The following is a 56,402-nucleotide window of genomic DNA, read 5'->3' as shown; positions in this document are numbered from 1 at the left end:
GCGTGGCTCGCCCACCCGGCGGATGTCGATGGAGGGATAGCCGACGGCCGTGTAGTCGCTGGCCCCGGGATAGCGCGGCACGGCCTGGATCGAGCCGCTCACCGTGACGATCCAGGTATTGGGATCGACCATGGCAAAGGTCGGCGTCGCGCGCGGAAGATCCGCGCCGAGATCCGCCGCGCGCGACGCGGTCGCGCCGGAGACGGCGAGGAGGATCCCGACACCGAGAATGGTGCGGAATCGTGGGCTGCGCGGAGGCACTGACGTCATGGCCACGCTTTATGGCTCTTTTTCATCCCGCGCGCATGCGCGCGGCGCACAAGCCGCAGCGCGACGCCGCGCAATCGGGCCGGCCGTGATGAATCCGCAACGTTCCAGCGGGCGCTCGCGTCACACCGCCCGGAATTCACACGCGCCGCGTCATCGGAGCCGACTTGCAGACTTGCCGCGCCGTTCCCGCGGGGCCAATGATTCGCCGGAGGGTCCTCGCCCGGCGGGGCTTCGCCCGGGATGTCCCCCGGCGACCGGTGCGTGATCCTGTCGGGTGTTCAGACGATGGTCCCGGTCCTCGGCCGGTACGCGGGGCTGTTGACGGTCGGCCTTCTCGGGCTCGTCGTGTTCGGGCCCCTCGCCGTGTTCCTGCCGCTCTGGAGTGCGCTGACGCTCGGCACCGCGGCCGCCGGCGTCGCCGGCCTCGCCCTCACCCGCATCGCCACCCTGAAGGCCCGCTGCGAGAAGCTGTCCGGCGAGGTCGATCTGCTGTCCCGGCGCCTGCTCAAGGTCGAGACGGCCGCCGCCGCCGCGGCGGTTCAGCCGCGGCCGGACGGCGCGGAGCCGGCCTTGCGGGCCCAGATCGAGGAGCTCACCGTCGAGTTCGGGCTGCTGAGCGGCATCGTCCGCGACCTCACCGCGGTGGTGAGCACCCAGGATGCCGAGATCGCGGGTCTCAAGGCCAGGCCGGAGCCGCCGCCTGTCCCGGTTGTCCCGGTTGTCTCGGTGCCGGCCGCGGACGCGATCACGGGACCGGCCGCGCCCGCGCACCGTCGCGAGACCGTCCCCGCACCGCAGGAACCGCTGCCCACCCGACCCGACGCCCCGCCGGCCGCGGCGACCCGGGAACCGGCGGCACCGACACGACCGATCCCGCCGCGGCCGATTCCCCCCCGGCCCGCCCGGGATGCCGCGGGCGAGGCCGAGATCATCCGGGCCTTCGAGGGGGAGGGGCTGGAGATCCACCTGCAGCCGGTCGTCACCCTGCCGCAGCGCAAGGTCGTTGCCTACGAGGCGCTGGCGCGGCTGCGGGTCGGCGACGCGCCGGTCCCGGCCGAGCCCGAGGCCTTTCTGCCGGTGCTGGAGCGCTACGGCCGCACCACCGAGCTGGACCGCCGCATGCTGCAGCGGGCCGCCATCGTGGTGCGCCACCTCGCACGGCGGGGCAGCGACACCACGCTGACCTACGGCCTCTCGCCCCTGTCGCTGTTCGAGCCCGGTTTGATGCGCGAGCTGGCCCGCATGGCGGCGGAGGATCCCGCCCTGGCGGGTCTGGTGCTGGCCCTGCCGCAGGCGAGCTGGCGCGGCCTCGACGCCGGGCAGCGGGGCCTGCTGGCGCCCCTGAAGGGCCGGATCGGCTTCAGCCTCGACCGGCCGGACGATCCGACCTTCAACCCGGCGGAACTCGCGGCGCTCGGCATCGGCCAAGTGAGGATGCCGGCCGCGATGCTGCTGCGGCCCGGGGCCGGCCAGCGCGGCCTGCCGGACATCGCCGTGGAGGACACGGCGCCGACCCTGGCGCGGGCGGGGATCCGCCTGGTCGCCACGGGCGTCGCCGACGAGGCGGACGTGCCGGACCTCATCGATCTCGACGTGCCGTTCGCGCAGGGCGGGGCCTTCGCGGCCCCGCGGCCCGTGCGCGCCGAGGTCCTGGCCGCCGCACCCGCCGATGCTCCGACGCCCCCGACCGCTCCGGAGCCGGAGCGGCGCCCGTTCCGGTCGGTGCTGCGCCGCGCGGTCTAGAGGCCCGCCCCGCTCGGCCTCCGCGCGGGGGGGCTGGCGGACCGACCGGTCGCCCTCTCTCGCCCGACATGCAACGCGGAGCGGGGGGACTTGCGCGCTCGTGCGCCGAAACGGGGATCGCGGCGGCTACCAGTAGATCTGCAGCCGCGTGATGACAGTGTCGACCGAGAACGGCGCCGTGCCGAAGGCGTCGGACTGGGACTCGCCCGGCCGCACGCGCCCGTGGATGTAGTTGGCGATCAGGCGGAGGTTCGGCTCGGGGTACCAGCTCAGGCCGAGCGTCACGTCCCGCTCCGTCCCGCCGCGGAAGCCCCGGGCGTTGAGTTCGATGGCGCTGAAGCGGGCGGCCAGCTCGAATACGCCGATCCCGCCCCGCGTCACCCGCTGTCCCTCCGGCACGCTCACGCCCTTGAAGGTCGCGTAGGTGGTGCCGCCCTGGGGCGTCAGCGCGTAGCCGCGGCCCTCGCCGTTGAGCACCCAGCCCGCCTCGACGTAGCCCCCCTGGAAGCCGAGGACGGGCGGCGCCCCGCCGGGTCCCGGGAACCGCTCGATCTCGGCGCGGATATATTCGGCCTGCAGGAGGATCGGCCCGCTGCGATAGGCGATCTCGGTCCCGATCCGCGAGGCCCGGGCCACGTCGGGCAGGTCGCCGGTATCGACGAAGGGGCGGGCGAACAGGGAGGCTTCCGCCGGCGTCGAGAAGCTAAAATCGCCGTCGCTTCGGGAGCGCCGCCGGTGGATCCCCGCGAGCCCGAGATGCAAGGTCTCGCGCTCCTCCAGGATCGGCGCCCAAGTGGCGCGCGCCGCTGCCGCGACGCCGTCGCCCGAGATGCCGTTGCTGGCGGCGTTGCCGAATACGCCGGCCACCCCGGTCCAGGCCTGCCCGTGATGGCCGATCGCGAAGCCGAAGCGGCGGTCCGGCACGAAGGCGTTGGCCAGGGAGCGCTCGGTGAACAGGGTGTCGTTGTTGCTCTGCAGCCATTCGAGGCTGAACGGCACCTTCATGTTGCCCAGCGTCAGGATCGTGTCCGGCAGCCCTTTCCAGGCCACGAAGGCGTCGTTGATCGGCAGGATCGGATCGGCGAAATCGTACTGGAAGGCGATCACCCAGTCCCGGCCGATGGTCAGCGTCGGCTCGATCCAGGAGCGGTAGACGGTGACGGTGTCCGGGAAGGCGTCGCGCAGGCCCGGCCGGCTGAAGCCCGCCGCGCCGGCATCGATCTGCAGCCGGCCGCCGATCTGCAGCGTCACGTCCGGCTCGGGAAAGGTGAGGGCCAGCCCCTTCTCGTCGACGCGCAGGCGCTCGCCGTAGGGCCCGGCCATGCCCTCGAACGCGTCCTCGCCCGCGCCGGCCGGCGTCGCGAAGGTCAGGGAGGCGGCCAGGAGGGCCGGAGTGGGGCGCAGGCCGATCACGCCTCACAGTGAGCAGGTCGGCACGGGACCGCCAACATCACCGGTTGGAAATGCGCGAAAACAGCGGCCGCGTGGCCCGGCGGCCACGCCGCACGGATCCGCGACCGCGCGCGACGCGTGCGCGGTGGCGTGTCGCCTAGACCGCGAGGTTGTCGATGAGCCGGGTCCGGCCCAGGAAGGCGGCCGCCAGGACGCGGGCGGGGCCGTCGACCCGCTCCACCGTCGCCAGGGACCGGGCATCGCAGACCGCGAGGTACTGGACCCGGAACCCCGCCACCTCGAGCGCGGCCTTTCCGGCGGCGATCCGGCCGGCCACCGGGGTGCCGTTGCGCGAGGCGGCGGCGATGTCGGCCAGCACCGCGTGAAGCTTCGGCGCGACGGCGCGTTCCTCGGGAGACAAGTAGCGGTTCCGCGACGACATCGCGAGGCCGTCCGGCTCCCGCAGGGTGGGCACGCCGCGGATCTCGACGGCGAGGTCGAGGTCGGCCACAGCCTGCTGGATGACCCGCAGCTGCTGGAAATCCTTCTCGCCGAACAGGGCGACGTCCGGCCGGACCTGGTTCAGCAGCTTGGTCACCACCGTCGCGACCCCGGCGAAATGGCCGGGCCGGAACGGGCCGCACAGCCCCTCCGACAGCCCCGCGACCTCGATCCGCGTGGCGAAGCCCGGCGGGTACATGGTGCCGACCTCGGGCGTCCAGGCGGCGTCGGTTCCGGCCTCCCCGAGAAGCGCGAGGTCGGCCTGAAGGTCGCGCGGGTACCGGGAAAAGTCCTCGTTCGGGCCGAACTGAGTGGGATTCACGAAGATGCTCGCCACGGTCCTGCGGCCGATCCGCTGCGCCTCGGCCACGAGGGCGAGGTGCCCCGCATGCAGGGCTCCCATGGTCGGCACCAGCACGATGCGCTCGCCCGCCGCCCGCCATCCGGCGATGCAGCGACGGAGGGCGGCGAGATCGCTGAAATGCTGGGGCGTCGAATCGGGCACGGATCAGGCTCCGAACGGGGGACGAGGCCCGTCTAGAGCATGCGGCCGGCCCGAGGGAACAGCAAAGGGAAAGCCGGCGGGGCAACCCGTCCCGGCCGGTCGCGTCAGGGGCAGTAGGGCAGGAGGGAGCGCCCGAACGGATCGTCGACGCCGAGCGGCGGCGTGAAACCGTAGTAGCTCGGGTGCGACAGGCCGTACTCGGAGCCGACATAGCTCGGATCGTCGGGGGCGTTGGTCGGCACCCGTGCCCGCCGGGGCGTGCAGCCCACCGGCACCGGGCGTGTCCGCACGGCGTAGACCGGGCGCCGGTCCATCCCGTCGCTGCGTGGGAAGAAGCGCGGGCTTCCGGCGAGGCCGGGCTCGGCGACACCGCGGACATCGAGATCGGCCGCCGCGCCGGAACCGCCGAGCAGCAGGGCGAGTCCGAGTCCCACCCCTAGGCTCCGTCCCGTCATCCGCATGCCGCACCCGTCACTCTCCGCGCGCCGGACCCTGCGGCAACAGGGTAAACGCGGGCTTACCCGGAGCGGATCAGGTGAGCGGCACGACGAGGGCCTGCAGCGCGGCGACGAGGTCGGCCTCCGTCAGGCGGATCTGCAGCCCCCGGCCGCCGCCGTTGATGTGGATCTCCGCGCCTGGGTCGCCGAGGGAGCCGGCATCGATCGCGGTGGGAAAGGACCGCTTCTGCCCGAGGGGACTGATCCCGCCCACGTGATAGCCCGTCAGCCGCTCGGCCTCGGCGGGCTTGAGCATCGCCGCGCCCTTGCCGGCGAAGGCGGCGGCCACCCGCTTCATCGAGACCTCCCTGTCGGAGGCCACCAGCAGGCAGACGGGACGCCCGTCCACGGCCGCCATCAGGGTCTTCAGCACGCGGTCGGGTGCGACCCCGAGGGCCTCCGCGGCCTGGAGGCCGATGCGCTGGGCGTCCGGGTCGTAATCGTAGGCGTGGAGGCTGCAGCGAATCCCGGCCCGCTCGAGGGCCTGGGTCGCGCGGGTGCTCTTCGGGGCTGTCTTGGCCATGTCCTGTCGAACGGTCGGTCGTGGGTCAGGTCCGGCGATGGTGTCGGCCCCGTCGCGGCGCGCGTCCGCCGGGGGCGTCGGCCGTCACCCGGATCAGGCGCCGGCCGCCCGCGCGGCGATGAGCCGTCCGATCTCGGCATAGGCCGATTCGACGACCTTCGCGGGCGCCGTCGCGCCGGTCATGTACACGGCGGCGATCACGGGGGCACGCCCCGGCGGGCGCAGGATCGCCACGTCGTTGAAGGAGCCGTTGTCGCCGCTGCCGGTCTTGTCGCCGACGGGCCAGTCCTTCGGCAGGCCGGCGCGAAGCCGCTTGAACCCGGTCTGGCTCGCGACCATCCAACCCTCCAGCCGAGCACGCGAGGACGGGGACAGGACGGAGCCGAGCAGGATCCGGCCGAGGGTCGCCTGCATGGCCTCCGGCGTGGTGGTGTCGCGGGAGTCGCCCGGGATGGCCTCGTTCAGGGTCGGCTCTGTGCGGTCGAGCCGGGTCACGGGGTCGCCGAGCCCGCGTAGCCAGGCGGTCTGGCCCGCCGGTCCACCCAGGGGGACGAGGAGCAGGTTCACGGCGGTGTTGTCGCTCCATTCGAGGGCGGCGGCGCAGAGGTCCGAGACGGAGAGCTGTCCGGTCCCGCCGGCCGCCTCCAGCGCCTTCCGGGTCACCGGCGCGTAGCTCAGAAGGTCCTGGGCCCCGTACCGGACGGTCCGGTCGAGGCTCTCCGAGCCGGCATCGACGCGTGCCAGAATGGCCGCGACGGCCAGGACCTTGAAGGTGCTGCAGAGTGGGAAGCGCTCGTCCGCCCGGTGGCGGAGCAACGCCCGCTCGGCCGAATAGGCAGCGACGCCGAGCCGGCCGCCGAGCCGGTGCTCGATGGCGGCGAGATCGGATGCATCCCCCGCGGGGGCTGAGCGTGCCGGCAGGATCAGCGGGGCGGCGAGGAGCGTGCGGCAGAGCGTGCGGCGCGTTGGGTGCATCGTGGGCTCCCTCCTGGTTCGATCGGCCCGCGCCTGGTCTGCGGGTCCGGACCGTCTCGGCGCGCCGCCGGAATGGCGTATAGGACGGCCCGCGTGTTTCACGTGAAACCAGCGCTGAGGCGGAGAGATGGCAGAGCTTGCCCGTGGCCGCGAACCATGACGACATCTGAAACCCTGTTCGCGCCCGCCAGCGGGTTCGGTCGCGCCGCCGTGGCGGTGGTCCGGATCAGTGGGCCGGCCGCCTGGGACGTCCTCGTCGCCTTGAGCGGCGCTGTCCCGGCCGCCCGGCGCCTGTCGCTCCGGACCCTTCGCGACCCGGCGGACGGGACCGAACTCGATCGCGCCCTGGTGGCGTGGTTCCCCGGACCGGAGACCTACAGCGGCGAGGATATGGCCGAGCTGCACCTCCACGGTGGTCCGGCGGTCCGCATGGGGGTTCTGGCGGCGCTGGCGCGCCTGCCGGGCTGCCGCGCCGCCGGCCCGGGCGCCTTCACGCGGCGGGCGGTGCTGAACGGCCGGATGGACCTCGCCGAGGCCGAGGCAGTGGCCGACCTCATCGATGCCGAGACGGAGGGTCAGCGCCGTCAAGCCCTGCGCCAGCTCGACGGCGCCCTCAGCCGTCAGGTTGCCGCCTGGCGGGCGGAGGCGATCGACTGCCTGGCCTCCGCCGAGGCGGCCCTCGATTTCTCCGACGAGGGCGACGTGGACGAGGCCGGGCTGGACGTCGCCCTGTTCGACCGCGCCGCCGCCCTGCGTGACACGATCGTGACGGCGTTGCGCGACGGACGGCGGGGCGAGCGCCTGCGCGACGGCTTCACGGTGGTGCTTGCGGGCGCGCCGAATGCCGGCAAATCGACCCTGCTGAACGCCCTGAGCCGACGGGACGTCGCCATCGTCTCGGAGATCCCCGGTACGACCCGCGACGCGATCGAGGTGCGGCTGGATCTCGCCGGCCTGCCGGTCCTCCTCGTCGATACGGCGGGCCTGCGCGTGACCGATGAGCCGGTGGAGGCCGCCGGTATCCTCCGGACACGCGCCCGGATCGAGGCCGCCGACCTGATCCTGGTGCTGGTGCCACCCGACGGGTCACCGCCCGACCTCGGACCGGTAGTGACCCCGACCCTCACGGTGCACACCAAAGCCGATCTTTTTGCCGGCTCATCATCATTGGGTGCGGGCGGTGCGCTCTGCGTCTCGGCCCGTACGGGCCTGGGTCTCCAGGCCCTGATTGACGCCGTGCAGGCCGAGGCCGAGAACGGTCTCGGCCATGGCGACGCGCTGATCACCCGCGCGCGTCACCGCGCGGCGCTCGAAGCCTGCGTGGAGCACCTCGACCGCATGCTCGCCGGCGCCGGCGGACTGCCGGAGCTCGCCGCCGAGGATCTGCGTCTCGCCGTCCGCGCCCTCGGGGAGGTCGCCGGCCATGTCGGTGTCGAGGACGTGCTCGATCGATTATTTGCCGGCTTCTGTATCGGCAAGTAGGCGGCCGGGCCCGGCCTACGACTGGGGCAGCCGCAGCACCCGCGGGCGCCAGATCCCGAGGGCGACATTCGCCGTGGACACGGCGAGCAGCACCCACAGCGTGCCGCGCTCGCCCTGGAGCGCGGTTGCCAACGCGGCGGGATCGAAGGACCCGGCGAGAGCCTGGGCGCTCTGCTCGGCTTCGCGCTTCATCGGCCCCTGCACGTAGACCAGCCCGCCCTCGAACATCAGGACGCCGGTGGCGAGCTTGATCCAGGCCCAGCCGGCGTTGAGGTAGGCGCGGTTGAGCGCCATGGCGAGCAGGCCGGACATCAGCGTCACCGCGAGCGCCGGCAGGAAGATCCAGGTGGCGACGGCGCCCATCGCGCCGCGCATCGCCGCATACCCGGCCAGCGCCGTCGGCGGCGGCGCGAGGCTCAGCAGGATCACCAGGGACGCCATCGCCCCCAGCAACCCGGCGGACCCCATCGTGTGGAGGAATTTCAGCAGGCGTCGCACGGCATCTCACCAGGGCCGCTTTCGCGCAGCCTAACCTGGGTTGCGCGCGGAGGTAAGCGGAGCGTCCGTCGCAGGGCCTCCGGACGCGTCCCACCCGCGCGGGCGGCCCTCAGCTCCGCAGGCCCGGCGCCTCCTGGCCGGTGCGGGCCACGTACTCGGTGTAGCCGCCGCCGTACTGGTGGATCCCCTCCGGCGTGACCTCCAGCACCCGGTTCGACAGGGCCGCCAGGAAATGCCGGTCGTGGGACACGAACAGCATCGTGCCCTCGTAAGTGGCCAGCGCCTCGATCAGCATCTCCTTGGTGCCCATGTCGAGGTGGTTGGTCGGCTCGTCGAGCACCAGGAAGTTCGGCGGGTCGTAGAGCATCAACGCCATGACCAGCCGGGCCTTCTCGCCGCCCGAGAGCACCCGGCAGCGCTTCTCGACGTCGTCTCCCGAGAAGCCGAAGCAGCCGGCGAGCGCCCGCAGCGATCCCTGCCCGGCCTGCGGGAAGGCCTCCTCCAGGGTCTGGAACACGGTGCGGTCGCCGTCGAGCAGGTCCATGGCGTGCTGCGCGAAGTAGCCGAGCTTGACGCTGCCGCCGACCGTGACCGAGCCGTCGTCGGGGGCCGTGGTGCCGGTCACGAGCTTCAGCAGCGTCGACTTGCCGGCGCCGTTGATCCCCATCACGCACCAGCGCTCCCTGCGCCGGACCGAGAAGTCGAGCCCCTCGTAGATGGTGCGGCTGCCATAGCGCTTGTGGACGCCTTTCAGCATCACGACGTCGTCGCCCGAGCGCGGCGCCGGCTGGAACTCGAAGGCCACCGATTGCCGCCGCCGGGGCGGCTCCACGCGCTCGATCTTGTCGAGCTTCTTCACCCGGCTCTGCACCTGCGCGGCGTGGGAGGCCCGGGCCTTGAACCGCTCGATGAAGGCGATCTCCTTCGCCAGCATCGCCTGCTGGCGCTCGAACTGGGCCTGCTGCTGCGCCTCGTTGAGCTTCCGCTGGCCCTCGTAGAAGGCGTAGTCGCCCGAGTAGGAGGTGAGCGCGCCGCCGTCGATCTCGATGACCTTGGTGACGATGCGGTTCATGAACTCGCGGTCGTGCGAGGTCATCAGCAGGGCGCCGTCATAGCCCTTCAGGAACGATTCGAGCCAGATCAGGCTCTCGATGTCGAGGTGGTTGGACGGCTCGTCGAGGAGCATGACGTCCGGGCGCATCAGCAGGATGCGGGCGAGGGCCACGCGCATCTTCCAGCCGCCCGAGAGCGCGCCGACATCGCCGTCCATCATCTCCTGGCTGAAGCTCAGGCCGTCGAGCACCTCGCGGGCCCGGCCCTCCAGGGCGTAGCCGTCGAGCTCCTCGAACCGGGCCTGGACCTCGCCGTAGCGCTCGACCAGGGCGTCCATCTCGTCGGCGCGGTCCGGATCGGCCAAGGCGGCGCCGAGCTCGGCGAGTTCGGCCGCCACCGCGCTCACCGGGCCGGCCCCGTCCATCACCTCGGTGACGACGCTGCGGCCCGACATCTCGCCGACATCCTGGCTGAAATAGCCGATCGTGATGCCCCGGTCGGCGGCGACCTGCCCCTCGTCGGGCTGCTCCTGGCCGATGATCATCCGGAACAGGGTGGTCTTGCCGGCCCCGTTCGGGCCGACCAGCCCGACCTTCTCGCCCCGCTGCAGGGCGGCCGAGGCCTCGATGAAGACGAGCTGCCGCCCGTTCTGCTTGGTGATCTTGTCGAGGCGTATCATGCGGCGAGCCGTGTCGGGGGATCTGCGGGGCGCTTACGGCATGGATCGAGACGGCGCAAAGACGGGGCGGCCCATGGGCGGCCCTGCAATGCGCGCAACCGTGGCCCTCATCCATGCGTCCTGCGGCTTTTCGGCCCGATTTCGCGGGCTACGTCGTTTCCCTGCCGCACGGACGGACGGCCCGGCCTATATGGTGCCGGGCTTGGCCGTTGCGGTCGCTCTGAGGAACGCGATGTTTTGCGGTTGGTGGACGACGAGCCTCGACATGGCCATGCTCGGCCTGGAGGCCCAGGGCGTGATCGCTCAGCGGATGGCGATGTTCGCCTTCGGCGGCCCGGCCGCGCAGGTCGAGGCGCAGCTGATGGTGACCGAGAAGATCATGGCCGCCAGCGAGGCCGCCCTGATGCTGGCCGCCGGCGCCTCGAACGGCAAGGTGATCCGCAGCTACCGGCGGAAGGTCCAGGCCAACGCGCTGCGGCTGAGCCGGGGGTGAGGCGGTACGCCGTCTTTGCGAGCGCAGCGAAGCAATCCAGTCGGCACCACCATCCGAGAGGTCGCGCTGCCCTGGGTCGCTTCGCTCCGCTCGCAAGGACCGGGTGAGGCTCTCGGAGCGCCTCAGTTCCCCGCTGTCCGGAACGTGTCGCAGGCCTTGGTCTGGCCGCTCTTGTAGCCGGCCGTGAACCAGCGCTGGCGCTGGGCCGAGGAGCCGTGGGTGAAGGAATCCGGCACCACGTAGCCGCGCGAGCGCTGCTGCAGGGCGTCGTCGCCGATCTGCGCGGCGGCGTTGAGCGCCTCGTCGATGTCGCCCTGGTCGAGCTCGGCGTACTTGTCGTTGGAGTTCTTGGCCCAGACGCCCGCGAGGCAGTCGGCCATCAGCTCGATGCGCACCGAGAGGGCGTTCGCCTCGGTCTTGCTGGAGGCCTGCTGCTGCCGCTGCTGGACCTTGCCGAGGATGCCCAGCACGTCCTGGACGTGGTGGCCGACCTCGTGGGCGATGACGTACGCGTACGCGAAGTCGCCCTTCACGCCGAATTTCGAGGCCATCTCCTTGAAGAAGCCCGTGTCCAGATAGACCTTCTTGTCGAGCGGGCAGTAGAACGGGCCCATGGCCGCCTGGGCCGAGCCGCAGCCCGAGCGGGTGCCGCCGGTGTAGAGCACCAGGGTCGTCGGGGTGTACTGCTTGCCGGTCTGCTGCGGCAGGATCTGGCTCCACACATCCTCAGTGTTGCCGAGGATCTTCGACGCGAACCGGCCGCTCTCGTCGGTGGGTGCCTGGCGGCGCTTCGCCTGGGTCTGCGGGTCGGCGGGCTGCTCCTGCTGGCTGTGGCCGCCGCCGATCCGCTCGGCGCCGCCGATCAGGATCGCCGGGTTGATGCCCGTGAAATAGCTGATGATCAGCAGCACCACGATGGTGCCGATGCCGAGCCCGCCGGCGCCGCCGCCGGGAAAGCCCATCCCGCCACCGCCGCCGCCCTCGCCGCGGCGGTCCTCGACGTTGTCGGAGCTGCGTAGATCTTCCCAGCGCATGGTCGGGTCCCGCCATCGATGCTGCGCCGGCCGCCTCGGGCAGGACGCGGTTTGCCGTGCGTCGTCGTGTCCGGACGGCGGCGGACCGCCAGCGGGAACGAAGCTCTAATGGCGGGAGGGGAGACCCGGTTCCGCGATCCGGGTCAAGCTTGCGGTCAAGCTTTCCCGTCCAGCAGCGCGCGCAGGGCGCGGAAGTCCCGCCACGCCAGGCGCTTCTGGACCGGCTGGCGCAGCAGGAAGGCCGGGTGGAGGGTCGCCAGCAGCTTCACCTCGCGGCCGGGCAGCCGGTAGGGAAACAGCCGGCCGCGGGTGCGCAGGATGCCGTCCTTGGTGCCGGTCAGCGTCTGGGTCGCGGGCGCGCCGAGGCACACGATGATGTCCGGGTCGACCAGCTCGATCTGGCGCTCCACGAACGGCCGGCAGACCGCCACCTCCTGGGGGGTCGGGTTGCGGTTCCCCGGGGGCCGCCACGGCACGATGTTGCCGATATACGCGCTGGTCCGGTCGAGCCCGACCGCCTTCATCATCTTGTCGAGGAGCTGGCCCGAGCGGCCCATGAAGGGTTTGCCGATCCGGTCCTCGTCGGCGCCGGGCGCCTCGCCGAGAAACATCACCCGCGCCTCGGGATTGCCGTCGGCGAAGACGAGGTTCTTCGCCGTGAAGCGCAGCGGGCACGCGTCGAAATCCACGAGGATCCGCTCCAGCTCGTCGAGGCTCTTGGCCTGACGCGCCCGGGCGCGGGCATCGCTCGCGGCCTCGTCGGGCTGGGCGCTGGCGGCGCGGCCGAAGGTGCGCGCCGCCGCAGGGGAGGGAGCCGCGAGCGGCGGCGAACCGGGGGCGGCACCAGCGTGTTGGCGACGGCGCTGACGGGCTGCTCGGCGGACCGGGGCGCGGCCCGGCGCTGGGTGCGCAGGGTCGGCGCGGGCGTATCGGTCTCCGTGAAGCGGTCGTGCGGATGCTCGTCGAGCGCCGCGTCGGCACCGGCCTCCACGTGGAAGTCGAGATAGGCGATCAGGTCGGCTTGCGCGTCGGTCGGGCTCGGCATGTGGCTATGCATGTGGGATTGCCGGGACCTGTGGACAACTCAGGGAATCGCGTCGGGTGGCAAGGGCTTGCGTGACCGAACAGCGCGGTGTCTTCCGGCCCCGAGATACCGATCGTCCCACCCTGTCCCCTCATCCTGAGGTGCCGGAGCGCAGCGCAGGCCTCGAAGGAGGGCTCCAGCCAGCCGCGCGATCCCTGGAGCCCTCCTTCGAGGCCCGCTCCGCGGTCACCTCAGGATGAGGGGGTGGGTGGGCGTATCCCGTATCCTCTCCGGTGCGGCAAAGGGAACTTTGCCTTGAGCTTGAGCGTCGGCAACTTGCCTTTCCAGCTTGGAATCGCTTGAGACGGCATCAGCGTTGCCGGTCCGGCGAGACATCGGGGCTGGAACAAAGAAAAGGAGAGGCGAGGATGGCGCTGCCCGAACGCGAGAGCATGGATTTCGACGTGGTCGTGGTCGGCGCCGGCCCGGCCGGGCTCGCCACCGCGATCCGCCTGAAGCAGCGCGCCGCCGAGATCGGCGAGGAGATCTCCGTCGTCGTCGTCGAGAAGGGCTCGGAGGTCGGCGCCCATATCCTGTCGGGGGCGGTGATCGACCCGATCGGCCTCGACCGGCTGCTGCCGGAGTGGCGCACCGACCCGGAGCGGCCGCTCAAGACGGAGGTGCAGCGCGACGAGTTCATGATGCTCACCAAGAACAGCGGCATCACCCTGCCGAACGTGTTCTTCCCCAAGCTCATGTCGAACCACGGCAACTTCGTCGGGTCGCTCTCGAACGTGTGCAAGTACCTGGGCGTCCAGGCCGAGGCGCTCGGCGTCGAGATCTATCCCGGCTTCCCGGCCTCCGAGGTGCTGTTCGACGAAAACGGCGCCGTGGCGGGCATCGCCACGGGCGATCTCGGCATCGGCAAGTCCGGCGATCCGCGCGACGACTACACCCGCGGCATGGAGCTGCGGGGCAAGTACACGGTGTTCGGCGAGGGCGCCCGGGGCAACCTGACCAAGGGGCTCATCCAGCGCTTCGAGCTCAACCGGCACAGCGACCACTTCAAGTACGGGCTCGGCGTGAAGGAGCTGTGGCAGCTCGCCCCGGGCAAGTTCGAGCCGGGGCTGGTGCAGCACACGATGGGCTGGCCGCTGCCCAACAAGGCCGGCGGCGGCTCCTGGCTCTACCATTTCGACGACCACCTGCTCTCGGTCGGCTTCGTCACGCACCTGAACTACGAGAACCCGACCCTGTCGCCGTTCGAGGAGTTCCAGCGCTTCAAGACCCACCCGATGATCGCCGAGACCTTCGAGGGCGCCAAGCGCATCGGCTACGGGGCGCGGGCCATCATGGAGGGCGGCTGGCAATCGGTGCCGAAACTGGTCTTCCCCGGCGGCTGCCTCGTCGGCTGCTCGGCCGGCTTCGTGAACGTGCCGCGGATCAAGGGCTCGCACAACGCGGTGCTGTCCGGCATGCAGGCGGCCGACGCCATCGCGGACGCCCTGAAGGCGGGCCGCGCCGGCGACGAACTCACCGCCTACGAGGCCGGCTGGCGCGACAGCCCGATCGGGCAGGACCTGAAGGCGGTGCGCAACGTCAAGCCGCTCTGGTCCAAGTACGGCACGCTGGTCGGCGTCGGCCTCGGCGGCATCGACATGTGGGCGACCACCATCCTGGGCGCCTCGCCGTTCGGCACGCTCGCGCACGGCAAGCCCGACCACGCCTGCCTGAAGCCGCTCTCCGAGGTGACGCCGATCGTCTACCCGAAGCCCGACGGCAAGCTGACCTTCGACCGGCTGTCCTCGGTCTACCTGTCGAACACCAACCACGAGGAGGACCAGCCACCCCACCTGAAGGTCCGCGACCTGGAGCTGCAGAAGCGCTCCGAGCACGACATCTTCGGCGGCCCTTCCGGCCGCTACTGCCCGGCGGGCGTCTACGAGTGGGTGGAGGACGCGTCCGCGAGCGACGGCGTGCGCTACCAGATCAACGCGCAGAACTGCGTCCACTGCAAGACCTGCGACATCAAGGATCCGAACGAGAACATCGATTGGGTGACGCCGGAGGGTCCGGGCGGGCCGAACTATCCGAACATGTGAGGATCGCCCCCGGCCGAGGAGCCGGAGCATCTGTCTTTGCGAGCGCAGCGAAGCGATCCAGCGGCGTCACGCCTTTCGCGGTGGCGCCGCCCTGGGTCGCGTCGCCGCGCTCGCGATGACGGGAACGCGGACGACGCGCTCCGCGGCCCCGACGCCATCCTTTCGCCTTGCGGGGCTGGCGGGATGGGTTCAGTGTCCCCAACGTTTTTTCGGGGACGCCCCGCCATTCTCGCGCCCGACCCCCGTGACGGGCCGGCGCCCAGGAGCCGCGATCGGTTCATGATGACATTCCGCGCCCGCCGGAGCGTTTCGGCGCTCGCCCTGCTGCTCGCCGCCGGCTTGCCGCAGACCGTCCTGGCCGCGCAGCCGAAGGAATCGACCCCGGTGCTCGATTACGAGCCCGCGGATTCGCTGGAGGGCAACTTCCTCTCGGCCTACATCGCGGGCGCGTCCCGGGACACCGCGGCGGCCGCCACCTTCTACCGCGAGGCCGTGAAGGCCGACCCGCGCAACGCGGAACTCGTCGAGCGCGCCTTCATCTCGCTGCTCGCCGACGGCGCCCTGCCGGACGCGTTCCGCACCGCCGAGAAGCTGATCGCCCGCGATCCGACCAACGGTCTCGCCAACCTCTCCCTCGGGGTGCGCCAGATCAAGGCCGGCCAGTGGGCCGCCGCCCGCCAGAATTTTTCGCGGAGTGGCCGGGGCGCGGCGACCGACCTCACCGCCACGCTGCTGACCGCCTGGTCGTACGCGGGCGCCGGTGACGGCAAGAAGGCGCTGGAGACGGTCAACAAGCTCCGGGGCGAGCGCTACTACAACACGTTCCGCGACTATCACGCCGGCCTGATCGCCTCGGTGACCGGCGACAACGCCGAGGCCGAGCGGCGCCTGAAGGCCGCCTACGAGGCCGACCGCAACACGCTGCGCATCGTCGACGCCTATGCCCGGATGGAGGCGAGCCTCGGCCGCACCGATCTGGCGATCCAGGCCTATTCCGACTTCGACCAGCTCTCGCCCCGCCACCCGCTGGTGCGCGACGCCCTCGACAAGCTCAAGGACGGCAAGCCCCTCGGGCGGCTGATCACCACCGCGCAGGAAGGCGCCGCCGAGGTGCTGTACGGGCTGGGCTCCGCGGGCTCGACGCAGGGCGACGAGCTGCCCGCCGTCATCTACCTGCGTCTGGCCCTCTACCTCGCCCCCGACCACGCGCTCGCCCGGCTGACGCTCGCCGACACCCTCGACCGGATGAAGCAGCCGGAGCGCGCCAACGAGGCCTACGCGCAGATCCCGGCCAATTCCCCGCTCAAGCTCAACGCCGACATCCAGGTCGGCCTGAACCTGGAGCAGATGGGCAAGGGCGACGAGGCGCTGGAGCACCTCGACGCCACCATGAAGGCGCATCCCGACGACATCGACGTCATCACGGCGCTCGGCAACGTCCAGCGCGCCCGCAAGAAGTACGAGGAGGCGGCGGCCACCTACACCCGCGCCATCGGCCTGATCGGCGACCGGCCCCAGGCCAATTACTGGACGACCTACTATTTCCGCGGCACCGCCTACGAGCGCGCCAAGCAGTGGCCGAAGGCGGAGGCCGACCTGAAGAAGGCCCTGTCCCTGGTGCCGGCCAACCAGCCGGCCGCCAAGGCCCAGGTGATGAACTATCTCGGCTATTCCTGGGTCGACCAGAACACCAACATCGACGAGGCGTTCAAGCTGCTGCAGCAGGCGGCCGACGCGAGCCCCCGGGACGGCATGATCGTGGACAGCCTCGGCTGGGCGTATTTCCGCCTCGGCCGCTGGGACGACGCGGTGCGCGAACTGGAGAAGGCGGTCGAGCTGAAGCCGGGCGATCCGACCATCAACGATCACCTGGGCGACGCCTACTGGCGCTCCGGCCGGCGCCTGGAGGGCAAGTTCCAGTGGCAGCACGCCAAGGACCTGAACCCCGAGCCGGACGACCTCGCGCAGATCAACGCGAAGCTGAAGGACGGCCTGCCCGACATCGAGAAGCCGACCGCCACCGCCGAGACCGCGCCGGCGCCGGTGGCCGCCCCGCACAACCCGGAGAACCCGGAACTGCCCAAGGGCGCGCCGCAGCCGCACGAGGCGCCGGGCGCCGCCGACAAGGCCAAGAAGTCGGGGGGCTGATCCGACGCCCACCGGCGCCCGTCATCGCGAGCGCAGCGAAGCGACCCAGGGCGGCGCGACGTCGGTCGGCGTGGCGCTGCTAGATTTCTTCGCTTCGCTCGCAAAGACGGCTGGGCGTGCCCGCTTTCCGGGTCGACAAGAGTATTTTGTCCGCTCCCTCATAAAAATCGACGCGCTTTTCCCGACCGTTTGACGCACAGTGCGCAGCCGTTCGCGGGCGGTCGCCCGCGCGACCGGATATCCGCACGGCAAGAGCCGGCGGCGGGCCACGAGCCCGCGATTCAGGGAGGAACGCCCATGCCGTCAGATATCGAGATCGCCCGCGCCGCGACCCTGAAGCCGATCGGGCAGGTCGCCGAGCGGCTCGGCATCCCGGATGACGCGCTCCACAATTACGGCAAGCACATCGCCAAGATCGACCACGGCTACATCGCCGGGCTGGAGAGCCGGAAGCCCGGCAAGCTCGTGCTGGTGACGGCGATCTCCCCGACGCCGGCGGGCGAGGGCAAGACCACCACCACGGTCGGCCTCGGCGACGCCCTGAACCGCATCGGCGAGAAGACCATGATCTGCCTGCGCGAGCCCTCGCTCGGGCCGTGCTTCGGCATGAAGGGCGGCGCCGCCGGCGGCGGCAAGGCGCAGGTCGTGCCGATGGAGCAGATCAACCTGCACTTCACCGGCGACTTCCACGCCATCACGTCGGCCCACAGCCTCGCGGCCGCGCTGATCGACAATCACGTCTACTGGGCGAACGAGCTCAACATCGACGTGCGCCGGATCCACTGGCGCCGCGTCGTCGACATGAACGACCGGGCCCTGCGCGCGATCAACCAGTCGCTCGGCGGCGTCGCCAACGGCTTCCCCCGGGAGGACGGGTTCGACATCACGGTCGCCTCCGAGGTGATGGCGGTGTTCTGCCTCGCCAAGGACTTGGCCGACCTGGAGGAGCGCCTCGGCCGGATCGTCATCGCCGAGACCCGCGACCGCAAGCTCGTCACCCTCAAGGACGTGAAGGCCACCGGCGCCATGACGGTGCTGCTCAAGGACGCCCTGCAGCCGAACCTCGTGCAGACGCTCGAAGGCAACCCGGCGCTGATCCACGGCGGCCCCTTCGCCAACATCGCCCATGGCTGCAACTCGGTGATCGCCACGCGGGCCGGCCTGCGGCTCGCCGACTACACGGTGACGGAGGCCGGCTTCGGCGCCGATCTGGGTGCGGAGAAGTTTCTGGACATCAAGTGCCGGCAGGCGGGCCTGACCCCGTCGGCCGTGGTGGTCGTGGCCACGATCCGCGCCCTCAAGATGCACGGTGGCGTCGATAAGAAGAACCTCGGGGGCGAGAACATCGAGGCCCTGGAGAAGGGCTTTGCGAATCTCGCCCGGCACGTGACCAACCTGCGCGGCTTCGGCCTGCCGGTGGTGGTCGGCGTCAACCACTTCCATGCCGACACCGACGCCGAGCACGCCAAGCTGAAGGAGCTGTGCCGCGAGCGGCTCGACGTGGAGGCGATCACCTGCCGCCACTGGGCCGAGGGCGGGGCCGGCGCCGAGGAACTCGCCCGCGCGGTGGTGAAGCTCAGCCAGGCCGAGCCGGCGCCGATCCGCCACGCCTACGAGACGGAGACGCGCCTGACCGACAAGATCCGGGCGATCGCCACCAAGCTCTACGGCGCCGCCGACATCCAGATCGAGACCAAGGCGGCCGGCAAGCTCGCGACCTTCGAGAAGGACGGCTACGGCAATCTGCCGATCTGCATGGCCAAGACCCAGTACTCGTTCTCCACCGACCCGACCCTGATGGGGGCGCCGGAGGGCCACATCGTCGGCGTGCGCGACGTCCGGCTGTCGGCCGGCGCGGGCTTCGTGGTGGTGATCTGCGGGGAGATCATGACCATGCCGGGCCTGCCGCGCGTGCCGGCCGCCGACACGATCCGGCTGGACGCCAACGGCCAGATCGACGGGCTGTTCTGAGGGGCGGCCGCCCCGGGGCGGGCTCGCGGAGATCCCTGGTCCTGCGCGGTCAGGGGCCCGAGCCCGTCCACTTTCCCTCCCTCTCGGCCCGCCGCGCCAGCATCTTGGCCTGCAGGCGGCTGCGGCGGGCGGCGATCACCGTGCCGTTGATCTCGCCGCCGAACAGGAACATGGCGGCGAGCCAGTAGAGGAACACCAGGAACACCATCGCGGTGGCCAGACCCCCGTAGGTCGACGCGTAGGCGTTCGAGAACCGGTCGAGGTAGTAACCGAAGCCGAGGCCCGCGAAGAACCACAGCACCAGCGTCACCCCGATCCCCGGCAGCACCGACAGGATCGAGCGGCGCCCGGCGGCGACGAACTTGTGGGCGATCACCAGGACGACGGCGAGGAGCAGAGCCGTGATGGCGATGCGCCCGATCGCCACCGTGAGGCTCAGGGGCTCCAGTCCCGGCGCCACCAGCACGACGTTGCGCCAGATCAGCGGCCCCAGCACCACCAGCAGCGCGAAGGCCAGCATGGCGAAGGCGCCGCAGATGACGTAGCCGATCGATTCGAGCCGGGTCAGCCACCAGGGCCGGCTCTCGCGCAAGCCGTAGGCCCGGTTCAGGCCGACCCGCAGGCTCTCGACCCCCGAGGAGGAGAAGTACAGGGCAAACAGCGCGCCCAGCGTCAGCACGCCGCTGCGCTGCTCGGTGAGCACCCGGTGCACCTCGCCGACGATCGGCTTGGCGATCTCGCGGGGCCACGCGTCGAAGATCAGCACGCCGGCCTCGTCGGCCAGCGACTGCGTGCCGAACAGGCCGGCGAGCGCCGCCAGCAGGATCAGGAACGGGAACAGCGACGTCAGGGTCGAGAGCGCGATGTGGCTCGCGATCGCCCAGCCGTCGTGGGAGACGAAGCGCTGCGCGGCGAGGCCGGCGACCTGAAGTCCACTGCGGAGGGGATTCACGGGTGGTCAACGATCCTCGTGACGAAGCGGCTCGCCGATGAACGGCGCCGGGACCCGCCCGTCAACGCCGCCGGCCCGATCCGGTCCCGATCGGGTTTTGATCGCCGGCCAGTGACGCGCCGGCGCCACGCCGGGCGCCTGCCGCCCTGGCCGGCCGGCCGGAGGGCCTGATCGCCGTTGCGACTCGCCGGTCCGATGCTCCTTAGATACCGCCATGCCTGACCCCGCCCGCCCGCCGAGCCTCGCGTCCAGCGCCCTGCCGGCGCTGTTCATCCCGATCTGGGCGACCGGCTTCATCTCCGCCCGGGCGGTGGTGCCGCACGCGGACCCGCTGGCCTTCACGGCCGTCCGCTTCACCGCCGTCGCCCTGGTGCTGGCCGGCATCGCCACGGCCTCCCGGGTGCGCTGGCCCGGGGACCGGGCGGGCTGGCGCGACCCCGTCATCGCGGGCTTCCTGATGCAGGGCGTCTACCTGTCGGGGGTGTTCTGGGCGGTGAGCCACGGGCTGCCGGCCGGCATCGCGGCCCTCGTCGGCAGCCTCCAGCCGCTGCTGACCGCGCTGCTGGCGCGGCCGCTGCTGGGCGAGCGCGTCAGCGGGCGGCGGGCGCTCGGCATCCTCCTGGGCTTTGCCGGCACGGCCCTCGTCCTCGCCCCGAAGCTCGGCGCCACGGACCCGTCCGGGATCCCGCCGGAAGCGCTCGCAATCAGCCTCCTGGCGGTGCTCGCCCTGACGTTCGGCACCCTCTGGCAGAAGCGCACCGGCGGCCGGGGCGACCTGCTGGCCGGCGCGACGCTGCAATTCGTCGGCGGCATGGCCTGCGCGATCCCGCTGGCGCTGGCCTTCGGCAGCACGGCCTACGACCCGGCCCCCGCCCTGTGGCTCGGTCTCGCCTGGGCGGTGCTGGTCAACTCGGTGGCGGGGATCCTGCTGCTGCTGGTGCTGATCCGGCGGGGGGCGGTGGCGGGCGTCGCCGCGCTGTTCTTCCTCGTGCCGCCGGTGGCGGCCCTCCTCGGCTACCAGCTGTTCGGCGAGGTTCTGACGCCGGTGCAGGGCGCCGGCATGGCGCTCGCCGCCCTCGGCGTGGCCGTCGCCAGCCGGGGCTGAGCCGCGGCGGCGCGGCGCCGGCCTTGCGACCGAAGGCCCGGAAACCCTTCCGGTCCTCGCGGTTTGGTGCGCGCGGGCCGCGACGGTCCGGGCCGGCAGCGGGCGAGGCGATCATGAATCAGGATAAGCCCCGCGAGGTCCGCCTCGCCCTCGACGCCATCCCGCTCGGCGGCAAAGCCGAGGGCAAGGCCGGCGAGGAGGCGGTGCTGTTCGTGCGCGATGCGGACGGCGTGCGCGCCTTCCAGGCCAAGTGCCCGCATCTCGGCGCCCCCCTCGCCAAGGGCGAGATCTGCGGCGGCCGGCTGTACTGCCCCTGGCACAAGGCGGCGTTCTCCCTGGCCGACGGTGCCCTGGAGGAGCCTCCGGCCCTCGCGGCGCTCACCCGCTACCCCGTCCGGATCGAGGGCGGCGAGGCGGTGGCCACGCTCGCCCCCGAGCCCGCTCCGGCCAGGCGCGCCGAGACGCCCGTCGGCCATGTCCTGATCGTCGGCACCGGCGCGGCGGCGGTCGCCTGCGTCACCACGCTCCGGCGCGAGGGCTACTCCGGCGCCATCACCATGGTCGGCCGCGAGGCGCACCCGCCCTACGACCGGACCAAGCTGTCCAAGCAGTTCCTCGCCAAGCCGACCCCGCCGGAAAAGACCCTGCTGGAGCCGGATTTCTCCACCGCCCACCGGGTGGAGCGGCTCAAGGCCGAAGCGAGCCGGATCGACCCGGCCGCCCGCAGCGTGACCCTGGCGGACGGACGGGTGCTCACCGGCGACGCCCTGCTGATCGCCACCGGCAGCCGTGCCGTGGTGCCGGATTTCGAAGGGGCCCGCCTCGACGGCGTGATGACCCTGCGCAGCCTCGACGACGCGGTCCGGCTCAGCGAGGCGGCGGGCGCGGCCGAACGGGTGGTGGTGATCGGCGCGGGCTTCATCGGCCTGGAGGCCGCCGCCTTCCTGACCAAGCGCGGCCTGTCGGTGACGGTCCTGTCCCGCGAGGAGATCCCCTTCGCCAAGCGCTTCGGCGAGGCCGTGGGCGCGGCCTTGAAGCGCTACCATGCCGGCACCGGCGTGACCTTCGTCACCGGCGCGGTCGCGCGGATCGCCGGCACCGGCTCCGTCGCGGCGGTCGAGACCGCGGACGGCACCCGGCTGCCGGCCGACCTCGTGCTGATCGGCGCCGGCGCCGCGCCGGAGACCGGGATCGTGGCGGGCGTCGAGCCTGACGAGCACGGCGGCCTCCCGGTGGGCGCCGACCTGAAGCTCGCCGACAATGTCTGGGTCGCGGGCGACATCGCGGCCTTTCCCGAGCGCGGCAGCGGCGTCACGGCCCGGATCGAGCACTGGCGGCTGGCGCAGCAGCACGGGACGCACGCGGCCCGGGCGATCCTGGGCGCAACCGGCGGCTTTTCCGGCGCGCCGTTCTTCTGGAGCAACCAGGGGGACAAGCGACTCGATTACGGCGGCTACGCGCCGGGTTTCGAGCGGATCATCCTGCAGGGCGACCCGGAGGCGCTGGACTTCATCGCCTACTACGTCCGCGAGAACCGGGCGGTGGCCGCCTGCAGCATCGGGCGCAACCCGGCCTTCACGGCCTTCCTGCACCTGCTGGGCGAGGACCGGGTGCCGAGCCCTGACGCGATCGAGTCGGGCGCCGATCTCGCCGCGCTGGTGTGACGCACGCCGTCATCGCGTGCAGCGGAGCGACCCGGAGATGCGCGACGCTTCCGAGCGCAGCGCTGCCCTGGCTCGCTGCCCTCCGGTCGCAAAGACGCAGTCTCCGGGCCGATGGAACCAGGCCCAGGACTTCCATCTTTCGGTAGACGCCGCCCGCCGTCTTGAGAGCCGGGCCCGACTCACGGGAGGCCCCATGAATTCGATCGTCGTCGTCGCCCTCATCTGCGCCGCCTCCGTCCAGGCGCCGGACTGCTCCCGCGAAACCGCCATCGACGTGGTCACCGGCCCGGCCCACACGCTCCAGGAATGCCTCGTGCAGGGGCCGGTGCTGGCGGCCAATTCCGGGTTCAAGGGCGAGGACGGGGCCTATGTGAAGACGCGCTGCGAACAGAAGCGCTGAGCGGTCGGACGTGACCCGTCCGTCGATCGAAGCCGGCGATCTCCCAAACACCACCGCATCCTCAGGTGCCCGCGTCAGCGGGCCTCGAAGGAGAGCTCCAGGGCTAAGAGTCAGACACCGTGCGATTTTCGTCGCCCGTTCGGGCGGATGGCTCAACTCCCACTCTATCGACGCATCGCAGCCGCTTCACTCCGTCATTCCGGACCCGCCACCGCGCCAAGACTCTGCACCAACAGCGGTTCTGGATTGCCCGCCTCCGGCGTGCCCTCCGGGTCCGGGCTCGCCTGCGGCGCCCCTGAATGACGGGTCGGATCCCTGGTCGTAGCCATCGAGACACAGACGGGTTTTCTGAAGCGCCTCATCGTAGGGCTCCAGGATCGCGCGGCTCTTGGAGGGCTCCTTCGAGGCCTCCGCTGCGCTCCGGCACCTCAGAATGAGGTTGAAATTTGGACCTCCCAAGTCGAACGGGTTCTCGCCAAGTCGTCGCGTCTTCAACTTCAGTTCAAGACGCCGCAAACGAAATCTGCTTCGGCTCCGCGCCCGAACAGGTTAAAAGACACGATCCAATAAAACGCCACGCGAGCTGAACGCATGTCCGCATCCCCCGCCATCCAGACCGAACCGCAGGATCTCGTCTCCCTGACCAAGTCCGCCGGCGAGAGCGCCAAGGCCCTCGCCGCGGAGGCCACCCGCCGGGTCCGGACGCGGATCCTCGGCACGGACGGGCGCGTCGATGCGGCCAAGCTCGAAGGGCAGCAGCACGCCGCCCACGGCCTCGCGTGGCTCGCGACCTACGCCGAGGCCATCGCCGAACTCGGCGGCTATGCCGAGCGCCTCCAGGCGGAGGGCCGGTTCGGCGAGACGGAGTCGCTCCTCGTGCGGATCGGCGCCGGCGAGTACCTCGACCAGCTGTTCTCCGGCATCCCGATGAGCCAGGGCGAGATGGTCCGGCCCACCGGCTCCCTCGGGCTCACCGCCAAGGAGGTGGCCTCCTACCGCACCGACGCCGTCGAGACCCTGATCGCCGAGGGCAACACCCCGGAGAACCGCGCCGCCCTGGTCGCCCAGATGCGCGACGGCAGCGGCTCGGCCACGGTCGGCGCCTCGGGCCTCGACGAGGACATGGAGGCGATCCGCTCCGAGATGCGCCGCTTCGGCAAGGCCGAGGTGGTCGATCAGGCGCACGAGTGGCACCTGAAGAACGCCTACATCCCGATGGAGATCGTGCAGAAGATGGCCGAGCTCGGCGTCTTCGGGCTGACGATCCCCGAGGAATACGGCGGCATGGGCTTGCCCAAGACCGCCATGTGCGTGGTCTCGGAGGAGCTGTCCCGGGCCTATATCGGCGTCGGCTCGCTCGGCACCCGCTCGGAGATCGCCGCCGAGCTGATCCTGTGCGGCGGCACCGAGGAGCAGAAGCAGCGCTTCCTGCCGAAGATCGCCTCGGGCGACATCCTGCCCACCGCCGTCTTCACCGAGCCGAACACGGGTTCGGACCTTGCCAGCCTGCGCACGCGCGCGGTCAAGGACGGCGATGTCTGGAAAATAACCGGCAACAAGACCTGGATCACCCATCCGGTCCGCGCCGACATCATGACGGTCCTGGTGCGCACCAAGCCCGAGGAGAAGGGCCACAAGGGCCTCTCCATGCTGATCGCCGAGAAGCCGCGCGGGACGGATGAGGATCCCTTCCCCGTGCAGGGTCTGTCGGGGGGCGAGATCGAGGTGCTCGGCTACCGCGGCATGAAGGAGTACGAGCTGGCCTTCGAGGGACTGGAGGTGCCGGCCGCCAACCTGCTCGGCGAGGTCGAGGGCAAGGGCTTCGCCCAGCTGATGCAGACCTTCGAATCGGCCCGCATCCAGACGGCGGCGCGCGCCATCGGCGTCGCCCAGTCGGCCCTCGACGTGGGGCTGCGCTACGCCGAGGAGCGGGTCCAGTTCGGCAAGCCGCTGGTCAGCTTCCCGCGGGTCGCCGACAAGCTCGCCATGATGGCGGTGGAGATCAACATCGCCCGCCAGCTCACCTACTTCTCGGCCCGCGAGAAGGACGAGGGCAAGCGCTGCGACCTCGAGGCCGGGATGGCGAAGCTGCTGGGCGCCCGCGTCGCTTGGGCGGCGGCCGACAACGCCCTGCAGATCCACGGCGGCAACGGTTTCGCGCTGGAATACCCGGTGAGCCGGATCCTGTGCGACGCCCGCATCCTCTCGATCTTCGAGGGCGCGGCGGAGATCCAGGCCCAGGTGATCGCTCGCCGGTTACTCGAAGCCGCCTGATCAGTCGGGCGGTTCACAGAGCCATCCGCGCGCTTTCCCCTTTCCCCTCGCGGGGAGGGGCCAGGGGTGGGGGTGGTCCAGAAGGCACCGCTCCGCCCGATCCTGCTCTGACCCCGCCTCCGGCTCCTCCCCACAAGGGGAGGAGAGAGCGTTTCTCCGGTCGGCAGGTGACGGGCTCAGCTCCCTGGCGGAGGCCAACCCCTACTTGGTGATCTTCACCGAGACCGGGTCGCTCGACGGAAACGTCTCCTCCAGGGCGTCGTCCAGGCGCTCGTTGAGCTTCTCCTGCTTGTTGTCGGGGTGCTTGTCGTCGCCCGGCTTGGCGCTGCCCTGCTGGAAGCCCGGCTTGGTCTCGTTCGGCTTGTGGTCGTCGGCCATGTCTCACGCTCGTCCGTGACGGGGGCACGCAAGGGTGCTGGTGGGCATCAACGCGAGGGAGGGCCGGTGTTTCCGATCTTTCCGGGTCGAGATGTCCCCTCCGTCATCGCGCGCGCAGCGAGGCGGCCGCGTCACACAGGATCCGACGGTGTCCTGGACACCGGCGATCTCACCCATCCCCCCTCATCCTGAGGTGCTGCGCAGCCGCTTCGAAGGAGCTCTCCAGGGATCGCGCGCCGGCTGGAGGGCTCCTTCGAGGCCTCCGCTGCGCTCCGGCACCTCAGGATGAGGGGGGATGGGTGGGAGAGCTGGTCCAGGGCTTCCCTGGCTTGTGTCGCGGACCCTGTGCAATGCCATCGCGCACGGCTCTGACCGGCGTGGGTGTCACGCGGTGGCGAGCGGCCGCCTGGCCCCCGCGACTGCTGGCCCGCGCGCGGACGCCTCGCGCATCACGGTCTCGTAGACCCCTTCGAGCCGGTCCAGATGCGCGTCGAGGGTCAGCGGCGCCGCCCAGTAGCGGTCGTGGGCGGCGCGGCCCATCCGGGCGGCGAGCCCGTCCTCCGACAGGCGGCGCAGATGCGCGGCCAGCGCCTCCGGGTCGCCCGAGCGGAACCAGAACCCGGTCTCGCCGTCGACTACCGCCTCCCGACCCGCGCAGGCATCGCTGACGATCACCGGCGTGCCGCAGGCCAGGGCCTCGTAGACGGTGAGCGGCTGGCCCTCGTACCAGACGCTCGGGAAGACCAGCGCCCGGGCCTGCCGCATCAGCGCCTGCACGCCCGCGGCGTCGCGCCAGCCGAGCATCACCGCCTCCGGGTAGCGCGCGGCGAGCTCGGCCCGCTGGGGGCCGTCGCCCACGAAGACCGCGCGTGCGCCCGCCCGCCGGGCCGCCTCGGCGAAGATCGGCGCGCCCTTCTCGGTGGAGATCCGCCCGACGAACAGGAAGTCGCCCGGCGGCTCGTCCCGAACCGGCGCCCGCGCCACGGCGATCGGGTTGTCGACCCGGTGGAACGCGGTGCCCGGCGGCATCAGCGGCCGCACGACGCCTTCCTGCAGGTCGCTGATCGTGATGACGTGGGCGAACAACTCCGGCAGCCGGGCCACCTGGGTGAGGCCGGCATGGCGGATCATCCGGGCGACCTTGCGCGGATAGCTGCGGGCGTCGCAGTTCGCCACGACGCAGGCGGCCGACATGGGCCGCCGGTGGCAGATCCGCTGCTCCGGGTAGGCGTAGAAGCCGCCGGTCGGGCAGACCAGGAAGAACTCGTGCATCGTGTAGAGGCAGGGCAGCCTCGAGGCCCGGAGCGCCGGGCCGATCGCGGGCGAGAGCGCCTTGGCGAAGGCATGGACGTGGACCAGCGTGTCGCGGGGATCGCAGGCGGCGAGTTCCCGCGCCAGCGCCCGGCCCGCCGCCCCGTTCCAGATCGCCTGCGCGGCGAAGGCCAGTTTGCTGCGCGCCGTGGTGACGTCGTCCTGATCCAGGCAGACCACCCGGATGCCGGCGGGCTCCAGCCGCGGATCCACGGGTCCCACCGCGGCGAACAGGCTCACGCGCACGCCGCGGGCGGCGAGGCCGAGGGCCGACTCGATGGCAACCTTGGCCTGGCCGCCGTTGATGGCGGCGTGGTCTGCGACGAGGACGACGTGCACGTCAGGGACTCCGCCGCTGTGATCCGGGACCGAAGTCACTAACAGCCGGCGGTTGATCCCCCGTAAACCGGTCTCCGCCATGGTCCCTCGGTCGAAGGCCGGGGGAGCCGCATGCACGTCGTGATCCTGGCCGAGTTCGCGGCCGCCAGCGGCGGCGCCGAGAAGGTCGCGCTCGAATCGGCCCGCGGGCTCGCCGAGGCGGGCGTCGCGGTGACCTACATCCAGGCGATCGCCGGCCCCGCCGACCCGATGCTGGATCATGCCGGCATCCGGCGGGTCGTGCTCGACCTGCCCGACATCTGGTCGCTCGGCGGGGCCCGGGCGGCGGCGGCCGGCCTCTGGCACGCGGCGGCGGCGCGCGGCCTCGCCGCCGCGCTCGGCGGATTGCCGACGCGGCCCGACGTCATCCACCTGCACCAGTGGACCCGCGCCCTGTCGCCGGCGGTCTTCCCGATCCTCGCGGCAGCGGGCGCGCCGCTGGTCGTGACCCTGCACGATTACGCCCTGGCCTGCCCCAACGGCGTCTACTACCGCTTCGACCGGGCCGAGCCCTGCGGGCGCGTACCCCTGTCGGCGGCCTGCCTCGCGGCGCCCTGCGATCCGCGCAGCCGCGCCCACAAGCTCGTGCGCGTCGCCCGCGCGGCGACGCTGCGGCGGGTGCTGAGGGGCCGCCCGCTCCACGTCGTCCACGTCTGCGACGCGAGCCGCCGTCTCGTCGCGGAGCGGATGGGCGACCTCCTGGGCGGCGATGCGGTCACCCATCACCGCGTCGACAACCCGGTCCGGGTCGCGGACGGGCCGCCGGCCGCGCCGGCGGGGGGCGACGCGGTCGCGTATGTCGGACGCCTGACCCGGGAGAAGGGCGCCGATCTCGTGGCCGACGCGGCCAGGGCCGCCGGCCTGACCGCCCTGTTCATCGGCGCCGGCCCGCTGGAGGCTGAGCTGCGCGGCCGGCCCGGGGTCGAGGTGGTGGGCTGGCAGGCGCCCGAGGCGGTCTGGGCGATGCTGCGCACCCGCGCGCGGGCCCTGGCCGCCCCGTCGCGCTGGTACGAGACCGGCCCGCTCACCGTCTACGAGGCGCTGGCGGCCGGGATCCCGGTGGTGGCCTCCGACCGCTCGGGCGCCGCCGAGAAGGTCCGGCACGGCGAGACCGGCTTCGTCGTCGCCCCGGAGGTGGCGCCGCTGGCGGACGCGTTCGCAGCCCTGCGGGACGACGCCCGGACCCGCACCCTCGGAGCCGAAGCCCGGCGCCGTTTCCGTGCGGAGCCGATGACGCTCGCCGTGCACGCGGCGGCGCTGCAGGCCCTCTATATCGGCCTCGCCCGGTCGGATCTTGGTGCGTCGCAACATGCGCGACCCGCGCCGCGCCCGCACAGTCCCGGAATCGAACCCGCCTGAGCGTCAGCGAACAGAATACAATATCCTTTGCCTGCCCTCTGGACATCGAGAAATAATTTTGTAAAGCCAGCCCGCGTCGCGAATGTCGGCCCGCGAGCCGCCAATATCTGGCAGAGCTTGAGCGTGAGCGATTCGGAGGCGGCCGAGTCTGCCGGGGACTGTACGGAACCTTGACACCGGCATTTTATCAGGTCCTGCCCATCCGGCATCGACCCCGAAACATGCACTTGACTTCTTGTTGCAGTGCAACATATAGAGGCGCGTCACCGCGGACGCAGACGACGTCCCGCTCCAAGAATGATGCTGGAGACATCGATGCAGACCCCGAACTTCGAGATCCCGACCGAGATGCGCGACTTCGCCGAGAAGAGCGTCGACCAGGCCCGCAACGCCGTCGGCACCCTCATGGCGAACGCCATCAAGGCCACTGAGCAGGTCCAGGCCTCGGGCCAGACCTTCCAGTCGACCTTCACCGCGGCGGTCGCGAAGGGGTTCGATCACGCGCAGACCAACGCCAACGCGACCTTCGACTTCGCCCAGAAGCTCGTGCGCACCAAGGACCTGCGCGAGGCCTTCGAGCTCCAGTCCGAGTTCGTCCGCAGCCAGTTCGCCGCCCTGCAGGCGCAGGCCAAGGACTACGGCGCCCTCGCCCAGAACGCCGCCCGCTAAGGCGAAACCGCGCGACCCCGGTCATCCGGGGTCGCGTTCCGGCATCCGGACGGCCGATTCGCGCCGGCCGGACCCAGAGATTTCGACGCCCGAGCGTCACAGGTCCGGCCCCGGGGGGGCGAGCGGGCCGGCCGCGCACGATCCTCCGGCCGCCGCTCCGCCCGGAACGAGCTGCCGCGGACAGGAGGAGATCGCGCGATGGGAAAGCCGCGTCGACCGAGAGGGGGACGTCCCGCCTGGGAGCCGAAGCCGCCGCTTGATGCGGATGTGCCGTCCGAGGCCGGGGCCGAGACGCCCGCGACCGGGATCTCCGCCATCGAGATGGCCAAGGCCGTGACGGCCAAGTACGAGACGGCCGAGGCCGGGACGACCGAGGACGAGACGGCCGAGGCCGAGACGGCCACCGATCCTGCCACGGACCAGGAGCTCGCCGTCGAGGCGGCCGTCGTGCCGGAGGCCGGGACGGCCGAACCGGTGGCGCAGGCCACCACCGAAACCTCCGACCCGCAGGGTGATCCTCAGCCCGAGCCGTCCTCCGCGGCGGCCCCCGACGAGGCACCGATCCCGGAGGCCGAGCCGGTCGTGCAGCCGGGATCGGCGCCGACCGACGCCGTCGCACCGGACCTGTCTCCCGTCCTGGCGGAATTCCCGGCCGTCGCCGCTGCCCCGGCTTCGCAGCGCATCGTGTTCGCGCCCGAGCGCTGGGACGTCGTTGAGATCAGCTCGACCATCGCGCGCTACATGCGCGGCGAGGGCGAGGCCGCCCTCGCGCATCTGCGCGCCCTGTCCGATGCCCGCACGCCGGCCGACCTGATCCGCCTCCAGGTCGGTGAGGCGCAGCGCGCCGCCGACGCCTCCTTGAGCTGCTGGGTCACGGTGGTCAGCAAGGCGAGTCGGGTGATGGCGTTCCGCTGAAGCGTCCCGGGGCGATTGTCTCCAGGGCTGCGAATCCGAGTCAACGGGACTTGTCTCGATCTCGGGAGAACTAAGCCGTCATTCCGGGACTGCGGAGCAGGACCCGGAGGGGCACGCCTGCGGCGCCCCGGGATGACGGGACGGGACTTGCGAGGCGATCAGCAAGCGGCAGCGTCGCAACCCGGGTTCGTGGCCCTGCGACCGCCCCGGGATCGTCGCATTGCGGTCTCAGGAACGACCCGAGCGAACTGGCGCGGGTGACCATCCGTTAACCATGCCGGTCCTATGCCCTCGTGGAGGGCACGGGAGACGATGCCGGACCGATGCCGAGCTGCACGCGCCTGATTCGTACCGCCTGTCTCTGCCTAGCGCTGGCGCTGGCGGGACCGTCGGCCCGCGCGGAGACCGGCGAGAAACCCGCGGTCGCCATCGGGGCGGATCTGGCCACCCAGGCGGGGACGACGCGCCTCACCCTGACCCTGTCCCGCGCCGTCGAGGCCCGCGGCTTCGTGATGGAGCGGCCCGACCGGGCGGTGATCGACCTGCCCGAGGTCAACTTCCAGCTCGAACCCGGCACCGGCAGCCGCCGCGACGGCCTCGTGCAATCCTTCCGCTACGGCCTGTTCGCCCCGGGCCGCTCCCGCATCGTGATCGACCTCGCCTCGCCCGCCACGGTGGGGCGGATCGAGACCGCCACGCGGCCCAAGGACGGGGCCGTCCTGCTCACGATCCCGCTGCAGCGCGCCGACCGCGAGGCCTTCCGGAAGGCGGCGTCCGCGGCCGATCCCGCCCCCGCGCAGGCCCGGACCGCCGCGCCCGAGCCCGCCGACCGGCGCCCGCTGATCATGGTCGATGCCGGCCACGGCGGCACCGATCCCGGGGCCATCGCGGTGGGCGGCGTGTTCGAGAAGGACATCGTGTTCGGCTTCGCCCAGGCGCTCGTCGAGAAGCTGGAGGCGGGCGGCCGCTACAGGGTCCGGATGACCCGCGACCGGGACGTGTTCGTGCCGCTGGCCGAGCGGGTGCGCCTCGCCCGGGAGGCCAAGGCCGACCTGTTCGTGTCGATCCACGCGGATTCGATCTCGGCCGCCCCCCAGGTGCGCGGCGCCACGATCTACACGGGGTCCGAGAAGGCCACCGACGCCGAATCCGCCAAGCTTGCCGAGCGCGAGAACCGGGCCGATGCCGCCGCGGGCGTCGAGGCCGCCGAGGCGCCGCCCGACATCGCCGACATCCTGCAGGAGCTGACCCTGCGGGAGACCCGCGGCTTCTCGTCGGGCTTCGCCCGCACGCTGATGGGTCAGCTCGCCCCCGTGATGGAGATGAGTTCTAAGCCCCACCGCGAGGCGCGCTTCGTGGTGCTGCGCTCACCCGACGTGCCCAGCGTGCTGGTGGAATTGGGCTATCTGTCGAGCAAGCGCGACCTGGAGATGCTGCAATCGCCGGAGTGGCGGGCCGGCGTCACCGGCTCCATGGCCAAGGCGATCGACCTGTTCTTCACCAATCGTGCCACGCTGGGGCGGCCGGTGGGGACGCGCCGCTCGGCCGCCGTCGCCCCAGTTTTACCATAGAGTAAGTGTCGATACGGGGCATCCGAACGCCCCGTCGCACCGCCGCTGAGCCGGCATTTCGAGGGGGCCTGACGGGACTATCCGGGGGCCGACCGCATCGAGGGCGGACGTTACGCGCCGGATGAGCCGATTCCGGCATGCGGCCGGGCCAGCGACGAGCGGAACACCGGATGCGTCTGATCCTTCGTTTCTTCGGGATCCTGTTCAGCGCCGCCGCGGTGCTGTTCGTGGTCGGCGCGGCGGTGGGCGGCTACTTCTACTGGAAGTACAGCCAGGACCTGCCCGACCACGCGGCGCTCTCCAATTACGAGCCGCCGGTGATGACCCGCGTCCACGCGGCCGACGGCTCGATGCTGGCCGAGTATGCCCGCGAGCGCCGGCTCTACCTGCCGATCCAGGCGATGCCGAAGATCGTCGTGGCGGCCTTCCTGTCGGCCGAGGACAAGAACTTCTACAAGCACGGCGGCATCGACCCCGAGGGGATCGTCCGCGCCTTCCTGACGAACGCGAAATCGGGCAAGCGCCAGGGCGCCTCGACCATCACCCAGCAGGTCGCCAAGAACTTCCTGCTGTCCTCCGAGCAGACCTATGACCGCAAGATCAAGGAGGCGCTGCTGGCGCTCCGGATCGAGGCGGCCTACTCCAAGGACAAGATCCTGGAGCTGTACCTCAACGAGATCTTCCTGGGCACCATCGTCCCGGGGCGCAACCTGCACGGGGTCGCGGCGGCGGCGCTCGACTATTTCGGCAAGTCGGTCCACGAGCTGACCATCAACGAGGCGGCCTACCTCGCCGCCCTGCCGAAGGGGCCGAACAACTACCACCCCTACCGCAAGACCCAGGCGGCGCTGGACCGCCGCAACGAGATCATCCGCCTGATGGCGGAGAACGGCTACATCACCAAGGAGGAGGCGGAGTCCGCCAAGAAGATGCCGCTCGGCGTCAACCCGCGGGTCGCCTTCCCGAACGCTGCCAACGCCAACTACTTCACCGAGGAGGTTCGCCGCGAGATCTCCGAGCGCTACGGCGAGAAGAAGCTCTACGAGGGCGGCCTCTCGGTGCGCGCCACCCTCGACCCGAAGATGCAGGCCTGGGCCCGCAAGGCGCTGGTCGACGGCCTCGTGCGCTACGACCAGGCCCATGGCTGGCGTGGTCCGGTCACCAAGGTCGACCTGACTGGGCGCGACTGGGGCATGGCGGCGGCCGAGGTTCCTGCGCTCGGCGACGTGGCGCCGTGGCGGCTCGCCGTGGTGCTGGGCAACGGCGCCGGCGGCGTGCAGGTGGGCCTCCAGCCCCGGCGCGAGGCGTCCGGCCAAGTGGGCAAGGATCGCGAGACCGGCGTGATCACCCCCGACGGCATGCGCTGGGCCGGCCGCCCGAACCTCCAGGCCGGCGACATGGTGTATGTCGAGGCGACCGAGGGCGGGAAGGGGCAGTTCCGCCTGCGCCAGAAGCCCGAGGTCTCCGGCGCCATCGTGGCCATGGACCCGAACACCGGCCGCGTCCACGCCATGGTCGGCGGCTTCTCGTACGACGAGTCCGAGTTCAACCGCGCCACCCAGGCGATGCGCCAGCCGGGCTCCTCGTTCAAGCCGATCGTCTACTCGGCGGCTCTGGACAACGGCTACACCCCCGCGTCGATCGTGCAGGATTCGCCGATCACCATCGAGGCCGGCCCCGGCCAGGAGGCCTGGACGCCCTCGAACTACGACGGCAAGTCCGGCGGCCCGCACACCCTGCGCTACGGCATCGAGCACTCGAAGAACCTGATGACGGTCCGGCTCGCCAAGGATGTCGGCATGCCGCTCATCGCCGAGTATGCCCGCCGCTTCGGCGTCTACGACGACATGCTGCCGGTGCTGCCGATGTCGCTGGGCGCGGGTGAGACCACGGTGATGCGCATGGTCACCGCCTACTCGATGCTGGCCAATGGCGGCCGGCGCATCCGGCCGACCCTGATCGACCGGATCCAGGACCGCACCGGCGAGACCATCTACCGCCACGACAACCGCAAGTGCATCGGCTGCGACGCCGAGAAGTGGTCGGGCCAGGACGAGCCGAAGCTGGTGGACGATTCCGAGCAGGTCCTCGACCCGCTGACCGCCTACCAGATGGTCTCGATCATGGAGGGCGTGGTCCAGCGCGGCACCGCCACGATCCTGAAGCAGATCGGCAAGCCTTTGGCGGGCAAGACCGGCACCACCAACGACGCCAAGGACGCGTGGTTCGTGGGCTTCTCGCCAGATCTGGCGGTCGGCATCTATCTCGGCTTCGACAAGCCGCGCTCGCTCGGTGACCGCGCCACCGGCGGCGGCCTGGCGGCGCCGATCGCCCTGGAGTTCCTGAAGACGGCGCTCAAGGACAAGCCGCCGACGCCGTTCCGCGTGCCCCCGGGGATCAAGCTGATCCGCGTCAACCTCGCCAGCGGCACCCGCGCCGGCTCGGGGGAGGGCGCCGGGACGATCCTGGAGGCGTTCAAGCCCGGCACCGCGCCGCCGGATTCCTACGTGGCGCCGCCCGCGAACCGGGAGGGTCCGCCGCCCGCGACCGCGGCGGTGCCGCCGGACGCCGACCGGGCCGCGCAGGCCGGCGGGTTGTACTGAGAGGATCACGGCGGGTCTGGCACCCGCCGTTTTCTTTTGCCCGATGGGGCCGGCAGAGCGCACCGCGCCCACTCTGCGCCGAGGCGCTCTCCTCCCCCTTGCGGGGAGGAGCCGGAGGTGGGGGTGGTGCAGACGGCACCGCGGCGACCAGACCTGAACCACCCCCACCCCTGATCTCTCCCCGCAAGGGGGAGGGGAAAGCGCCCATTCTTCAGGGGTGTTGGTCTCAGCCCCGGAAGTGTGAATCCGCGAGTCCGCACGGGCGAGGGGATTTGCGCCACGTTCTGCTTGTGCGGCGTCATACCGTTTCCGGTTGATCGGATCGGTTCCGCCGTCTTTGCGAGCGGAGCGAAGCAATCCAGATCGCGCCACGCTCCCCGAGGTACCGCAGCCCTGGGTTGCTTCGCTGCGCTCGCAATGACGGAGCGGGCTGCACCGACCGAAGCGTTCAACCGGAAACGGTATCAGGGACACCGTGCGAAACCGGTAGCCCGCCGGGGTGGCGGAGGGTGAGACGCGGATGCTCGGTCGCGTTCTCGAATCGCACGCGGGCACGCCCCCGGCGCACAGAAAAAAGCCGCCCCGGATGGAGCGGCTTGGAAGAGTCTTCAGGGAGGCATCAAACAGAGCGGACGAACAACGTCCAACTCGATATCCAGAAGTCTGGATGCCTGTTTATGACCTGAAAACCCTAACCGTTGGTTAATACCGATTCTCGCGGCCCATTCTCACGCCGCGAGACTGTCGAAAAGCCCGCGCCCGTCGGTCCCGCCGATCAGGCCTTCGACGAAGTTCTCCGGATGCGGCATCATCCCGAGGACGTTGCGGTTCTCGGAATAGACCCCGGCGATGGCGTTGAGCGAGCCGTTGCGGTTGGCCTCCACGGTGATGGTGCCGTCCGCGTCGCAGTACCGGAATGCCACCCGGCCCTCGTCCTCGATCCGCGCCAGGGTCTCCGGATCGGCGAAGTAGTTGCCTTCCCCGTGGGCGACGCAGACGTCGATCACCTGGCCCTGCCTGTAGGCGCTGGTGAAGCGGGTGTCGGTGCGCTCGACCCGGAGCGTCTGCCGGTGGCAGATGAAGCGCCGGTTGACGTTGCGCATCAGCACGCCCGGCAGGAGGCCGGACTCGCACAGGATCTGGAATCCGTTGCAGATCCCGAGGACGAGGCCGCCGCGGGCCGCATGGGCCCGCACCGCGTCCATCGCGGCCGCCCGCCCGGCGATGGCGCCGCAGCGGAGGTAATCGCCGTACGAGAACCCGCCCGGCAGGACCGCGAGGTCGGTCCCGGCGGGGAGTTCGTGGTCCGCGTGCCAGACGAGGTCCACCTGGGCGCCCGACCGGCGCAGGGCCCGGACGACGTCCGATTCGCGGTTCGAGCCCGGGAAGACGACGACGGCGGCGCGCATCAGAGGATCTCGATCGCGTAGTTCTCGACCACCGTGTTGGCCAGGAGCTTCTCGCAGGCGGTGCGCAGGGTCGCCTCGGCGGCGGCGGCGTCGGCTGCCGACACCTCGATGTCGAAGACCTTGCCCTGCCGGACGCCGTCGACGCCCTCGATGGCCAGCGACTTGAGCGCGGCCTCGATCGCCTTGCCCTGCGGGTCCAGAACACCGGTCTTCAGGGTGACGATGATGCGGGCTTTCATGGGTCTTCGGGTCTCGCAGGGGGCCGGGGACGGGATGTGAGCTGCGGCGCCGTTACGCAGCCGGCCGCGGAGCGGTTCTAACAGGGACCCTCCCGGCTCGCCAGCAACGCGAGGGCGGGGCGGGTCCGCGCGGGGTTCGCTTACCGGCGGGGCGCCGCGGAGGTCGCCCGCAGCGGCTCGATGCTGGTCGCCCGGCGCCAGAGCTGGAGCATGATCCAGGCCGCGAACAGGCTGAACACGCCCATCAGGACGTGGCCCACGCGCTCCCCGAGGTCGAAGATGCCGGCGATGGCCCAGCCGGCCGCGATGGCCACGGCGAACACCTCGGTGCCGACGAGGACCATCATGCTCACGATGGTGATGGCGTTGCGCCCGTTCACGGTCTCAAGCCCCCAAACAGATCGGGTCCCGGGCGCGAACGCCCGAGACCCGTGCGACTAGCCTACCAGGGCAGGCCGATGCAACCGACCGTGCGTCGGCCGGGGGATCAGCGCGGCGCGCGCTTGGCCAGGATCCGCTGCAGCGTCCGCCGGTGCATGTTCAGGCGCCGCGCGGTCTCGCTGACGTTGCGGCTGCACAGCTCGTAGACCCGCTGGATGTGCTCCCAGCGGACGCGGTCCGCCGACATCGGGTTCTCCGGCGGGTCGGCCCGCTCGCCGGGCTGCGCCATCAGGGTGCCGTGGATCTCGTCGGCGTCGGCGGGCTTGGCGAGATAGTCGAAGGCGCCGAGCTTCACCGCGGTGACCGCCGTGGCGATGTTGCCGTAGCCGGTCAGGATCACGCCCCGGGCCTCCGGCCGGCGCTCCTTGAGGCGGGCGATCACGTCGAGGCCGTTGCCGTCGCCGAGGCGCATGTCGATCACCGCGAAGGCGGGCGCCCGCGCCTCGACGGCCGAGACGCCGTCGGCCACGCTGTCGGCGACCTGGACGTGGTAGCCGCGGCTCTCCATCGCGCGGGCGAGGCGGGTGGAGAAGGGCTTGTCGTCATCGACGATCAGAAGGCTGCGGTCGGCGAAGGCGGCCAGCGGATCGGCCTCGTTGATCACGGCAGCGTCGGTCGCCGCCGAAATCCCGGTCTGCGTGAGCATCCGGCACTCCTTTCGGGTTATTTCGTCGGGTTCTTGGTCTGTCCCCTATATAGGTACGGCATCGCGCGGCGGCAGGGGGGTGCGTATATTGAGTTCGGGAGAATGCCGCGGCGCGGCGCCCCGCTCGAAGATGTGGCGGGCCCAGGACACCCGCACGACGGCGCCGTGGGCATCCGGCGCCGAGACGTTGGTCAGCGTCAGCTGGGCGCCCGAGCGCTCGATCAGCGTCTTGGCGATGAACAGCCCGAGGCCGAGCCCGGCCCCCACGGTCCCGCCGGTCTGCGGCCGGTCCTGGCTGCGGGTCGTCACGTAGGGCTCGCCCGCCCGCAGCAGCACCTCGCTGGAGAAGCCCGGCCCGTCGTCGCGGATCTCGATCCAGACGCGCTCCTGGCTCCAGCGCCCCTCCACGGAAACCCGCGCCTCCGCGAAATCGACGGCGTTGTCGAGGATGTTGGCGAGGCCGAACATCACCCCCGGGTTGCGGCGGCAGGCCGGCTCCGGCCCGTCGCCCGTGCTGGTGACGTCCAGGACGGCGCCGAGCCCGCGCTGCGGGGCGACCAGCTCCTCCACGAGGTGGCTGAACGTGACCGTCTCGAGGAAGTTCGCCCCGTCCCCGTCGAGGGAGGTGAGCTTGCCCAGAATGCCGCGGCAGCGGTCGACCTGCTCGCGCAGCAGCTCGAGATCCTCCGCCACCGCGGGCGAGGCCGTGGGCCCGAGCTGGCGGATCAGCTCCTTGGTCACCACCATGATGGTGCCGAGCGGTGTGCCCAGTTCGTGGGCAGCGGCCGCCGCCAGCCCGTCGAGCTGCGAGAGGTGCTGCTCGCGGGCGAGCACCAGCTCGGTGGCGGCGAGCGCCTGGGCGAGGAGCCGGGTCTCCTCCGCCACCCGCCACGCGTAGACGCCCGTGAAGGCGGTGCCGAGCAGGATCGCGGTCCAGACGCCCGAGACGTACAGGAACGGCAGCTCGATCCGCCCGTCGGCGAACCAGGGCAGGGGCCGGTGCACCAGGGCCAGCAGCGTCGCGAGCCCCACCGCCAGGAGACCGAGCGCCAGGGTCCGCTCCGGGGGCAGCGCGGTGGCGGAGATCAGCACCGGCGCGAGGAACAGCAGCGAGAACGGGTTCTGCAGGCCACCCGTGAGGAACAGGAGGGCGGCGAGCTGCACGATGTCGAAGGCCAGCAGCAGCGCGGCGGAATCGTCGCTCAGCCGGTAGCTCGCCGGGAAGCGGATCCGCAGGGCGAGGTTCAGCCAGGACGAGGTGGCGATCACCAAGAAGCACCAGCCGAAGGGGAGCGGCAGGCCGAGGCCGAACTGTGCCCCCACGACCGCCGCGCTCTGGCCCGTGATGGCGAGCCAGCGCAGGCGGACGAAGGTGTCGAGCCGCAGATGTCGGGCGTCGCGGCCGAGGCCGCTGAGATCGGTGTCGGGCATGCGCAGGTTCGGTATGCGCCCGACGGCACGCGCCGCCCGGCTTCTCGCGGGTCGTTTCCGCGATCCCGACCCCTTGGCGCAGGAGCGGGGATCCCAGCAAGCCGACTCGGACGAGTCGTCGCTGGCTAACGTCGTCACAGGCAACGGGTCACAGGCAAGTTGTCTCAGGCAAGTCGTCGCGGGTGCGGGATGTTCCGCCTTCATTCAGCGTGGAGCATTATCCTAACGTGTCGGGTTGGACGGGGATGGGCCGCGTGGCTGGATGCCGCCGACCCGATCAGGACTGCGAGGTGACGATGCTGCTGGCCTATTCCATGTACGAGGGCGCCCGCGCCCTGATGGCGCCGGCCCGGGTCGCCGCGGACCTTACGCGCTACGGGCTGCAGATGCCGGGCAATCCCCTGGCCTACGGACCCTACGCCCGCGCGGTCAGTGCCGGCTGCGAGATGTTCGAGCGCGTCACCCGCCAGTACGGCAAGCCCGCCTTCGGGTTCACCGAGACGGTCGTCGACGGCACCCCCGTGCCGGTCACCGAGCGGGTGGTCTGGGAGCGGCCGTTCTGCCGCCTGATCGCCTTCGACCGCGCCTTCCCGACGGCTCCTGCCGAACCGCAGCCGAAGCTGCTGATCGTCGCGCCGATGTCGGGCCACTACGCCACGCTGCTGCGCGGCACCGTGGAGGCGATGCTGCCGAACCACCGGGTGTTCATCACCGACTGGACCGACGCCCGGATGGTGCCGGTGGTCGCCGGACGGTTCGACCTCGACGACTACATCGACTACCTGCAGGAGATGTTCGCCGTCCTCGGGCCGGACCTGCACGTGATGGCGGTGTGCCAGCCGGCGGTGCCGGTGATCGCCGCGGTGGCGCTGATGGAGGCGACCGACGAGCCCGCGGTGCCGGCCTCCATGACCCTGATGGGCGGGCCGATCGACACGCGCCGCTCGCCCACCGCGGTGAACTGCCTCGCGCAGGAGCGCGGGCAGGCGTGGTTCGAGAAGAACACGATCAGCCTCGTGCCGCCGATCTATCCGGGCGCCTGGCGCCAGGTCTATCCGGGATTCCTGCAGCTGTCGGGCTTCATGGCGATGAACCTCGACCGCCACGTCACCGCCCACTCGGACATGTTCGACCATCTGGTGAAGGGCGACGGTGACTCGGCCGAGAAGCACCGCGAGTTCTACGACGAGTACCTCGCGGTGATGGACCTCACCGCCGAGTACTACCTCCAGACCGTGCAGACCGTGTTCGTCGACCACGCCCTGCCGAAGGGCCTGATGACGCACCGGGGTACGCCCGTCGATCTCGGGGCGATCCGCCGCTGCGCCATCCTCGCCGTCGAGGGCGAGAACGACGACATCTCGGGCGTCGGGCAGACCAAGGCGGCTTTGGACCTGACGCCGAACCTGCCGGAGGCGCGCAAGGCCTACCACCTCCAGGCCGGCGTCGGCCATTACGGCGTGTTCAACGGGTCCCGCTACCGGGCGGTGATCGCGCCCCGCATCGCCGCCTTCATCCGCGCCATGCAGGCGAATCCGGGCGTGCGCGGCGCGCACCTGCGGCAGGTGGGCTGAGGCGGCCGCGGAACGCAGCGTGGGTTCCCTCTCCCGTGTCGGCTTCGCTGTTCACACACCTCCTCTGAGAGCGGACAAGACGGCTCCGCAGGTCTCCCTCCCCCCTCTGCGGGGGAGGGGGAGCAGCGGAGCTGTGTGTGCCTGTTCCTGATCGAGATGTGCGAACAGCGTAGTCCGCTCGGGAGAAGGGCCGGTCGCGGTCCGTCGCCTGTAAAGCCCCACGCCGCGCGCCGATGATCCCTTGGTCATCCTGAATACATAACGCACTCGCGGCCGTGCTGGCGCGGGGTTTGCGTGAGGCGCGCCGTGAGCCCGCTGACCCCACCTGCCGCCCGCGCCAGTCCCCACGCCGTCCGTCCGACGGCCGCGCGGACGCTTGCCCGGGCCCCGTTGTCACGCCGGGCCATTGCGCCTCTGCTTAAGAATTGTTCAAACTCGCCCGCAAGGTGCGGGCCGGCGGCCGATGCTTGAGATCCGCACCGCCAGGGAGACGACGATGGACCGCAGGACCTTTCTCAAGGGCTCGGCTGCGCTCGGTATGGCTGCGCCGCAACTCGCGCGGCCGGCGCTGGCGCAGGGCGCCAAGGTGCTGCGCTTCGTGCCCCAGGCGAACCTCGCCAATTTCGATCCCATCTGGGGGACCCAGTACGTGGTGCGCAACGCCGGCACCCTCGTCTGGGACATGCTGTACGGCGTCGACGACCAGTTGAAGCCGCAGCGCCAGATGGTCGAGTCCGAGGAGGTCTCGGGCGACAAGCTGACCTGGACCTTCCGGCTGCGGCCCGGCCTCAAGTGGCATGACGGCGAGCCGGTGCAGGCGAAGGACATCGTGGCGAGCCTCAACCGCTGGATGGCCCGCGACCCGATCGGCATCATGATCCGCGGCGTCCAGGACGAACTCGCGGCGACCGACGACCGGACCTTCCGCTGGCGCCTCAAGAAGCCGTTCCCGAAACTCCTCTACGCGCTCGGCAAGACCAACGCCCCGATGGCGCTGATGATGCCGGAGCGGATCGCCAAGACCGACCCGTTCACCCAGATCACAGAGTATGTCGGCTCGGGTCCGATGAAGTTCGTGCGCAACGAGTGGGTGCCCGGCGCCCGGGCGGTGTTCGAGACGTTTGCCGACTACAAGCCCCGGGACGAGCCGAATTCCTGGCTCGCCGGGGGCAAGCGCATGCTGGTCGACCGGGTCGAGTGGGTGATCATGCCGGACGCGGCCACCGCCTCGGCGGCCCTGCAGAACGGCGAAGTCGACTGGTGGGAGAACCCGATCTCCGACCTCGTCCCGCTCCTGCGCAAGAACGCCAACCTCAACGTCGATATCGCCGACCCGCTGGGCAATATCGGGTCGTTCCGGATGAACCACCTGTACCCGCCCTTCGACAATCCGAAGATCCGGCAGGCGGTCATGACCGCGATGAGCCAAGAGGATTACATGCGGGCGATCGTCGGCGACGACGACAGCCTGTGGAAGAAGCTGCCGGGCTTCTTCACCCCCGGCACGGCGCTCTACAGCGAGGCGGGCGGCGAGAATGTCGGCAAGGGCGACATCAAGCTCGGCCAGAAGCTGCTCAAGGAAGCCGGCTACAAGGGCGAGCCGGTGGTCTGCATCGTGGCCCAGGACCAGGGGATCACCAAGGCGCAGGGCGACATCACCGCCGACCTGCTGAAGCAGATGGGCTTCAACGTCGACTTCGTCGCCACCGACTGGGGCACCACCGGCACCCGGCGGACCTCCAAGGCGCCGCCGTCCCAGGGCGGCTGGAACATGTTCCACACGTGGCACGCCGGCGCCGACACCATCAACCCGGCCGGCTACCCGGCGGTGCGGGCGAGCGGCGACAAGGCGTGGTTCGGCTGGCCGAACATCCCGCCGGTGGAGACCGCCATCGCCGAGTGGTTCGATGCCGCCGATCCGGCCGCCGAGAAGGCCGCCATCGACAAGGTCAACGCCGCCGCCTGCGAGGGCGTGGTCTACGTCCCGACCGGGTTCTTCCTCGGCTACCAGGCGTGGCGGAAGAACGTCTCGGGCATCGTGAAGGGGCCGATCCCCTTCACCTGGGGCGTGTCGAAGGCGTGAGGGGGCGGGTGATGGTCGGGTCGGCACGCCTGGTGCGGGCTCCCTCCCCCCTCTGCGGGGGAGGGGGATGCGTCGAGCCCTTCAGTCCCTCTCGCCCACGCCCTAGCGAGGCCCCATGCTCGGCTATATCGGCAGGCGCATCCTCGCCACCATCCCGGTCATGGCGGTGGTCGGGCTGTTCGTCTTCAGCCTCCTCTATTTCGCCCCCGGCGACCCGGCGGCGATCATCGCGGGCGACCAGGCGACGCCCGACGACGTCGCCCGCATCCGCGCCACGCTCGGCCTCGACCGGCCGTTCCTGGTGCGGTTCTGGGAATGGTCCTGGCAGATCCTCCACGGGGATCTCGGCACCTCGATCTTCACCAACCTGCCGGTCACCACCATGATCGGCCAGCGGGTGCAGCCCACCGTCTCGCTGATGCTCGTCACCCTGGTCTTCGCCATCGTGGTGGCGGTGCCGCTGGGCGTCGTCGCCGCCTGGAAGGCCGGCAGCCTGATCGACCGCCTCGTCATGGGGCTCGCCGTGACGGGCTTCTCGGTGCCGGTCTTCGTGGTCGGCTACATCCTGGCCTACGTCTTCGCCCTCGAACTCGGCTGGCTGCCCGTCCAGGGCTATACGCCGATCGAGCAGGGGCTCTGGCCCTGGCTGTCCAACCTGATCCTGCCGGCGGTGACGCTCGGCCTCGTCTACATCGCGCTGATCGCCCGGGTGACGCGGGCCACCATGCTCGACGTGCTGAGCCAGGATTACGTGCGCACCGCCCGGGCCAAGGGGCTGTCGCAGGGGCCGGTCCTGTTCGTCCACGCCCTCAAGAACGCCGCGGTGCCGATCGTCACCGTCATCGGCATCGGCATCGCCCTGCTGATCGGCGGCGCGGTGGTGACCGAGACGGTCTTCGCCATCCCCGGCCTCGGGCGCCTCACCGTCGACGCGATCCTGCGGCGCGACTACCCGGTCATCCAGGGCGTCGTGCTGCTGTTCAGCTTCGTCTACGTGCTCGTGAACCTCGCCATCGACCTCTTCTACACCGTGCTCGACCCGAGGATCCGCTATTGACCGCGACCGTCGCGCCCTTCCCCGACCACGCCCCGCCGGCGGGCGCCCCGCCCGAGGGCGTGACCGCCAAGGCAGCACCGCCGCCCGGCCTCGCCGTCGCGGCGCCGCTGCCGGACGTCATCCCGGCCCGCAAGCGCCGCGGCCCGGTCTGGACCTACGTGCGCCGCAACCCCACCATCGTGGTCGGCGGCGTGCTGCTCCTCATCGTCTTCCTGATGGCGGTGCTGGCTCCCTATCTCGGCACCGTCGACCCGACCGCCCTGGCGCCCGCCAAGCGCACCCGGGTGCCGTCCGCGCAATACTGGTTCGGCACCGACATGCTCGGCCGCGACGTCTACTCGCGGGTGGTCTACGGGGCGCGGGTCTCGCTGCTGGTGGGCTTCTCGGTGGCGTTCCTCGCCTCGGTCGCCGGGCTGGCGGTCGGGCTCGTCTCCGGCATGGTGCGCTGGCTCGACGGGATCGTCATGCGGGTCGTCGACGGCATGATGTCGATCCCGCCGATCCTGCTCGCCATCGCGCTGATGGCGCTGACCCGCGGCTCGGTCCAGAACGTCATCATCGCCATCACCATCGCGGAGATCCCCCGCGTCGCCCGCCTCGTGCGCGGCGTGGTGCTGTCGCTGCGCGAACAACCCTACGTCGAGGCGGCCGTGACCACCGGCACCCGGATGCCGGCGATCATCTGGCGCCACATCCTGCCCAACACGCTGGCGCCCATGACCGTGCAGGCGACCTACATCTGCGCCTCCGCGATGATCACGGAGGCGATCCTGTCGTTCATCGGCGCGGGCGTCCCGCCCTCGACGCCGTCTTGGGGCAACATCATGGCCGAGGGCCGGGCGCTCTGGCAGGTGAAGTTCTACATCATCCTGTTCCCGGCCATCTTCCTCTCGATGACGGTGCTCGCCGTGAACCTCGTCGGCGACGGCCTGCGCGACGCCCTCGATCCCCGCATGGCCAAGGACGTCTGATGAGCACCGGCGTGAGCGGCACCCCCCTCCTGTCGATCGAGAACCTGCAGGTCCATTTCCGCACCCCCGACGGGGTGAACCGGGCGGTGGACGGGGTCTCGTTCGCGATCCAGTCGGGCGAGACCCTGGCGATCGTGGGCGAGTCCGGCTGCGGCAAGTCGGTGACCTCGATGTCGATCCTGCGGCTCCTGCCCGAGCCGCCGGCCCGCATCGCCGGCGCCATCAAGTTCGAGGGCAGGAACCTCCTCGACCTGCCCAACAGCGCCATGCGCAAGATCCGCGGCAACGACATCAGCGTGATCTTCCAGGAGCCGATGACCTCGCTGAACCCGGTGCTGACGGTCGGCCGCCAGATCGGCGAGACCCTGCGCCTGCACCAGGGCCTCGGCCGGCGCGAGGCCGAGGCGCGGGCCGTGGAGATGCTGACGCTGGTCGGCATCCCCGAGCCGAAGCGCCGGGTGCGGGAATACCCGCACCAGCTCTCCGGCGGCATGCGCCAGCGGGTGATGATCGCCATCGCGCTCGCCTGCTCGCCCAAGCTCCTGATCGCCGACGAGCCGACCACGGCGCTGGACGTGACCATCCAGGCCCAGATCCTCGACCTGATGCGCGACCTGAAGGCCCGGGTCGGCGCCGCCATCATGCTGATCACCCACGATCTCGGCGTGGTGGCCGAGGTCGCCGACCGGGTGGTGGTGATGTATGCCGGCCGCAAGGTCGAGGAGGCGCCGGTCCGCGACCTGTTCCGGGCGCCGCGCCACCCCTACACCCGCGGCCTGATGGGGGCGGTACCGAAGCTCGGCGCGGTCGAGCACGGGGCCGACGCGCGGCTCGCCGAGATCCCCGGCATGGTGCCGAGCCTGAAGGGCCGGATCGAGGGCTGCGTCTTCGCCGGGCGCTGCCCGGAGGTCACCGACCTGTGCCGCGCCTACGCCCCGGCCCTGGAGCCGAAGGCGCCGGGCCACCTCGCCGCCTGCCACTACGCGCCGAAGGACGCCCTCGCGGCATGAGCGCCACGCCCGCACCCGCCGGCCGCACCCTGCTGGAGGTCAACGACCTCAAGAAGCATTTTTCCCTCGGCGGCGGCCTGCTCGGCCGGCAGACCCGGGTGCTCAAGGCGGTGGACGGCCTGTCCTTCACGGTCGCCCGCGGCGAGACCCTGTCGCTCGTCGGCGAGTCCGGCTGCGGCAAGTCCACCGTCGCCAAGGCGCTGATGCGGCTCTACGCCCCCACCGCCGGCCAGGTGGTGCTCGACGGGAAGCGCATCGACGACCTCTCGGCCGGGACGCTCCGGCCCCTGCGGCGCCACATCCAGATGGTGTTCCAGGACCCGTTCTCGTCGCTCAATCCGCGGATGCGGGTTCGGGCGATCCTGGCCGAGCCGATCCGCAATTTCGGGCTGGCCCGCAACGCCGCCGATCTGGAGAGTCGGCTGGCCAGCCTGATGGAGCGGGTCGGCCTGCCGCGCGAGGCGCTCGGGCGCTTCCCGCACGAGTTCTCGGGCGGCCAGCGCCAGCGCATCGGCATCGCCCGGGCGCTCGCCGCCGAGCCGGACCTGATCATCTGCGACGAGGCCGTCTCGGCGCTCGACGTCTCGGTCAAGGCGCAGATCGTCAATCTGCTGCGCGACCTGCAGCGCGAGCTCGACCTCGCGATGCTGTTCATCTCGCACGACCTCGCCATCGTCGAGCACATGACCCACCGGGTGGCGGTGATGTATCTCGGCAAGATCGTCGAGATCGGTCCGCGCCGGGACATCTTCCTGGCGCCGAAGCATCCCTACACCCAGGCCCTGCTCTCGGCGGTGCCGATCCCCGAGCCCGGGGCCGGGCGCACCCGGATCGTGCTCAAGGGGGACGTGCCGAGCCCGATCAACCCGCCGTCGGGCTGCCGCTTCCACACCCGCTGCCCGCACGCCTTCGACCGCTGCCGGACCGAGGTGCCGGCGCTGGATCCTGTGGGCGCCGGCCACCTTGCCGCCTGCCACCTCAACGACGCGGTCGCTCGGGCGGCATGACGGTTGAGCGTCCCGCGAAACACATCCGGAGCCTTCCGTGCCGCACGACCTCATCCTGAAGGGCGCGCGGGTCATCGACCCGTCGCAGAACCACGACGGAATCTGCGACGTCGCCTTCGCGGACGGCCGCGTCTCGGGCTTCGGCCGCGACCTGCCGGCGGGACCGGGCACGCAGGTCCGCGACATGGACGGCGCCATCGTCGCGCCGGGCCTGATCGACCTGCACACCCATGTCTACTGGGGCGGCACCTCGCTCGGCATCGACGCCGACGCATTCTGCCGGACCTCCGGGGTCACCACCTCGGTCGATACCGGCAGCGCCGGGCCGGGCAATTTCGCGGGCTTCCGCAGTCACGTGATCGAGCGGTCGCAGGCGCGGATCCTCGCCTACCTGCACGTCTCCTTCGCGGGCATCTTCGGCTTCTCGAAGACCGTCATGGTCGGCGAGAGCGAGGACCCGCGGCTCATGGCGCCCCGGGAGGCGGTCGAGGTCGCCGAGGCCAACCGGGACGTGATCGTCGGCATCAAGGTCCGGGTCGGGCGCCACGCCTCGGGCGACCAGGGCACCGCGCCGCTGGACATCGCCCTGCAGGTGGCGGAGGAGACCGGCCTGCCGCTCATGGCCCATATCGACGAGCCGCCGCCGAGCTACGAGCAGGTGCTGGCGATGCTCCGCCCCGGCGACGTGCTGACCCACGCCTTCCGGCCCTTCCCGAATTCGCCGGTGACCGCTCAAGGAGCGGTGAAGCCGGCGCTCCGCGAGGCGCGGGCGCGGGGCGTGCTGTTCGACATCGGCCACGGCAAGGGCTCGTTCGCCTTCAAGACCGCCCGGGCCATGCTGGCCGGCGGCTTCCTGCCGGACACGATCTCGTCCGACGTGCACCAGCTCTGCATCGAGGGGCCGGCCTTCGATCAGGTCACCACCATGTCGAAGATGCTCTGCCTCGGCATGAGCCTCACCGACGTCATCGCCGCCTCCACGGTGAACGCCGCGGTGGCGCTCAAGCGCATGGAGTACGGCACCCTGAAGGTCGGGGCGCTGGGCGACGCCACCGTGCTGGCGGTCCGCGACGGCGCCTTCGACTACGTCGACACCCGCGGCGAGCACATGACGGGTGCCCAAAGGATCACCGCGGAGGGCGTGGTGCTCAAGGGCCGGTGGTGACACCCGGCCTGAGCCGGATGCCCTCGGCCCAGGACATCAGGCGGCCCGGACGGTCGCCAGGAAGCGCCCGACCTCGGCGGCGAGGTGCTCGGACTGGCGCGACAGCTCGGAGGCCGCGCCCAGCACCTGGCTCGCCGCCGCCCCGGTCTCCTCGGCGGCGCCCGCCACCCCGGTGATGGTGCTGGTCACCGCACCGGTGCCCTGCGCCGCCTGCGTGACGTTGCGGACGATCTCCTGCGTCGCCGCGCCCTGCTCCTCCACGGCGGCCGCGATGGTGGTCGCCACCCCGCTGATCTCCTGGATCCGCGCCGTGATGGAGCCGATCGCCGTGACCGCCTGACCGGTCGAGTCCTGGACCCGGCTGATCTGGCCCGAGATCTCCTCGGTGGCCCTGGCGGTCTGCTCGGCGAGCGCCTTCACCTCGGAGGCCACCACCGCGAAGCCGCGCCCCGCCGCGCCGGCCCGCGCGGCCTCGATGGTGGCGTTCAGCGCCAGCAGGTTCGTCTGCCCGGCGATCGACGAGATCAGCCCGACCACGTCGCCAATGCGGGTGACCGCCGCGCTCAGTTCCTGCACCAGTGCGCCGGTCCGGCCGACCTCGCTCACGGCGCGCCGGGCGAGGTCGGCCGAGCCGTCCACCTGCCGGCCGATCTCCTGCACGGAAGAGCCGAGTTCCTCGGCCGCGGCCGCCACCGTGTTGACGTTCGAGGCCGCCTCCTCGGCCGCCGCCGCCACGGTGGTGGACTGGGCCGAGGTCTGGCTGGCCATGGCCGACATCGAGCCCGCGGTGGCCTGCAGCTCGGTGGCGGAGGACGAGACGAGGCCGATGATGCCGCCGACCGCCCGCTCGAAGCTGTCGGCCATCTGGCGCATGCCACTTCGGCGCTGCTCCTCGGCGGCGAGCCGCGCCTCGGCGGTCTCCGCCTCCAGCGCCCGGGTGCGGATCAGGTTGTCCTTGAACACCTGCACGGCGGACGCCATGGCGCCGATCTCGTCCCGGCGGTCCCGGTACGGCACCGCGGCGGCCGCGTCGCCGCGGGCCAGGACCGCCATGGCCTGCGTGATGACCGTGATCGGACGCGAGACCCGCAGCATCCCGAACAGGGACGCCGCGAGCGCTGCCGCCACCGCGAACGCCACCGCCACGTAGGCGGCGACCATGGCGGCCTCGGCCTGCGTCAGGGCGGAGCTGGTCTCCTGATGGGCGCTGCGGTTGTTCAGCTCCGCGTCCGACCCAAGGGCCTCGCGCATGCGATTGTACAGGTCGAGCTGCGCGCGGCTGCCGATCAGCGCCAGCGCCTCCGCGGGCCGGCCCTGCTCGAGGAGCTGGGCCATCGCGCGGTTGGATTCCTCGTACTGCGCCCAGAGCCCGCTGAACGCCTCCCACAGGGCCCGCTCCTCCGGCGAGGAGATCATGGGCTCGTAGATCGCCCGGTCGGCCGCGAGCTTGGCCATGGCAGTCGCCTGCAGGTTCTGGTTGTCGGCACGCTGCTCGGGTGTGACGTTGAAGGTCAGCATGCGGAATTGTTTGACGCGGATGTCGGCCACGTCGTTCTGGATCGTTCCGAGGATCAGCACCGAGGGCAGCCAGTTCTTCGTCACCTCGTTCACAGAGTAGCGGATGCCGGACAGCTTGGTCAGCGAGAGAGTCCCCTGTCCCGCGGCGATGAGGGCGAGACAGCCGAAGGCTCCGATCAGGGATGCCTTGATGGATAACTGAAACCGCATGGAGGGACCCCGAAGATTTCTATCGATCCGAACCAATCGGATTGCGTGCATCACCATGCGGCGAATTGATGAAAGATACCTTTTAAGAAAATACTTCCACGGTGATCGCTAAATGAGCGGCTTAAGTCGGAAGAGATCAATACCTTATAACATTTGCAGTATTGTGATCTGAATAATGCCTTCAATATATGAAAACTAGACGAGAAACGAATATTAATGGTCGATACAGCGTCTTCGGCCGCCGTGACAGATGCGGCGCAAAGCGGGCCGCGCGGGGCGTGAGCGCCTTTACAGCCTCCGAGTGCGACCGATACACATTTCCGTGAAGCCCGGACCATATCCGGGCCGCCAACGAAACGTGGCCCAAGCCGCGGCGGCAGGGAGGAAGGATGGACACGGGTCAGCCTCTTCTGGAGGTGGACGGCGTCACGCTCCGCTACAAGACGCCCGAGCATCTCGTCACGGCCACCTACCGGGTGAGCTTCCGGGTCTGGCCGGGGGACCGGTTCGTGCTTCTGGGTCCGTCGGGCTGCGGGAAGTCGACGCTGCTCAAGGCGGTGGGCGGCTACATGGCGCCGACGGAAGGCGAGATCCGCCTGAAGGGTCAGGCGGTCACCGAGCCCGGGCCCGACCGGATGATGGTGTTCCAGGAGTTCGACCAGCTGCTGCCGTGGAAGACGGTGCGGCAGAACGTGGTGTTTGCCCTCGAGGCCTCGGGCCGGCTGAAGGGCCGCGCGGCCCTGGAGCGGGCCAACCTGTACATCGACAAGGTCAACCTGACCAAGTTCGCCGACAGCTATCCGCACACGCTCTCGGGCGGGATGAAGCAGCGCGTGGCCATCGCCCGCGGCATGGCCATGGAGCCCGACATCCTGCTGATGGACGAGCCGTTCGCGGCGCTCGACGCGCTCACGCGGCGGCGCATGCAGGACGAGCTGCTGGCGCTGTGGGAGGGCACGCGCTTCACCGTGCTGTTTGTCACCCACTCGATCCCCGAGGCGATCAAGGTCGGCTCGCGCATCCTGCTGCTCTCGCCGCACCCGGGCGAGGTCAAGGCCGAGCTCAACAGCGCCGACAGCCCGGAGGCGGCGCTGCGGCTGGAGGGCCGGATCCAGCAGATGCTGTTCTCGGAGGAGATCCAGGAGGCGGAGAATGTCTAGCGCGCAAGCCCTGACGGACGCGCCCCGGCCGGGGACGGTGCCGCCGCGGCCCACCCTTGCGGACCCGCCCCGGCCCGAGATCGTGCGCGAGACCGGCCACGCCCACGGCGCCACGGTGGTGGAGAAGAAGCTGTCGTGGGCCGAGCGGCTGTACAACCAGGCGTGGCTGCGCAAGCTGCTGATCCTGGCGCTGCTGGCCGGGATCTGGGAGGCCTACGGGCGCTACCTCGACAACGACCTTTTGTTCCCGACCTTCACCGCCACCGTGGAGGCGTTCGTGCGCGGCATCATGGACGGCACGCTGCCGGCGCGCGCCTGGGTGTCGCTGAAGGTGCTGCTGATGGGCTACGCCGCGGGCGTCGCGCTGGCGACGCTGCTCACCGGCGTCGCCATCGCGTCGCGGATCGGGACCGACTTCCTCGAGACCTTGACGTCGATGTTCAATCCCTTGCCGGCGATCGCGCTGCTGCCGCTGGCGCTGATCTGGTTCGGGTTGGGCAACGGCAGCCTGATCTTCGTGCTGGTGCACTCGGTGACCTGGGCGATCGCGCTCAACACGCATTCGGGCTTCCTGTCGGTGAGCCGGACGCTGAAGATGGTCGGGCGCAACTACGGGCTGTCGGGCCCGGGGCTGATCGGCAAGATCCTGATCCCGGCGGCGTTCCCCTCGATCCTGACCGGCCTGAAGGTCGGCTGGGCGTTCGCGTGGCGCACCCTGATCGCGGCCGAGCTGGTGTTCGGCGTGTCGTCCGGGGCGGGGGGCTGGGCTGGTTCATCTTCGAGAACAAGAACATGCTCGACATCCCGAACGTGTTCGCCGGCTTGCTCACCGTCATCCTGATCGGCCTCGTGGTCGAGAACCTGATCTTCCAGACCATCGAGCGCCGCACCGTCCAGCGCTGGGGCATGCAGGCCTGAGCGGCGGGAGCAGGCCGATCGTCGGGCGCGTACGTCGCATTCCGCGCGCGATGACTTCGCGGCGCGCGCGTCGAGCCGTTCCGAAGGCGCGCCTCCGCTCAGTCCATCCACGGACGATCGCGCGCAATCGGGCGCCCTCCCCGCCTTCGGCTGCGGCAAGTCATGTATATGACACATGAGTGTTGACAGACTTCGCGCCGGGCGTATCCTCGACCCGACGCCGACGAACTCGCGAGAGACGAGAGCGGCGCAACAACTGGTGAGGAACGCCATGACGGCACGGGGCATCATCCGGCTCATCGGGACAGTCGCGGCCCTGTGCGTGACGATCGGTGCCGCCCGCGCCGAGGTCTCGACCGTCCGACTCGCGAAACAGTTCGGGATCTCCTACCTGCCTCTGACGGTGATGGAGGAGGAGGGGCTGCTCGAAAAGCAGGCCAAGGGGCGAGGCCTCGACCTGAAGGCCGAGTGGCTGCGGTTCACCGGCGGCTCGGGGATGAACGAGGCCCTGCTCTCCGGCAACCTCGACTTCGCCTCCGGCGGCGTGGGGCCGTTCCTGACGATCTGGGGCCGGACCCAGGGGAACATCAAGGTCAAGGGCGTGGCGGCGCTGAACGCGATGCCGCTCTGGCTGGTGACCACCAATCCTGCGGTCAAGTCGATCAAGGATTTCGGCCCCCAGGACAAGATCGCGCTGCCGACCGCCAAGACCTCGATCCAGGCGATCACCCTGCAGATGGCCGCCGAGAAGGCCTTCGGGCCCGGCCAGCAGGCCAAGCTCGATCCGCTCACCGTCTCGATGGGGCACCCCGACGCGCAGACCGCCCTGATGGGGGGGCGCTCGGAGATCACGGCGCATTTCGGCTCCCCGCCCTTCCAGGAGATGGAGCTGAAGGACCCGCGGGCGCACAAGGTGCTCGACAGCTACGACGTCATGGGCGGTCCCCACACTTTCAACCTCGTCTGGGCCTCCGGCCGCTTCGTCACGGCCAATCCCAAGGTCACCGCGTCCTTCCTGGCGGCCCTGGAGGACAGCCTGAAGCTGATCCGGGACGATCCCGCGAAGGCCGCGGCGCTCTGGATCAAGGCGGAAGGCGCGAAGATCTCGCCGGAGGAGGCGGAAGCCCTCATCCGCGCCCCGCAGAATGTCTGGACCACCAAGCCCCAGCGCATGACCGACTATCTCGCGTACATGAACCGCGCCGGACTGGTCTCCGCCACGGCCTCCAGCGACGCCGAGCTGTTCTTCCCCGCGCCGGCGACGGGCGATGCCCCGAAGGAGGCCACGCGGTGACGGCCCCCGTCGATCATGCCGCCGTCGGGCAGAGCGCGACCGAGGCGCTGCGGGTGCGGGTCCAGCGGGGCGATGGGGTCGCGGACTACGTGGTGCCGCGCCGGGCCAACCAGACGGTGCTCGACGTCGTCACCGAGATCCAGCGCGACCAGGACCCGACGCTCGCCTACCGCTTCGCCTGCCGGGTCGGCATGTGCGGCTCCTGCGGCATGACGGTGAACGGGCGTCCGCGCTGGACCTGCCGCACCCGGGTCGCCGCGGTGGCGCCGGACGGGGTGCTGACCCTCGAGCCCCTGCGCAACCTGCCGGTGGTGAAGGATCTCGCGGTCGACATGGAGCCCTTCTTCGAGAAGTGGCGCCGGGCCCACGGCTATTTCGAGCCGGGCGAGAACCCGCCCGACGATTTCGCGACGGTCGCGCCGGATTCGCCCGCCCGCCAGGAGGTCGATGCCGGCATCGAGTGCATCAATTGCGGCGTCTGCCACGCCGCCTGCGATCTGGTGACGTGGAGCCCCGACTATCTGGGGCCGGCGGCCCTCAACCGGGCCTGGACGCTGGTCAACGACGTGCGCGACCGCGACCGGGATCGGCTCGCCGCCGTGGCGGGCGATGCCGGCTGCCATTCCTGCCACAGCCACATGAGCTGCACCGAGCATTGCCCGAAAGGCCTGAGCCCGACCTTCTCGATCGCGGGCCTGAAGCGTGAGACCGGCAAGGCGGCGCTGCGCCGGTTCTGGAGGCGCGGATGAGCCCGCTCCTTTACCTCGCCCAGCGCGGCACCGCGGCGATCCTGGCGGTCACGGTCGCGGTCCATCTCGGCACGATCCTCTACGCGGTGCGCGGCGGGCTCACGGCGGGCGAGATCCTGGGCCGGACGCACGGCAACCTCGCTTTCCTGCTGTTCTACGCGGTCTTCGTTCTGGCCGCCGCGATCCACGCCCCGATCGGCCTGCGCAGCATCCTGCGCGAGTGGACCGGCTGGCGCGGCCGCTCCCTCGATCTCGCCATGATCGCTCTCTCGGCCCTGCTCGCCGGTCTGGGCCTGCGGGCGGCAGTCGCGGTGTACGTGGCATGAGGACCGCCACGCCCACGGCCGGGCGGACCGGCATCACCCGCGCGTCCCTGCGCAGGCCCGGCTTCGCCGCCGCGCTGATCCACCGGCTCTCGGGCATCGCCCTCGCGCTGTTCCTGCCGATGCACTTCATCGCGCTCGGCACCGCGCTCCAGGGCGCCGACCGGCTCGAGAGCTTCCTCGGCCTCACCCATAACGGCTTCGTCCGCACGGCCGAATGGGGCCTCGTCTGCGCGCTGGCCGTCCACATGGCGCTCGGCCTGCGGGTCCTCGCCATCGAGTGGCTGCGCTTCCGCGAGCGCAATGCGCTCGTCGTGTCGGGCTGCCTCGCCACCGCCTTCGCGGTCGGCCTGCTGTTCCTCCTGAGCGGGGCCTGACCGTCGCCCCTGCCCATCGTCCTCGCCAGCGGAGACCCGCCATGGATCTCGACATCCGCGAATTCGAGGAGGTCTGCCGCGACCTCTACGTCCGCGCCCTGAAGATCCTGCCCCCCGACATCAAGGCCGGCTTCGCCGACCTGCAGCGGGCCGAGACCAGCGCCACCGGCCGCGCCATCCTCGACACGATGGTGGAGAACGTCGCGGTCGCGGAGCGCACGAAAAATATCCTCTGCCAGGATACCGGCATCCCGATCTACAACGTCGTCATCGGCGCCGACGTGCGCGTCGACGGCGCCGCCCTGAAGGCCGCGATCCGGCGCGGCTGCGAACGGGCCACGAAGGAGTTTTCCTTACGCTCCTCGGTGGTCCACCCGATCACCCGCAAGAACGAGCAGACCTCCTGCGGCATCCGCGTGCCGATCATCCACGTCGACTTCGACGACCGGCCCGAGACCGTGGCGGTGGAGATGATCCCGAAGGGCTCCGGCTCCGAGAACGGCTCGTTCCTGCAGATGCTGCTGCCCTCGGACGGGATCGGCGCGGCCAAGCGCTTCGTCATCGACCGGGTGATCGAGCTGGGCGGCCGGGTCTGCCCGCCGACCATCGTGGGCGTCGGGCTCGGCGGCACCTCCGACCTGTGCATGCATCTGGCCAAGGTGGCGGCGACCCGGCCGCTGCGCTCGGTCTGCTCCGATCCCGAAGGCGCCCGGATCGAGGCCGAGCTGTCGCGGGCGGTGAACGAGCTCGGCATCGGCCCGCAGGGGCTCGGGGGCCGGTCGACGAGCTTCGCCGTCCATGTCGAGCTCGCCGCGACCCACATCACCCAGAACCCGGTCGCCGTGAACATCCAGTGCCACTCCGCCCGCCGCGCCCGCGCGACGCTCACGCCCGGCGGCATCGCGTTCGATTGAGGAGCAGACCGTGGCCCACCACGTCCTCGACATGCCGGCCACTGAGCCCGAGATCCGGGCGCTCCGGATCGGCGACACCGTCACCCTGCGGCGCTGGCTGTTCGGCATCCGCGACGCGACCCTGATCCACATGTTCGACCGGGACCGCCGCACCCGGCTCGACCTCGACGGCCACGCGGTGATCCACACCGCGCCGAACGTCCACCGCGTCCCGGTCTCCAACGAGGCGCCGGTCGGCTTCGCGCCGTTCTGCATCGGCACCACCACGTCGATGCGCATGGAGCGCTTCACCGACGCCCTGATGGAGCGCGAGGGCGTGCGCCTCATCGTCGGCAAGGGCGGCATGGGTCCGGCGACCCTCGACGCCTTCGCCCGGCGCGGCGGCGCCTACCTGGCGATCGTCGGCGGCGCGGCGGCTTTGGAGACCACCTGGATCGAGACCATCGTGGACGTCGATCTCGACGACCTCCACCCCGAGAGCCTGTGGCAGTTCGCGATCCGCGATTTCGGGCCGCTGCTGGTCGGCATGGATTCCCACGGCGGCTCGCTCTTCGCCGACGTCCAGCGCGACGTGGCCGCCCGGCGCGACGCCGTCATCGCCTCCCTCGAGGACGCCCGATGAGCCCCGAACAGGTCGAGACCGACATCCTGATCCTCGGCTCCGGCGGGGCCGGGCTGTTCGCGGCGCTCCACGCCAAGAAGGTCGCGCCGGACCTCGACGTCACCGTCGCGGTGAAGGGTCTGCTGGGGAAATGCGGCTGCACCCGCATGGTCCAGGGCGGCTACAACGTGGCGCTGGCGCCGGGCGACTCGGTCGAGCGGCACTTCATGGACACGATCGAGGGCGGCAAGTGGCTGAACGACCAGGGACTCGCCTGGACGCTCGTCACCGAGGCGCAGGTGCGGATCCGCGAGATGGAGACCGAGCTCGGCTGCTTCTTCGACCGCAACCCGGACGGCAGCGTCCACCAGAAGGCCTTCGCCGGCCAGACCTTCGACCGGACGGTGCACAAGGGCGACCTCACCGGCATCGAGATCATCAACCGCCTGTCCGAGCAGGTCTGGCGCCGGGACGTGCGCCGCCTGGAGGATCATCGCGCCCTGGAGCTGATCCCCGCCCGGGACGGGTCGGGGCTGGCGGGCGTGCTGATGCTCGACATGCGCACCGGCGAACCGAAGCTGGTGCGGGCGAAGGCCGTGCTGCTCGCCACCGGCGGCGGGCCGACCATGTACAAGTACCACACGCCGTCCGGCGACAAGTCCTGCGACGGGCTCGCCATGGCTTTGCGCGCCGGGCTGCCGTTGCGCGACATGGAGATGGTGCAGTTCCACCCGACCGGGCTGCTCGCCGGCGCCGGCACCCGCATGACCGGGACGGTGCTGGAGGAGGGCCTGCGCGGGGCCGGCGGCTGGCTCCTCGATTCCACCGGCCAGCGC

At 70.9% G+C, this 56,402-nt stretch carries 49 protein-coding genes and 1 pseudogene (2 of these 50 cut by a window edge); 31 read left to right on the top strand and 19 right to left on the bottom strand.

Going from position 1 to position 56,402, the window contains the following annotated elements; translation table 11 throughout:
* Positions 1-276 carry the 5' portion of a MipA/OmpV family protein gene (locus MMSR116_RS04980; RefSeq protein ID WP_010685154.1) on the bottom strand. It extends 603 nt beyond the left edge of the window, so only the first 276 of its 879 coding nucleotides appear in the window; the start codon lies at positions 274-276; its stop codon lies off the left edge, out of view.
* A gap of 279 nt (positions 277-555) precedes the next feature.
* On the opposite strand from MMSR116_RS04980, the gene MMSR116_RS04975 reads away from it, so the two are divergent.
* A complete protein-coding gene (locus tag MMSR116_RS04975) occupies positions 556-2,013 on the top strand; it encodes an EAL domain-containing protein (protein WP_010685153.1) in 1,458 nt (485 codons plus the stop codon).
* Positions 2,014-2,139: 126 nt separating this feature from the next.
* Here the strand turns inward: MMSR116_RS04975 and MMSR116_RS04970 are convergent, their stop codons facing one another.
* From MMSR116_RS04970 to bla, 5 genes are all read right to left on the bottom strand, one after another.
* Positions 2,140-3,426, bottom strand: coding sequence for an OprO/OprP family phosphate-selective porin (locus MMSR116_RS04970; RefSeq protein ID WP_010685152.1), 1,287 nt, complete (start codon positions 3,424-3,426; stop codon positions 2,140-2,142).
* Between the two features lie 136 nt (positions 3,427-3,562).
* Positions 3,563-4,411 carry a pantoate--beta-alanine ligase gene (gene panC / locus MMSR116_RS04965; RefSeq protein ID WP_010685151.1) on the bottom strand — a complete coding sequence of 283 codons (849 nt, stop codon included), beginning with the start codon at positions 4,409-4,411 and terminating at the stop codon, positions 3,563-3,565.
* 104 nt (positions 4,412-4,515) lie between these two features.
* Positions 4,516-4,872: a hypothetical protein gene (locus MMSR116_RS04960; RefSeq protein ID WP_085988040.1), complete on the bottom strand. Its 357-nt coding sequence runs from the start codon at positions 4,870-4,872 to the stop codon at positions 4,516-4,518.
* Positions 4,873-4,942: 70 nt separating this feature from the next.
* The gene (locus tag MMSR116_RS04955) at positions 4,943-5,431 is read right to left on the bottom strand and encodes a YbaK/EbsC family protein (RefSeq protein ID WP_010685149.1); all 489 of its coding nucleotides are present in this window, start codon (positions 5,429-5,431) and stop codon (positions 4,943-4,945) included.
* Between the two features lie 93 nt (positions 5,432-5,524).
* Positions 5,525-6,406 carry a class A beta-lactamase gene (gene bla, locus MMSR116_RS04950; protein WP_010685148.1) on the bottom strand — a complete coding sequence of 294 codons (882 nt, stop codon included), beginning with the start codon at positions 6,404-6,406 and terminating at the stop codon, positions 5,525-5,527.
* Positions 6,407-6,562: 156 nt separating this feature from the next.
* On the opposite strand from bla, the gene mnmE reads away from it, so the two are divergent.
* Complete coding sequence (mnmE, locus tag MMSR116_RS04945; protein WP_010685147.1) at positions 6,563-7,888, top strand: tRNA uridine-5-carboxymethylaminomethyl(34) synthesis GTPase MnmE; 1,326 nt, start codon at positions 6,563-6,565, stop codon at positions 7,886-7,888.
* Positions 7,889-7,903: 15 nt separating this feature from the next.
* On the opposite strand, the gene MMSR116_RS04940 is transcribed toward mnmE, so the two are convergent.
* Together MMSR116_RS04940 and MMSR116_RS04935 are read right to left on the bottom strand one after the other, a co-directional pair.
* Complete coding sequence (locus MMSR116_RS04940) at positions 7,904-8,386, bottom strand: hypothetical protein (protein ID WP_039893852.1); 483 nt, start codon at positions 8,384-8,386, stop codon at positions 7,904-7,906.
* A 109-nt stretch (positions 8,387-8,495) separates the two neighbouring features.
* On the bottom strand, positions 8,496-10,118 hold the full coding sequence (locus tag MMSR116_RS04935) for an ABC-F family ATP-binding cassette domain-containing protein (RefSeq protein ID WP_010685145.1): 1,623 nt from the start codon (positions 10,116-10,118) through the stop codon (positions 8,496-8,498).
* 232 nt (positions 10,119-10,350) lie between these two features.
* Here MMSR116_RS04935 and MMSR116_RS04930 point away from each other — a divergent pair, with 232 nt between their 5' ends.
* The gene (locus tag MMSR116_RS04930; protein ID WP_039893851.1) at positions 10,351-10,611 is read left to right on the top strand and encodes a hypothetical protein; all 261 of its coding nucleotides are present in this window, start codon (positions 10,351-10,353) and stop codon (positions 10,609-10,611) included.
* 122 nt (positions 10,612-10,733) lie between these two features.
* Here the strand turns inward: MMSR116_RS04930 and ypfJ are convergent, their stop codons facing one another.
* Positions 10,734-11,645: a KPN_02809 family neutral zinc metallopeptidase gene (gene ypfJ, locus MMSR116_RS04925; protein WP_010685143.1), complete on the bottom strand. Its 912-nt coding sequence runs from the start codon at positions 11,643-11,645 to the stop codon at positions 10,734-10,736.
* A 155-nt stretch (positions 11,646-11,800) separates the two neighbouring features.
* On the bottom strand, positions 11,801-12,334 hold the full coding sequence (locus MMSR116_RS31725; RefSeq protein ID WP_244625602.1) for a uracil-DNA glycosylase: 534 nt from the start codon (positions 12,332-12,334) through the stop codon (positions 11,801-11,803).
* A 763-nt stretch (positions 12,335-13,097) separates the two neighbouring features.
* Here MMSR116_RS31725 and MMSR116_RS04915 point away from each other — a divergent pair.
* The 3 genes from MMSR116_RS04915 (at position 13,098) to MMSR116_RS04905 (ending at position 18,890) form a co-directional block, all read left to right on the top strand.
* On the top strand, positions 13,098-14,771 hold the full coding sequence (locus tag MMSR116_RS04915; protein ID WP_010685141.1) for an electron transfer flavoprotein-ubiquinone oxidoreductase: 1,674 nt from the start codon (positions 13,098-13,100) through the stop codon (positions 14,769-14,771).
* Between the two features lie 279 nt (positions 14,772-15,050).
* Entirely contained in the window at positions 15,051-16,919 is a 1,869-nt protein-coding gene (locus tag MMSR116_RS04910) for a tetratricopeptide repeat protein (RefSeq protein WP_039893846.1), read from the top strand.
* A gap of 297 nt (positions 16,920-17,216) precedes the next feature.
* Entirely contained in the window at positions 17,217-18,890 is a 1,674-nt protein-coding gene (locus MMSR116_RS04905) for a formate--tetrahydrofolate ligase (protein ID WP_010685139.1), read from the top strand.
* Between the two features lie 49 nt (positions 18,891-18,939).
* Here MMSR116_RS04905 and MMSR116_RS04900 read toward each other — a convergent pair whose 3' ends face one another.
* On the bottom strand, positions 18,940-19,842 hold the full coding sequence (locus MMSR116_RS04900) for a YihY/virulence factor BrkB family protein (protein WP_010685138.1): 903 nt from the start codon (positions 19,840-19,842) through the stop codon (positions 18,940-18,942).
* Positions 19,843-20,056: 214 nt separating this feature from the next.
* Between MMSR116_RS04900 and MMSR116_RS04895 the strand changes: the two genes are divergently transcribed.
* The 4 genes from MMSR116_RS04895 to MMSR116_RS04880 all read left to right on the top strand — a co-directional run bounded on the left by MMSR116_RS04895 (position 20,057) and on the right by MMSR116_RS04880 (position 25,285).
* Positions 20,057-20,947: a DMT family transporter gene (locus MMSR116_RS04895; RefSeq protein ID WP_010685137.1), complete on the top strand. Its 891-nt coding sequence runs from the start codon at positions 20,057-20,059 to the stop codon at positions 20,945-20,947.
* Positions 20,948-21,060: 113 nt separating this feature from the next.
* A complete protein-coding gene (locus MMSR116_RS04890; protein WP_010685136.1) occupies positions 21,061-22,611 on the top strand; it encodes an FAD-dependent oxidoreductase in 1,551 nt (516 codons plus the stop codon).
* Between the two features lie 193 nt (positions 22,612-22,804).
* Positions 22,805-23,011, top strand: a complete 207-nt coding sequence (locus tag MMSR116_RS04885) for a hypothetical protein (RefSeq protein ID WP_010685135.1) — start codon at positions 22,805-22,807, stop codon at positions 23,009-23,011.
* A 591-nt stretch (positions 23,012-23,602) separates the two neighbouring features.
* Entirely contained in the window at positions 23,603-25,285 is a 1,683-nt protein-coding gene (locus MMSR116_RS04880; RefSeq protein WP_010685133.1) for an acyl-CoA dehydrogenase family protein, read from the top strand.
* A gap of 201 nt (positions 25,286-25,486) precedes the next feature.
* Here MMSR116_RS04880 and MMSR116_RS31275 read toward each other — a convergent pair whose 3' ends face one another.
* On the bottom strand, positions 25,487-25,663 hold the full coding sequence (locus MMSR116_RS31275; protein WP_010685132.1) for a hypothetical protein: 177 nt from the start codon (positions 25,661-25,663) through the stop codon (positions 25,487-25,489).
* 384 nt (positions 25,664-26,047) lie between these two features.
* Positions 26,048-27,313, bottom strand: coding sequence for a glycosyltransferase family 4 protein (locus MMSR116_RS04875; protein WP_039893929.1), 1,266 nt, complete (start codon positions 27,311-27,313; stop codon positions 26,048-26,050).
* Positions 27,314-27,424: 111 nt separating this feature from the next.
* Between MMSR116_RS04875 and MMSR116_RS04870 the strand changes: the two genes are divergently transcribed.
* From MMSR116_RS04870 to MMSR116_RS04850, 5 genes are all read left to right on the top strand, one after another.
* Complete coding sequence (locus MMSR116_RS04870) at positions 27,425-28,711, top strand: glycosyltransferase (protein ID WP_039893844.1); 1,287 nt, start codon at positions 27,425-27,427, stop codon at positions 28,709-28,711.
* Between the two features lie 315 nt (positions 28,712-29,026).
* Positions 29,027-29,380, top strand: coding sequence for a phasin (locus MMSR116_RS04865; RefSeq protein ID WP_010685130.1), 354 nt, complete (start codon positions 29,027-29,029; stop codon positions 29,378-29,380).
* A gap of 198 nt (positions 29,381-29,578) precedes the next feature.
* Positions 29,579-30,295: a Phasin protein gene (locus MMSR116_RS31270; RefSeq protein ID WP_010685129.1), complete on the top strand. Its 717-nt coding sequence runs from the start codon at positions 29,579-29,581 to the stop codon at positions 30,293-30,295.
* Positions 30,296-30,618: 323 nt separating this feature from the next.
* Positions 30,619-31,866, top strand: a complete 1,248-nt coding sequence (locus MMSR116_RS04855) for an N-acetylmuramoyl-L-alanine amidase (protein ID WP_010685128.1) — start codon at positions 30,619-30,621, stop codon at positions 31,864-31,866.
* 170 nt (positions 31,867-32,036) lie between these two features.
* A complete protein-coding gene (locus MMSR116_RS04850) occupies positions 32,037-34,469 on the top strand; it encodes a penicillin-binding protein 1A (RefSeq protein WP_010685127.1) in 2,433 nt (810 codons plus the stop codon).
* A 728-nt stretch (positions 34,470-35,197) separates the two neighbouring features.
* Here MMSR116_RS04850 and purQ read toward each other — a convergent pair.
* The 5 genes from purQ to MMSR116_RS04825 form a co-directional block, all read right to left on the bottom strand.
* Positions 35,198-35,878 carry a phosphoribosylformylglycinamidine synthase subunit PurQ gene (gene purQ, locus MMSR116_RS04845; protein WP_010685125.1) on the bottom strand — a complete coding sequence of 227 codons (681 nt, stop codon included), beginning with the start codon at positions 35,876-35,878 and terminating at the stop codon, positions 35,198-35,200.
* Entirely contained in the window at positions 35,878-36,117 is a 240-nt protein-coding gene (gene purS / locus MMSR116_RS04840; RefSeq protein WP_010685124.1) for a phosphoribosylformylglycinamidine synthase subunit PurS, read from the bottom strand. The genes purQ and purS overlap by 1 nt, the downstream gene beginning before the upstream one ends.
* A 140-nt stretch (positions 36,118-36,257) precedes the next feature.
* Positions 36,258-36,497 carry a hypothetical protein gene (locus MMSR116_RS04835; RefSeq protein WP_010685123.1) on the bottom strand — a complete coding sequence of 80 codons (240 nt, stop codon included), beginning with the start codon at positions 36,495-36,497 and terminating at the stop codon, positions 36,258-36,260.
* A 107-nt stretch (positions 36,498-36,604) separates the two neighbouring features.
* The gene (locus MMSR116_RS04830; RefSeq protein WP_010685122.1) at positions 36,605-37,204 is read right to left on the bottom strand and encodes an ActR/PrrA/RegA family redox response regulator transcription factor; all 600 of its coding nucleotides are present in this window, start codon (positions 37,202-37,204) and stop codon (positions 36,605-36,607) included.
* A gap of 45 nt (positions 37,205-37,249) precedes the next feature.
* The gene (locus MMSR116_RS04825; RefSeq protein WP_010685121.1) at positions 37,250-38,635 is read right to left on the bottom strand and encodes an ActS/PrrB/RegB family redox-sensitive histidine kinase; all 1,386 of its coding nucleotides are present in this window, start codon (positions 38,633-38,635) and stop codon (positions 37,250-37,252) included.
* A 296-nt stretch (positions 38,636-38,931) separates the two neighbouring features.
* Here MMSR116_RS04825 and MMSR116_RS04820 point away from each other — a divergent pair, with 296 nt between their 5' ends.
* The 7 genes from MMSR116_RS04820 to MMSR116_RS04790 all read left to right on the top strand — a co-directional run bounded on the left by MMSR116_RS04820 (position 38,932) and on the right by MMSR116_RS04790 (position 47,502).
* Positions 38,932-40,209: a polyhydroxyalkanoate depolymerase gene (locus MMSR116_RS04820; protein WP_039893927.1), complete on the top strand. Its 1,278-nt coding sequence runs from the start codon at positions 38,932-38,934 to the stop codon at positions 40,207-40,209.
* A gap of 496 nt (positions 40,210-40,705) precedes the next feature.
* Positions 40,706-42,292: an ABC transporter substrate-binding protein gene (locus MMSR116_RS04815; protein WP_010685119.1), complete on the top strand. Its 1,587-nt coding sequence runs from the start codon at positions 40,706-40,708 to the stop codon at positions 42,290-42,292.
* Between the two features lie 115 nt (positions 42,293-42,407).
* On the top strand, positions 42,408-43,349 hold the full coding sequence (locus MMSR116_RS04810) for an ABC transporter permease (protein WP_010685118.1): 942 nt from the start codon (positions 42,408-42,410) through the stop codon (positions 43,347-43,349).
* Between the two features lie 59 nt (positions 43,350-43,408).
* Positions 43,409-44,320 (top strand): ABC transporter permease, encoded by a 912-nt coding sequence (locus MMSR116_RS04805; RefSeq protein ID WP_039893924.1) that lies wholly within the window; start codon positions 43,409-43,411, stop codon positions 44,318-44,320.
* Positions 44,320-45,330 carry an ABC transporter ATP-binding protein gene (locus MMSR116_RS04800; protein ID WP_010685116.1) on the top strand — a complete coding sequence of 337 codons (1,011 nt, stop codon included), beginning with the start codon at positions 44,320-44,322 and terminating at the stop codon, positions 45,328-45,330. The genes MMSR116_RS04805 and MMSR116_RS04800 overlap by 1 nt, the downstream gene beginning before the upstream one ends.
* Positions 45,327-46,337: an ABC transporter ATP-binding protein gene (locus MMSR116_RS04795; protein WP_010685115.1), complete on the top strand. Its 1,011-nt coding sequence runs from the start codon at positions 45,327-45,329 to the stop codon at positions 46,335-46,337. The genes MMSR116_RS04800 and MMSR116_RS04795 overlap by 4 nt, the downstream gene beginning before the upstream one ends.
* A gap of 37 nt (positions 46,338-46,374) precedes the next feature.
* Positions 46,375-47,502, top strand: coding sequence for an amidohydrolase/deacetylase family metallohydrolase (locus tag MMSR116_RS04790; protein WP_010685114.1), 1,128 nt, complete (start codon positions 46,375-46,377; stop codon positions 47,500-47,502).
* Positions 47,503-47,538: 36 nt separating this feature from the next.
* Here MMSR116_RS04790 and MMSR116_RS04785 read toward each other — a convergent pair whose 3' ends face one another.
* Positions 47,539-49,230 (bottom strand): methyl-accepting chemotaxis protein, encoded by a 1,692-nt coding sequence (locus tag MMSR116_RS04785; protein WP_010685113.1) that lies wholly within the window; start codon positions 49,228-49,230, stop codon positions 47,539-47,541.
* A gap of 389 nt (positions 49,231-49,619) precedes the next feature.
* Here MMSR116_RS04785 and MMSR116_RS04780 point away from each other — a divergent pair, with 389 nt between their 5' ends.
* From MMSR116_RS04780 to MMSR116_RS04740, 9 genes and pseudogenes are all read left to right on the top strand, one after another.
* Positions 49,620-50,390: an ABC transporter ATP-binding protein gene (locus tag MMSR116_RS04780; RefSeq protein WP_010685112.1), complete on the top strand. Its 771-nt coding sequence runs from the start codon at positions 49,620-49,622 to the stop codon at positions 50,388-50,390.
* A pseudogene (locus tag MMSR116_RS04775) lies at positions 50,383-51,308 on the top strand (ABC transporter permease). Before MMSR116_RS04780 ends, MMSR116_RS04775 begins: the two are co-directional and overlap by 8 nt.
* A gap of 271 nt (positions 51,309-51,579) precedes the next feature.
* The gene (locus MMSR116_RS04770) at positions 51,580-52,602 is read left to right on the top strand and encodes an ABC transporter substrate-binding protein (protein WP_010685110.1); all 1,023 of its coding nucleotides are present in this window, start codon (positions 51,580-51,582) and stop codon (positions 52,600-52,602) included.
* On the top strand, positions 52,599-53,351 hold the full coding sequence (locus MMSR116_RS04765; RefSeq protein WP_010685109.1) for a succinate dehydrogenase/fumarate reductase iron-sulfur subunit: 753 nt from the start codon (positions 52,599-52,601) through the stop codon (positions 53,349-53,351). Before MMSR116_RS04770 ends, MMSR116_RS04765 begins: the two co-directional genes overlap by 4 nt.
* Positions 53,348-53,677, top strand: coding sequence for a succinate dehydrogenase/Fumarate reductase subunit (locus MMSR116_RS04760; RefSeq protein WP_010685108.1), 330 nt, complete (start codon positions 53,348-53,350; stop codon positions 53,675-53,677). Before MMSR116_RS04765 ends, MMSR116_RS04760 begins: the two co-directional genes overlap by 4 nt.
* Positions 53,674-54,051: a succinate dehydrogenase, cytochrome b556 subunit gene (locus tag MMSR116_RS04755; protein ID WP_010685107.1), complete on the top strand. Its 378-nt coding sequence runs from the start codon at positions 53,674-53,676 to the stop codon at positions 54,049-54,051. The genes MMSR116_RS04760 and MMSR116_RS04755 overlap by 4 nt, the downstream gene beginning before the upstream one ends.
* A gap of 41 nt (positions 54,052-54,092) precedes the next feature.
* Entirely contained in the window at positions 54,093-54,965 is an 873-nt protein-coding gene (locus MMSR116_RS04750) for a fumarate hydratase (RefSeq protein ID WP_010685106.1), read from the top strand.
* A gap of 10 nt (positions 54,966-54,975) precedes the next feature.
* Positions 54,976-55,587 carry a fumarate hydratase C-terminal domain-containing protein gene (locus MMSR116_RS04745; protein ID WP_010685105.1) on the top strand — a complete coding sequence of 204 codons (612 nt, stop codon included), beginning with the start codon at positions 54,976-54,978 and terminating at the stop codon, positions 55,585-55,587.
* On the top strand, positions 55,584-56,402 hold the 5' portion of the coding sequence (locus MMSR116_RS04740) for an L-aspartate oxidase (RefSeq protein ID WP_010685104.1). 906 nt of this gene lie beyond the right edge of the window; the window shows 819 of its 1,725 coding nt (coding positions 1-819); its start codon is at positions 55,584-55,586; the stop codon falls past the right edge of the window. Before MMSR116_RS04745 ends, MMSR116_RS04740 begins: the two co-directional genes overlap by 4 nt.

This window comes from Methylobacterium mesophilicum SR1.6/6, from assembly GCF_000364445.2.
In the GTDB taxonomy this organism is placed as follows: Bacteria; Pseudomonadota; Alphaproteobacteria; order Rhizobiales; family Beijerinckiaceae; genus Methylobacterium; species Methylobacterium mesophilicum_A.
The sequence above is the reverse complement of the archived record's forward strand: the minus strand, read 5'-3'. Positions and strand labels throughout refer to the sequence as shown.

What these genes read in the sequence shown, in the direction of transcription:
- MMSR116_RS04890 (WP_010685136.1), top strand. Translation starts at nt 21,061, where the DNA reads ATGAATCAGGATAAGCCCCGCGAGGTCCGCCTCGCCCTCGACGCCATC.
- purS (WP_010685124.1), bottom strand. Translation starts at nt 36,117, where the DNA reads ATGAAAGCCCGCATCATCGTCACCCTGAAGACCGGTGTTCTGGACCCG.
- MMSR116_RS04750 (WP_010685106.1), top strand. Translation starts at nt 54,093, where the DNA reads ATGGATCTCGACATCCGCGAATTCGAGGAGGTCTGCCGCGACCTCTAC.
- purQ (WP_010685125.1), bottom strand. Translation starts at nt 35,878, where the DNA reads ATGCGCGCCGCCGTCGTCGTCTTCCCGGGCTCGAACCGCGAATCGGAC.
- mnmE (WP_010685147.1), top strand. Translation starts at nt 6,563, where the DNA reads ATGACGACATCTGAAACCCTGTTCGCGCCCGCCAGCGGGTTCGGTCGC.
- MMSR116_RS04850 (WP_010685127.1), top strand. Translation starts at nt 32,037, where the DNA reads ATGCGTCTGATCCTTCGTTTCTTCGGGATCCTGTTCAGCGCCGCCGCG.
- MMSR116_RS04935 (WP_010685145.1), bottom strand. Translation starts at nt 10,118, where the DNA reads ATGATACGCCTCGACAAGATCACCAAGCAGAACGGGCGGCAGCTCGTC.
- MMSR116_RS04795 (WP_010685115.1), top strand. Translation starts at nt 45,327, where the DNA reads ATGAGCGCCACGCCCGCACCCGCCGGCCGCACCCTGCTGGAGGTCAAC.
- MMSR116_RS04885 (WP_010685135.1), top strand. Translation starts at nt 22,805, where the DNA reads ATGAATTCGATCGTCGTCGTCGCCCTCATCTGCGCCGCCTCCGTCCAG.
- MMSR116_RS04760 (WP_010685108.1), top strand. Translation starts at nt 53,348, where the DNA reads ATGAGCCCGCTCCTTTACCTCGCCCAGCGCGGCACCGCGGCGATCCTG.
- MMSR116_RS04905 (WP_010685139.1), top strand. Translation starts at nt 17,217, where the DNA reads ATGCCGTCAGATATCGAGATCGCCCGCGCCGCGACCCTGAAGCCGATC.
- MMSR116_RS04780 (WP_010685112.1), top strand. Translation starts at nt 49,620, where the DNA reads ATGGACACGGGTCAGCCTCTTCTGGAGGTGGACGGCGTCACGCTCCGC.
- MMSR116_RS31275 (WP_010685132.1), bottom strand. Translation starts at nt 25,663, where the DNA reads ATGGCCGACGACCACAAGCCGAACGAGACCAAGCCGGGCTTCCAGCAG.
- MMSR116_RS04880 (WP_010685133.1), top strand. Translation starts at nt 23,603, where the DNA reads ATGTCCGCATCCCCCGCCATCCAGACCGAACCGCAGGATCTCGTCTCC.
- MMSR116_RS04825 (WP_010685121.1), bottom strand. Translation starts at nt 38,635, where the DNA reads ATGCCCGACACCGATCTCAGCGGCCTCGGCCGCGACGCCCGACATCTG.
- MMSR116_RS04755 (WP_010685107.1), top strand. Translation starts at nt 53,674, where the DNA reads ATGAGGACCGCCACGCCCACGGCCGGGCGGACCGGCATCACCCGCGCG.
- MMSR116_RS04930 (WP_039893851.1), top strand. Translation starts at nt 10,351, where the DNA reads ATGTTTTGCGGTTGGTGGACGACGAGCCTCGACATGGCCATGCTCGGC.
- MMSR116_RS04975 (WP_010685153.1), top strand. Translation starts at nt 556, where the DNA reads ATGGTCCCGGTCCTCGGCCGGTACGCGGGGCTGTTGACGGTCGGCCTT.
- MMSR116_RS04810 (WP_010685118.1), top strand. Translation starts at nt 42,408, where the DNA reads ATGCTCGGCTATATCGGCAGGCGCATCCTCGCCACCATCCCGGTCATG.
- MMSR116_RS04815 (WP_010685119.1), top strand. Translation starts at nt 40,706, where the DNA reads ATGGACCGCAGGACCTTTCTCAAGGGCTCGGCTGCGCTCGGTATGGCT.
- bla (WP_010685148.1), bottom strand. Translation starts at nt 6,406, where the DNA reads ATGCACCCAACGCGCCGCACGCTCTGCCGCACGCTCCTCGCCGCCCCG.
- MMSR116_RS04870 (WP_039893844.1), top strand. Translation starts at nt 27,425, where the DNA reads ATGCACGTCGTGATCCTGGCCGAGTTCGCGGCCGCCAGCGGCGGCGCC.
- MMSR116_RS31270 (WP_010685129.1), top strand. Translation starts at nt 29,579, where the DNA reads ATGGGAAAGCCGCGTCGACCGAGAGGGGGACGTCCCGCCTGGGAGCCG.
- MMSR116_RS04800 (WP_010685116.1), top strand. Translation starts at nt 44,320, where the DNA reads ATGAGCACCGGCGTGAGCGGCACCCCCCTCCTGTCGATCGAGAACCTG.
- MMSR116_RS04820 (WP_039893927.1), top strand. Translation starts at nt 38,932, where the DNA reads ATGCTGCTGGCCTATTCCATGTACGAGGGCGCCCGCGCCCTGATGGCG.
- ypfJ (WP_010685143.1), bottom strand. Translation starts at nt 11,645, where the DNA reads ATGCGCTGGGAAGATCTACGCAGCTCCGACAACGTCGAGGACCGCCGC.
- MMSR116_RS04855 (WP_010685128.1), top strand. Translation starts at nt 30,619, where the DNA reads ATGCCGAGCTGCACGCGCCTGATTCGTACCGCCTGTCTCTGCCTAGCG.
- MMSR116_RS04785 (WP_010685113.1), bottom strand. Translation starts at nt 49,230, where the DNA reads ATGCGGTTTCAGTTATCCATCAAGGCATCCCTGATCGGAGCCTTCGGC.
- MMSR116_RS04915 (WP_010685141.1), top strand. Translation starts at nt 13,098, where the DNA reads ATGGCGCTGCCCGAACGCGAGAGCATGGATTTCGACGTGGTCGTGGTC.
- MMSR116_RS04960 (WP_085988040.1), bottom strand. Translation starts at nt 4,872, where the DNA reads ATGCGGATGACGGGACGGAGCCTAGGGGTGGGACTCGGACTCGCCCTG.
- MMSR116_RS04830 (WP_010685122.1), bottom strand. Translation starts at nt 37,204, where the DNA reads ATGCTCACGCAGACCGGGATTTCGGCGGCGACCGACGCTGCCGTGATC.
- MMSR116_RS04955 (WP_010685149.1), bottom strand. Translation starts at nt 5,431, where the DNA reads ATGGCCAAGACAGCCCCGAAGAGCACCCGCGCGACCCAGGCCCTCGAG.
- MMSR116_RS04770 (WP_010685110.1), top strand. Translation starts at nt 51,580, where the DNA reads ATGACGGCACGGGGCATCATCCGGCTCATCGGGACAGTCGCGGCCCTG.
- MMSR116_RS04910 (WP_039893846.1), top strand. Translation starts at nt 15,051, where the DNA reads ATGATGACATTCCGCGCCCGCCGGAGCGTTTCGGCGCTCGCCCTGCTG.
- MMSR116_RS04895 (WP_010685137.1), top strand. Translation starts at nt 20,057, where the DNA reads ATGCCTGACCCCGCCCGCCCGCCGAGCCTCGCGTCCAGCGCCCTGCCG.
- MMSR116_RS04865 (WP_010685130.1), top strand. Translation starts at nt 29,027, where the DNA reads ATGCAGACCCCGAACTTCGAGATCCCGACCGAGATGCGCGACTTCGCC.